Source organism: Kitasatospora sp. NPDC001159 (assembly GCF_053598235.1).
The window spans coordinates 1-54,988 of the sequence record NZ_JBSFJV010000054.1 but is presented as its reverse complement, the minus strand read 5'-3'; the positions used below and the strand labels follow the sequence as shown (position 1 = coordinate 54,988).

Sequence of the window (54,988 nt, the reverse complement as noted above, 5' to 3'; positions counted from 1 at the left end):
CACTGGAGCGGCGCCCAACCCCCAGGGCCACCGCATGCACACCCTCCCGCTTTGGTGGGTCTGGCTGCTTCACTATCTCCGTGGCAGACAACTGGGGGGCGGTCACCTCAGCAGCATCCGCACTCGGTGGAGTGGGTTCACAGGGCTGTTCGGAGTACTGAAGAGACGCCAAGAGCGGCTTGCCCAGCAGATGAGCACCCGAGAAGAACGCCGCTCCGCGCATCGCCTTGAACGTCGCGAGGCATACATCCGACTGATGACAGCCATGAAAAAGAACCAATGTGACGATCTGAGTAATCACCGCCCAGAACCTACCGACGCCACGCACCTCGCAAAGAGGGAAGTCCCCGCAGCTAACTCGCTGCGGGGACTTCCCAGTTGCGGACAGGCAGCCTCCACTCCGGTCCGCTGCTGTATGCCGCTGTTTGGCGTAGGCGCTGGCGCACCCCAACGGCTCTACCGGCCGAGTGTCATGTGAGGTCAGAGGTCGACGAAGCCGTCTCCAGCGCGTGTAGCGAGACGTAGCGCTGCCTCTGGGTGAAGGCAGACCCTCTACCCGCCCCCTGGTGCGATAGCGCTGCTGACAGTTGCCGATGCTGGGGATCGCCGGCCCGAGACAGAAGGAAGACCTGATATCGGCCCTCGGCCCATCCTTCGCCACGAGATACCTTGATCACATTGGCAATCTTGCGGTCCCAGCGATCATCAGATGCGCCCAGGCGGTCGGTCTCCTCTGGAGTCCACTCGACATCGTCGCGGCGGTACAAGATCGATGGGATCTCCTTCTTGATCTCGCGATCCGCGTAGAAGGCGATCCGCTTCACGGGGCGGAACGCCCGCCCTGCCTGGCAGACGTATGCACTGCACTGAGTGGAGCTGTAGAGCTGCCAAGCGTCTCGTGCGGCCACCACCACGGTGTCCTCAAGCAGCCTGCCGGGCCGTTCTGCGTAGGTGTCCATGGCCCGCGACTGGCTCTCAAGCCACTTGCCGGCCTCGGGGCTCAAGTAGCTGGCGACCTGGACTATGCGGCGGACCTCGAACGGAATGTCAACGTTGATCAGCGAGTCGTGGTGGGCGAGTCGGTTGCGCAGCTTGCGGATGTGCTCCAAGGCGGCGGCAACGTCTTTGCGTCGGCCCGAGGAGTGCGGGAAGGCACGGTGGAGGCAGTCCCGCCACAGATCTTCATACTTGGGGCCAAGTAGGCCCGACCAGAAGCCGAAGCTCAGGCCAGCGACGATCTGATCCCGAGTCTCCCGCAACGCGCGAGCGCGGCCCTTCGGGCCCTGTTCTTGCGCCCGAAGCCGCGTTCGGACGACTTCCACGGCATCCGTGACATGTTCGCCGCCAGCTGTTTGCAGCATGAACCACGGGATGCCTCGTGCATCCTCACTGAAATAATCCTGCAAGCACCTGTCGAGGCCATTGCGGAGAAGAACCTCTAAGTGTCCTACCAGCTCGAACACCGCTGCGGAGGTCCGAGTGTTCCATGCGTAAAGATCAAGCGCTTCGCGTCGATCACTTGAGAGCCTGTTGTAAGGCGCCAGCCTGGAGTCTGAGATCGCTTCCCAGACAGTCTCGACATCTTCGTCGCCACTCAGCATGAGGGGATGCTACTCTCCAAGAGAACGCCCCAGTGTCGCCTCTGTTTCATGCGCCTGGGGCTACATCTTTTTCTGCGTCGGCCACCTGCCACGCTGGTCTCCCTCACAGCAACGCGTCAGCGATGAGCTGCATCGAGTCCACGATCACCACAGCGCCAGCAGCGGCGAGCTTGGCGTCCTTCCCCGGCTTGTTGGCGAAGCCGATCGTCGTGACACCGGCGGCTTCCCCGGCCTCGACGTCGCGGGCCGCGTCGCCGATGAAGATGCAGTACTCCGGCCAGGTCCCCGCGGCTTGCATCGCTTCGAACAGGAGGCGCGGGTTCGGCTTCATGGACGAGGGGTCGCCAGGGGCGCGCCCGAAGACGCCGGCCACGTAGCCGCTGAGACCGTGCTCGGTGAGGTAGGTCTCGATGGCCGCGCCCGCGTTGTTGCTGACCACGGAGACCAGCCGACCAGAGCGGGCAGAAGCACGCAGAACCGATTCTCCGCCCGGGGTCGGGCGGGCGACCCGGACGGCTTCGGTCTCCAGCGCGGCCAGCGCCGCGTCCGCGCTCTCCGTGAGATCCGGCCGGGCGCCCGAGACCAGCCGGAGTAGGGCGAGCGGGTCGTTCTCCTCTTCCGCCCCAGCCGGGGCCTGCTCGCCTGCGGCGATCAGGCCCTCACGGAGTCGGCGCGCGACCTCCGGAGCGGGGAGGCCGGCAAAGACCGAGCACACCGGGCCGTCGAAGTCGAGGAGAACGTGCTTCACCGGCCGCAACACGTCGGCGAGTTGCTGAGAGGCGGGGTCATGGCTGCCGCTCGTAGGCGATCCTGTTCCACCACGCCGCCGGCCCGGACGCACCATGGCCGCGCCGGCGGCCGTTTCAGCCCCGCCCGCCGCCGCTTCAACCACACGGCCCGCCGCTTCAACCGCATCGGCGACGACCCCCGGCGCGCTGATGCTGGGACTGACGATCCTGGCTGCGGTCGGTCGCACGGTACTCGCGGGGATCGGGACGCCGCGCTGCGGGACCTGGGTTTCATGCACGGCTTCGGGGTTCAGCTACGCGTTCCCGGTCGGTGTGGACGCCGGGATCGTGGCCCTGCTCGCAATGGATCTGCACCTGATCCGCAAGGGCACCCCGTGGCCGATGCTCAGGTTGCTGGCCCACGGTTTCACCACCGCGACGATCTGCTCCAAGGCGAGGCCGCCCCCGACGGACAGCAGCAGCCCGCCCCGCCGCCCGGCCCGTCCTACGACGTGGACAGCATGATGAACCGCCTGGGCCTGCTGATCAGCGAGACCCCGGAGGAGCGGGCTGAGCGCATGCGCGTCGAGCGCGAGGCCTGGTACGCGAGTGAAGCTGCTGCGGGAGCACATCGAGCTGCACGGGACCGCCCCCGACGGCCGCCTGTTCCGCACCTTCCGGAACGGCATGGTGCAGGAGAGCGGGTACGGCGTCGTCTGAGCCGCCGCGCGGGCTGCGGTGTTCAGCGGAGGAGCAGGCGACCCCGCTCGCCAAGCGCCCCTACGACGCCCGGCACGCCGGGATCTCGCTCTGGCTGGCCTCCGGCGTGCCGGTAGCCGAGTGCGCTCGGCGCGCCGGGCATAGCATCGCCGTCCTGCTTCGCGTCTATGCCAAGTGCATCCACGGCGACGAGGACCACGCCAACCGGCTCATCACCGAACGGCTCCAACGGCGGGCCGCACCCCCGCCGGCACCCGAGGACTCCTGATGGCGACCTCAGAGCATCCGCTCGGCCGTCGCCGCCTGTGCTCGCAGCGCGTCAGCCTCCTCGTGCTGCCCCCGGGCAGCCAGGATCCGGGCCCGGTACTCCATCGCGTACCCGTCGCCCAGTTCCTCGGCGCGCAGGAATGCCTGCACGGCGCGCCCCAGGTCGCCGCGTTCCCGGAAGGCCACGCCCAGTGCGGTGATCGGGAACGCCTCGTCCTGCGCGAGGATCACCGGCGCCCAGCGCTCGACACCAGCCGCATCGCCACGGTCGAGCGCCTGCTTGACGAGGCCCAGCATGGCGTCCGGATCGCCGAGCGCCGCGGCTTTCTCCCAGACCACCTGCGCGCGGTTCGCGTCACCGGCCACCGCGTGCAGCATGCCCAGGTTGAAGCCGGCAACCACGTTCCCGGCCTCCCACGCCCGGCCCCACCAGCGCAGCGCGCCGGCCCGGTCACCCTTCAGATGCAGGGTCGTCGCCAGGTGCCCCATCGCCACATCGTCGCCCAGCTCCGCCTCAGCCGTCAGCTCGGCCAGCTCCTCGTCCGGCGGCATCTCAGCGGCTCTGCCAGCTGGCAGCCGTACCGATACCAACTCCTCGTCGGGCTCCGAGCGCCGACGGAACCACCAAGCCATCAGTAACCACCCCCGTGCCACAGCCGCACCGATCCCCCGCATGCGGAAAGCGAACATCCGCCGCCCGGCGATCATGCCAGCCCCGACGCTGAATGATCGGTTCGCCAAGCGTCGCGCTCACTCACCGGTCCTGGTCCGCGCCTGGTCCGGAACTGCTGGTCAGGGCTGAGATTCAGGCGGAACAGGATGAGACAAACCACCCAGAACGCCCACTCGCGAGCCCGAGTGTTCGAGCACAGCAAAACGGCCTCTGATCTGCGTTTCCGCAGATCAGAGGCCGTCTCTCTATCCTGTGGCTGGTGCAGGGTTCGAACCTGCGTAGCTTGCGCGACAGATTTACAGTCTGCTCCCTTTGGCCGCTCGGGCAACCAGCCAGGATTTCGTCTCCCGGGGCGTTGACCCCGTTCGACTTGGTAAACCATACCCGATCCGGGGGGGTGCTCCGCCACTCGATCGGTCACGCAATGATCAAGGAGAGTCCCGCGGCTGTCACGGGCGGCGCGGGGGCGGCGCTGGATAGGCTGGGGCGGCGGGCGTCCAGTGGGGCGGGCCGCGCCAGTGAAGCCAGAGCATCAAGGAGACCAACACCCATGGCCGACTCCAGTTTCGACATCGTCTCGAAGGTCGAGTGGCAGGAGGTCGACAACGCGATCAACCAGACCTCCCGCGAGATCGCCACCCGCTTCGACTTCAAGGGCGTCGGCGGCGAGATCAGCCGCTCCGGCGAGAAGATCGAGATGAAGGCCAACGGCGAGGAGCGCGTTCGGGCCATCCTCGACGTGCTGCAGACGAAGTTCGTCAAGCGCGGCCTGTCGCTGAAGGCTCTGGACGCGGGCGAGCCCCAGCTGTCCGGCAAGGAGTACAAGATCTTCGCGAACGTGAAGGAGGGCATCACCACGGAGGATGCCAAGAAGGTCGCGAAGATCATCCGGGACGAGGGCCCGAAGGGCGTCAAGGCCCAGGTCCAGGGCGACGAGCTGCGCGTCAGCTCCAAGAGCCGCGACGACCTCCAGGCCGTCCAGGCCCTGCTCAAGGGCAAGGACCTGGACTTCGCGATCCAGTTCGTGAACTACCGCTGACGTCCGTCCGGTCGCACCACGGCACGGCCCCGCTCCAGGGCTGGGGAGCGGGGCCGTTCGCATCGGCGGGTGGGGTCAGGGAGCGATGGTGCACCGCCCGCTGGCGCACACCCTCAGGCCGCCACCCAGCCGCCGGTGCTGCGGTGCGCGGCCAGCCCGACCGCGTCGAACTCGTCCACCCGCCCCGCCACGACGCACGCGCCGAGCCGCCGTAGCGCGCGGGAGATCGGGGTGCCCTCGGGGACGGTCTCGAACTCCCCACTGGTGAGCGGTCCGAGGGCCACCCGCCCGTCCTCCCAGACGGCGGCGCGCTGGGTACCGCTGCCGCCGAAATACTCGGCCTCGACGCAGGCGATCGGCCCGGCCTTGGACCAGGCGGCGAGCCGCAGTTCGAAGCCGTCCGAGTGCCAGCCGAACCCGGCCCCGCCGCCGACTTTGGGCACGGCGCCATCGCCCTGCAGCGCCGCCAGCACGGCGGAGGTGACCGGGATCAGGGCCAGCCCCTGGGCCAGCGGCACCACCCGGGCCGCCGGTACCTCTGCAGCCGCCACCGTCAGCAGCTCCAACGTGCCTATCAGCGCCTGGAGTTCATAGGACATGCCGGACATGGTGTCCCACCGCACTGACAGTCCGCCCGGAATTTACGATTCCGTGGCCGCTCGGAGACCGTAGAGCATGGTGAAGAGGGTCACGTCTATCGCATCATCGGACATACTCGGTCCTTCTTCGGCCAGTTCGTCGAAGATTTCGGCCAGTTGGGAGCGCAGACGGGTCAGTCGGTCCGGGTCGAGCCGGAGGGTGGAGTGCGCGAACACGGCGCGCGAAGTGCCCGAGCCGTCCTTCGGGGTGCTGAAGTCCAGTCGGCCGTCGGCCACGTGGGCGCGGAAGTCGGCGCGGACCCGGTCGATCGCGGCCACCATGGCGTCGTACGCCTCGGAGCGCGCCGGGGAGTCGGTGGTGAAAATCTCCGGGGCGAGCCAGATCGAATCCTGGGCGGCCCGGTAGCGGCTCTCCACGATGCCGGAGACCAGCCGGGTGCCGGCCACCAGGATCAGTCCGGCCTTCTCCAACTGCTTGATATGCCGGTAGAGCTTGGTCTGCGGCTCGTCGAGCTCGACGGCGAGCTCCTTGGCGGTCAGCGGCCGCTCCTCGGCGGACTTCAGGGCGCCGAGGATGGCCAGGCGCAGCGGGTCGGCCAGCGCCTTGAGCACCGCGACATCGCCCACCTGGCGCTCCTTGACCCAGGCGGCGGGCTGCTCGTCCCCGTCGGCGGGTTCCAGTTCGTGCTCGACCACGGGCCCAGCCTTCCAGATCGGCCGCGTCGACCGCAATCACGACTCGGTGAGCACTCACTCTTGCGCAATCAATCATGTCTTCGACATCATTCACCCTAACGTGAACGATCGTGGGAAGCGCGAACGATGGGGGCGGGGACATGACGGAGCACACCACGACGAGGGCCGAGCAGGCGGCGGAACCCCGGCGGGCCGACGCACCACCGCCCGTCCCGCTCCGACGCAACCTGCGGTTCCAGGCCCTGTGGGTCGGCCAGTCCTGCGCGACCCTCGGCATGAGGATCGGCGACACCGCCTTCCCGCTGCTGGTCCTCGCACTCACCGGCTCCTCCACCGCCGCCGGGGCCTTCGGCGCCGTACAGATGGCCACCACCCTGGTGCTCGGCGTCCACGGCGGCTCGGTCGCCGACCGGCGGGACCGCCGCCGGGTGCTGATCATCTCCGACACCGCCCGGCTGCTGGCCCTCGCCAGCGTCCCGGTCGCCCTCGCCCTCGGCCGGCTGGCCCTGGTCCACCTGCTGCTGGTCGCCGCCGTAATCGGCGCGACCATCGCCTACACCGGCCCCATCCGGCTGCTGGCGCTGCGTTCGGTGGTCGCACCCGAGCAGCTGCCGCAGGCACTGGCCCAGGACGAGGCCCGGATGAGCGGCGCCGCACTGGCCGGTCCGCCGCTGGCCGGGTTCCTGTTCGGGCTCGGCCGCTCAGTGCCCTTCCTCGGCTCCGCACTCGCCTCGCTGATCGCACTGACCTCCGCATTCGTGGTGCGCTTCCCGAGCCCGGCCGCGCCGGAGAGGAAGGCGGAGGGCGGCGCGCTGGCCGGCTTCCGCCTCCTCGCCGCCTCCCCGCTGCTGCGGCCCGCCCTGGCCGTCCTGCTGGTGATCAACCTGACCGGGGCCGCGCTCGTGCTGCCCGTCATGGTGCTGCTGCGCGAGCACGGCACCAGCAGCGGCGGGATCGGCCTGGCGCTGGCCGGCGAGGCGGTCGGGGCGCTGGCCGGAACGGTCCTGGTCTCCCGGCTGCACCGGCTGGCCGGCCCCGGCGTCCTGCTTCTGGCGGTGGCCTGGACCGCCGTGCCGGTGCCGCTGGCGCCGCTGCTGCCCGGCGGGGCGGTCACCGTCTTCGCCGCACTGTTCGTCTTCGGCGCGGGCGTCCCGGCCCTGCGGGTGATGCTCGACCTGCTGGTGTTCCGGCAGGTGCCGGACCAGCTCCGCGGTCGGGTGATCGCCGCGACCGTGACGCTGCTCACCGCGGGGATGCCCGCCGGGGCCTTCGCCGCCGGCCTGCTGCTGGACCACTTCTCCCCCGCCGTCGCGCTGGCGGCGATCGCCGGCGTGCTCGCCGCCGCCCTGGTGCCCGCGACCGCGAGCCGAACGCTGCGCCGCGCGGTCTGGCCCGCCACCGCCCCGGCTTCCCCGCAGGACTGACAGCAGGGCCGACCTCAGGACTGATCACAGCGCCGACCGCGGCTGACCGGGCATCACCCGCACGGGCGTACGCCGCATGCGGGGCCCCCGGCGACCGGGTCAACTGGCCGGGTACGGCCCACCCCCGGGGCCCCTACCGGCGACCACCCCGCGCAGCCGACCGGGGCCGCACCGGAGGCTCAACCAGGCGCAGTGGAGGAACGGGATGTCCAGCGGCGTCGGCGGGCCGGCCCAGCGGCCCGTGCTGTCCGACGGCCAGGTGATGCAGGCCGAGGCGATCACGCTCTCGGCGTGCTGCCCGGACAAGATCGCCGTCCAGGACCGGATCGACGACCTCGACCTGCGCGGCACCGTGCGCCAGTGACGCTCCGCACGCCACACCGCACGCCAGCAGCCCCTACAGTCCCCCCGCAGCCCTCAGGAGCCCCGCATGACCGACGAACTCGCGGATCGAATAGCCGAGTTGATGCCCCGAGCGCAGACCGACCTGGCCGAGCTGGTGGCCATCCCGTCCGTCGCCGACCCCCGGCAGTACCCGCCGGAGAAGTGCCGGGAGGCAGCCGAGTGGGTCGCCGCCGCCTTCACCGAGGTCGGCCTGCGCGACGTCCACCTGGAGGAGACCCCGGACGGCAGCCACGCGGTGATCGGCCACCGCCCGCCCCCGCCCGGCGCCCCGACCGTGCTGCTCTACTGCCACTACGACGTCCAGCCCCCGCTCGACGACGCCGCCTGGACCTCCCCGCCGTTCCGGCTCACCGAGCGCGACGGCCGCTGGTACGGGCGCGGCGCCGCCGACTGCAAGGGCAACATCGTCATGCACCTCACCGCGCTGCGGGCGCTCGGCGACGACGTTCCGGTCGGCCTCAAGCTGCTGGTCGAGGGCTCCGAGGAGCAGGGCACCGGCGGTCTGGAGGAGTACGTGCCCCCGCACGCCGGGGAGCTGCACGCGGACGCCCTGCTGATCTGCGACACCGGCAACGCCGCGGTCGGCGTCCCCACCGCCACCACCTCGCTGCGCGGGGTCGTCAATGTGGTGGTCACCGTGCAGGCGCTCAGGGGCGACGTGCACTCCGGCATGTTCGGCGGCCCCGCCCCGGACGCCCTGGCCGCGCTGATCCGGATGCTCGACTCGCTGCGCGACGCCGACGGCGGCACCCGGATCAACGGCCTCGACGGCGACGGCACCTGGAGCGGTGTCGGGTACGACGAGACGCGGTTCCGCACCGACGCCGGGGTACTGGACGGCGTCGGACTGACCGGCTCCGGGACCGTCGCCGACCGGCTCTGGGCCCGCCCGGCCGTCACCGTGCTCGGCATCGACTGCCCGCCCGTGGTGGGCTCGGCCGCAGCCGTCCCGGCCACCGCCCGGGCCCGGTTGAGCCTGCGGGTGCCGCCCGGCACCGAGGCCCGCTCCGCCCAGGACGCGCTGGTCGCCCACCTGGAGGCCGCCGCGCCCTGGAGCGTGCGGGTGGAGGTTGAGCGGGAGAGCGCCGGCTCGCCGTTCCGCGCCGACACCGGCGGACCCGCGTACGCCGCGCTGGACAAGGCGATGCGGGAGGTCTACGGCAAGCCGATGTCCCTCCTCGGCCAGGGCGGTTCGATCCCGCTCTGCAACGTCCTCGCCACCGCCTTCCCCGAGGCGGAGATCATCCTGATGGGCGTCGAGGAGCCGCGCTGCCTGATCCACGCGCCGAACGAGAGCGTCGACCCGGGTGAGATCCGGCAGATGGCCCGCGTCGAAGCTCTGTTCCTCCGGCACTTCGCCAACTCTCACTGAACGTGCTGGAGTTGAAGCAAGCCCGTCCGGACCCCGAGGAGGAAGAGCCGTGCCCCGTCCGTTCACCACCGAGGACTACACCGCCCGGATGACCCGGGCCTGCGCCGACGCCACCGCCGCGGGGCTGGCCGGCCTGGTGGTCGCCCCCGGCCCCGACCTGACCTACCTGTGCGGCTACCAGCCCACCGCGATCACCGAGCGGCTGACCGCCCTGGTCCTCACCGCCGGGCGCGGACCCGCCCTGGTCGTCCCCAAGCTGGAGCGCCCGGACGCCGAGAAGGCGCCAGGCGCCCCGGCCGTCGAACTGCTCGACTGGTCCGACGGCGAGTGCCCGTACGCCGCCGCCCACCCGCTGTTCGACCCGGCCGGGCGGTACGGCATCTCCGACAACGCCTGGGCGATGCACCTGCTCGGCTTCCAGGCCGCGCTGCCCGGCGCCGCCTTCACCCCGCTCACCGAGGCCCTGCCGATGCTGCGCGCGGTCAAGGGCGCCGAGGAACTGGAACGCCTGGCCGCGGCCGGCGGCGCCGCGGACGCCGCCTACCGGGGCATCCTGGAGGTCTCCTTCGCCGGTCGCCGGGAGACCGACGTGGCCGCCGACCTCGGCGCGCTGCTCATCCAGTACGGGCACAGCCAGGTCGACTTCACCGTGGTCGGCTCCGGCCCCAACGGCGCCAACCCGCACCACGAGGCCGGGGACCGGGTCATCCGGCCCGGCGACACCGTGGTGCTGGACTTCGGCGGTCTCAAGGGCGGCTACGGGTCGGACACCACCCGCACCGTGCACGTCGGACCGGACGTCCCGGCCGAGGTGCGGAAGGTGCACGACCTGGTCCGGCTCGCCCAGCAGACCGCGTTCGAGGCGGTCCGCCCCGGGGTGAGCTGCCAGGAGATCGACCGGACCGCCCGCCGGGTGATCACCGAGGCCGGCTACGGCGAATACTTCATCCACCGCACCGGCCACGGCATCGGCATCACCACCCACGAGCCGCCGTACCTGGTCGAGGGCGAGGAGCGGCCGCTGGTGCCCGGGATGTGCTTCTCGATCGAGCCCGGGATCTACCTGCCCGGAAGGTTCGGGGTGCGGATCGAGGACATCGTCACCGTCACCGCGACCGGCGGCCGACGCTTCAACAACACTCCGCACGAACTGGGCATCGTGGCCTGAACCGCCCCGCCCCGCCGTCCGGCATTCGGGACTCTGGCCCGGCAACCTTGACCCAACTGTGCGATTTTCTTACGAGCCGGTCATCGTTCACCCAGAGTCCTCCAAGCTTGCGTTGCTAGTTTCAGTGGGCATGACCAAGCTGCTCAGCCCGGCCCCGCCGCCCCCGGCGCGGGCCGGGCGACTGCGACCCGCGACCGCCCGCCCCCGCTGCACCGGACCGGCGAGACTCCGGCTGCTGGCGTGGCCGGTTTACCTGACCTGCCTCGTCTGGTTCCTGAACACCCAGGGCATGGCCTTCGCCAACGACGTGGTCTTCCTCTGGCTGATCGGCGCGCTGCTGACCGCCGCCGTGCACAGCGGGCACGGCCCGCGCGGCTTCCTGCTGGTGCTGCGCGACTGGGTACCGGTGATGGCCGTGGTCTGGGCGTACTCACTGCTGCGCGGCTACGGCGCGCACACCCCGTGGGCCCCGCACTGGCTGCCCCAGCTGCGCGCCGACGAGGTGCTCGGCTTCGGCGAGACCTGGACCGTACGGATCCAGCACGCGCTCTACACCCCCGGCTCGCCGCACTGGTACGACTACGCAGCGACGGTCGTCTACCTCTCGCACTTCCTCGTGGTCTTCATGCTGCTCGCGCTGCTCTGGCGGCGCTCCCACCACCGCTTCCGACAACTGCTGGCCTGCTACTTCACCCTGACCTTCGCCGGCTTCGCGACCTACCTGCTCTACCCGGCCGACCCGCCGTGGCTGGTCGCCCAGCAGGGCAACCTGCCGCCGCTGCACCGGGTGGTCTGGGAGACCATCTCCACCACGGGGCTGCCCCAGGCCGACTCTCTGCTGGAGAACGGCAGCCAGTTCGCCAACGACGTCGCCGCGATGCCCTCGCTGCACTCCGCCTACCCGGCGATGCTGCTGTTCCTCTTCTGGCCGACCGCCCGGCCCTGGCTGCGGGCGCTGCTGGTCGCCTATCCGCTGGCGATGGCGTTCACCCTGGTCTACGGCGCCGAGCACTTCATCGTGGACGTGTTCGCCGGCTGGGCCTACGCGGCCGTGGTGGTCTTCGGGCTGCGGTGGCTGCGTGACCTCCGTACCGCGCGTTCGGCGCCCAGGGCAGACTTGGCCGCGTGCAGTCCGATTCCGTGAAGGCGCCGCCCGTCAAGGCCCGGTCGCCGATGAAGCCCACGCCCGAGCAGCTGCGGGCCGCCCAGGACACCACCATCCCGGACATCACCGGGCCCGGGCTGCGGGTGCTGTTCTGCGGCATCAACCCGGGCCTGTGGTCGGGCGCCACCGGGCACCACTTCGCCCGCCCCGGCAACCGCTTCTGGCCCGCCCTGCACCGCTCCGGCTTCACCGAGCGCCAGTTCCGCCCGGACGAGCAGGGCGAGCTGCCCGCGCTCGGCCTCGGCATCACCAACGTCGCCCCGCGCACCACCGCCAAGGCGGACGAACTCACCTCCGAGGAGCTGCGCGAGGGCGGCGCCGCGCTCACCGAGCGGGTGCTGCGGCTGCGGCCGAAGATCCTGGCAGTGCTCGGCATCGGCGCCTACCGGACGGCCTTCGGGCGGCGGCAGGCCGCGATCGGACGCCAGCCGGAGGGCATCGGCGACACCGAGGTGTGGGTGCTGCCCAACCCGAGCGGGCTCAACGCCCACTACACCCTGGACGCGCTGGCCGCGGAGTTCCGCAAGCTCCGGGAGAGCATCGGCGAGCAAGGGACGGTCTGACAATTCGCGGCGCGCCCGGCCGGAATCGTCAGACCCGCCCTAAGCCGCGGTCAGGCCCTCCGGCAGCGGCAGCGCGCGCAGCTCGCGGATCAGCGCCCGGACGGCGGCCGTACCGGCCAGCTCGGGCGTGGTGACGTACCCGACGAAGCGGCTGGGCGGGTTCGGGCCGAGATCGGTGACGGCCAGCCCGGGCGGGGCGCCGAGCAGCGCCGTCCGGGGCATGACCGCCATACCGAGGCCCTGGGCGACCAACGAGAGGGCCACCGTGTCGTCCTCCGCGTCGACGGTCGCCGGCGGCAGCCAGTCCTGCCGCTGCCACCAGTCCCTGGTGTAGGAGTCGCAGTTCTCCGCCCAGTCCACCAGCGGCAGCCCGCGCGGCGCAGGGTGGTCCTGCGGGTGCGCCAGCGCGTACGACTCCCGGTACAGGCGCACCGCGACCAGGCCGGGGACGGGCGGCGGGCCGCCGGCGTCCAGGGTGGCCAGCCCGAGGTCGGCACGGCCGTCGGCGACCTCCCCGGCGGTGCCCCGGCCGAGCTCCCGGACGATCCGCACCCGCGGGGTCAGCCCGGGGTGGCGGGCGGCGAGCCCAGCCAGGACGGGCGGCAGCAGCTGGGCGGCGGCGCTGCGGAAGGCGGCGATCCGCAGCTCTCCGGTCAGCGGACCGCCGTCCGTGCCCGCGCCGCGCACCTCCGGGCCCATCGCGGCCAGCATCCGCAGGATCCGTCGGGCGTACGCCACCGCCCGCGCGCCGGCCTCGGTGGGTCGGGCGCCATGGCGCCCGCGGTCGAAGAGCACCGTGCCGAGCTTCCGTTCACAGGCGCGCACGGCGTGCGAGACGGCGGACTGGGTGGTGTCCAGGCGCGCGGCGGCCGCCGTGAAGCTCTGCTCCTCCTCGACGGCGACCAGAACGCGCAGCTCGTGCGGGGCGAGATCGGTCATGCGGGCGAATCTACCGACATCGACCGGCATCCATCGACTCCGTTCATGGAAGGCTCCGACCCATCGACGCTGCCCCCTGCCCGGCCGCTCCCCCGCTTCCTACGGTGATCACATCCCGCCCGACCTCCACCCGTACGGAGCACCGCCGATGTCCCGCCCCACCGCCCGCGCCGTCCACCTGGTCTGCCGCCCCTCTGGCGCGCCGAGGGCCGAGAACTTCGCCTTCGTCGACGAGACCGTCCCGGCCCTCGCCGCGGGCGAGGCGCTGGTCGAGAACCTCTACCAGTCCGTCGACCCCTACATGCGCGAGGAGATGGACGAGGGCGGCTGGGCGCTGCACGCACCGCTGGAGGGACGCACCCTCGGCCGGGTGGTGGAGTCCCGGGCAGACGCGCTGCCGGTCGGCGCCCTGGTCTTCCACCGGCAGGCCTGGAGCACCCACTCGGTGGTAACCGCCGAGCGCGCCAACCTGCTGCCCGACTTCGTCGGCGTCCCGCTCAGCGCCCACCTCTCGATCCTCGGTGGCACCGGCCTGTCCGCCTGGGTCGGCCTGACCCGGATCGCCCGGCTCCAGCCCGGCGAGACCCTGTTCGTCTCGGCCGCGGCCGGGGGCGTCGGCACCGCCGCCGGCCGGATCGCCCGGCTGCTCGGCGCCGGACGGATCATCGGCAGCACCGGCTCCGCCGCCAAGGCCGCCCACCTCACCGGGCACCTCGGCTTCGACGCCGCCTTCGACTACCACGACGGCCCGATCGCCGACCGCCTGCGCGAGGCCGCCCCGGACGGGCTGCACGTCTACCTGGACAACGTCGGCGGCGACCACCTGGAGGGCGCCATCAGCGCGATGCGCGACCGCGGCCGGATCGCCTGGTGCGGCGCCGTCGCCCAGTACGACAACCCGCAGGACCCGCCGCCCGCGCCGCGCAACCTCTACGACATCGTCGGGAAGAACCTGCGGCTGGAGGGCTTCCTGGTCCGCGACCACCTGGACGCCCTTCCCGAGCTCTACGACTTCCTCGTCCCGCACCTGCGCTCCGGCGCCCTCGTCCCGGACGAGACGGTCGTGGACGGCTTCGACCACGTGGTGGACGCCTTCCTCGGCATGCTGCGCGGCGCCAACACCGGCAAGATGATCGTCCGGATCGGCGGCTGACACAGCCCCGGCCCTACAGCGGGGTGACCGCCTTCAGCACCACCAGCAGGGCCACCGCCGCGTTGAGCGCGCACAGTGCCGAGGCCGCCGTACCGACCGCGGCGACCATCGCCGCCAGGCCCGCCGGGGTCTTGGCCGGCGGCCAGTTGCGGGCCGTCGGCACCGGGCCGAGCAGCGCCGCCACCCGGCGCGGCACCGGTCCCGGCGCGGCCGCCGGCGCGGCGAAGGCCGCGAAGCCGGGCGCCGGGGCGGCGTGCGAGACCAGAGCCGCCCGGGCCACCGCCCGCGCGGTGATCCGCCGGTCCCCCACCGCCTGGGCCGACTCCTCGTCCGCCCAGCGCTCCGCGCTGAACGCCACCGCGTCCTGCAGCGGCCGCAGGAACGGGTTGACGCAGGCGGCGAGCTGGGTGGTCAGCAGGTAGCGGTGGTGCCGGTGGCGCAGGTGTGCCCGCTCGTGCGCGAGCAGCGCCTCGCGCTCGTCCTCGGCCAGCCCGTCCAGCATCCCGGTGGAGACCACCACCCTGCCGCGCGAGCCGGGCAGCGCGTAGGCGTACGGGCTGCGGTCCGGCAGCACCGCGAGGTCGCCGGCCTCGGCCGGCCCCTCGGGCAGCCCGGCCAGCGCGCGCCTCGCCCGGGAGCGGACCCGCAGATGCCGCACGACCGTCCGGACACAGGCGAAGCCGACCAGCACCAGCAGCCACATCGCTGCCGTACCGACCGTCTCGTGGTACGGCAGCGCGTGCCGTACCACCGGGTCGGACCAACTGTCCGGCAGCGGGTTGCCGGGGATCTGCGCGGTGCCCACCACGCCGATCAGCCCGAGGCAGAGCACGCTGCAGACCGCCATCACCGCACTGATCACGGTCATCAGCCGGGCCGCACCGCGCGGGTGCAGGTGCTGCTCGGTCAGACGCGCGATCGGCACCGCGGTCAGCGGCAGGATGAGCGGGAGGAAGACGAAGAAGCCCACGGGTCAGCTCTCACGGTCGGCCGCTGCCGGATCGGCGGACGCGGCGTCCAGCAGCGCCCGCAGCAGTTCCTCGTCGTGCGGCAGCAGCGCGCTGACGAAGCTGGCCAGGACGGCGTCCCGGTTCGCCTCGCCGTCGAGCATCCGGCGCATCCGCAGCGCGGCCAGTCCGGCGGCGTCGGCGGAGGCCTGCCACAGGTAGGAGCGGCCGGAGCGGCTCCGGGAGACGGCGTTCTTGGCGTGCAGCCGGGACAGGATGGTCATCACCGTGGTGTACGCCAGGTCGCCCTCCAGGCGTTCCTGGACCCACCCCGCGGTGGCCGGGCCGGGCGCCTGCTGGAGCACCGCCAGCACCTGTGCCTCCAACTCGCCCTGACCGCGTCGTCGGGTCGGCGCGTCCCCGGCCGCCGGGGCGTGCCTCTCGTCTGCCATGACGGCCCACTCCCTCCGGATGCCGCGCCCGGACCGACGGGGCGCGGGCTCATCCTAACGAGCGGGAGGCTGCTCCGGACGGCTCACCGCGAGGGTTCGCAGGCGCACCAGGTGGCGACGACGGGCCCTCAGGCCCGGGCCCGCTGGGTGACGGCGATGCAGACCAGCACCACCACCGCCGTCACCGGCGCGGCCGTCGGCAGGTCCTCACCCAGCAGCAGCACCGACCAGACCAACGTCAGCAGCGGCTGCGCGAGCTGCAACTGACTGGCCCTCGGCACGCCGATCCCGGCCATCCCCCGGTACCAGAGCACGAAGCCGCCGAACTGCGAGACCGCCGCGATGTACGCCAGCCCGACCAGTGCCTTCGCGCCCACCTGCACCGACTCCGTGGCCAGCCCGAACACCGAGGTCAGCACCATCGCGGGCAGCGCGGCCACCACCGCCCAGGCGATCACCTGGGCACCCGGCACGTCCCGGGACAGCCGCCCGCCCTCGGCGTAGCCGGCCGCGCAGATCACCACGCCGACGAACAGGTAGAGGTCGGCGACGGTCGGCCGGCCGTGGCTCTGCAACAGGGTGAAGGCGAGCACGGCCGCCGCACCGGCCAGCGCCGCCGCCCAGAACGCCCGGGACGGCCGGCGGCCGGTGCGCAGCGCCGCGACCACCGCGGTGGCAAGCGGCAGGACGCCGATGACCACCGCCGAGTGGGCGGTCGAGGAGGTTCGCAGGGCGAGCGTGGTCAGCAGCGGGAAGCCCAGGACGCAGCCGCCGGAGACCGTCAGCAGGCCGGGCCACTGCCGGCGCTTCGGCAGCGGGGCGGCGGCGGCCAGCAGGTAGAGGGCGGCCAGCGCCCCGGCCAGGGCGCCGCGCAGCCCGGTCGAGGTCCACGGGCCGAAGCCGGTCAGGGACCACGCGGTGGCGGGGAAGCTGAGCGAGAAGGCGGCCACCCCGAGGGCGGCGAGGGCGGTGCCGGAGGCGAGGCCGTGCTGAGGTGCTATCGCCCGGGGCAGGGTAGCGCTATCTTGTGCCGTCATCGGTAGCTGCCGAGGACGCCGTGCAGTTCGCGGTGCAGGGCGGCGACGGCGGCGGTGCGGCGGTCGCGCAGTTCGGCGCCGAGGGCACGCAGGTGGCGGGCCCAGGCCGGGTCGGAGACCAGTTCGAGGGTCGCCTCCTGGAGCGGCCGGGGCACGAAGAAGCTGTCCACCACCTGGGTGGCCCGCAGCCCGGCCGAGCCCCCGGCCCCGCACCTGCGCCTCAGCTACGCGGCCGCCGACAGTCCGGCGGCGGTGGCGGAGGGGGTCCACCGGCTGCGGACGGCGTACGAGGAGGTCGCGGGCTGAGGCACCCGCGGTCCGTCAGCCGCGGTAGCCGGCCATCCGCTCCAGCCGGGCGATCCGCTCAGCCATCGGCGGGTGGGTGGAGAACAGCCGGGCGCCGGCCTCGCCGGGGCGGAACGGGCTGGCGATCATCATGTGGCTGGCGGTCTGCAACTGGGGCTCCGGCGGGAGCGGGAGCCGGCGGGTGCCGGCGTCGAGCTTGCGGAGGGCGCTGGCCAGGGCGAGCGGGTCGCCGGTGATGCGGGCGCCGTCGGCGTCGGCCTGGTACTCGCGGGAGCGGCTGACGGCCATCTGGATCAGTCCGGCGGCGATCGGGCCGAGGATCATGATCGCGAGTGTCCCGAACAGGCCCGGGCCGTCGTCGTCCTCGTCCCGGCCGAAGGGGATCAGCCAGGCGAAGTTCACCAGGAACATCACCACCGAGGCCAGCGCCCCGGCGACCGAGGAGATCAGGATGTCCCGGTTGTAGACGTGGCTCAGCTCGTGCCCGAGCACGCCGCGCAGCTCGCGTTCGTCCAGGATCTGCAGGATGCCCTCGGTGCAGCAGACCGCCGCGTTGCGCGGGTTGCGCCCGGTGGCGAAGGCGTTCGGGGCCGGGGTCGGGGAGATGTAGAGGCGGGGCATCGGCTGGCGGGCCGAGGTGGAGAGCTCGCGCACGATCCGGTACAGCCCCGGGGCCTCGAACTCGCTGACCGGCCGGGCCCGCATGGCCCGCAGTGCGATCTTGTCGCTGTTCCAGTAGGCATAGGCGTTGGTCCCGAGCGCGACCAGCAGGGCGATCGCGAAGCCGCTCCGGCCGAAGAAACTACCGATCACCAGGATCAGCGCCGAGAGGCCCCCGAGCAGAACGGCGGTCCTCAGTCCGTTGTGCCGGCTGTGCACGTCAGGCCCTCCAGTGGTGCGGTGGGGAAGCCCTTTCTGCCTCGTCCCTCTTGCCCGGTCAACGGGCGGGGCCCGGGACCTTGTTCCCTTGTGACCGACGCGACACCCGCCCGGGCGTCACCGGCACCCCGTCCGGCAGCTCAGAACAGACTGCCGCCCGCCACCTGGAGGACCAGCTGCGGCGCCACCGAGAGCACCACCGCCGCCGAGGCGGTCAGCCCCAGCGTGGCGGCCAGGCTGACCGGCATCCGTCGCCCGGCGCCGCCCTCGGCGACCGCCTCGGCGCCCGCCGGGGCGAACAGCCGGGCCGTCCACAGCAGGTAGTAGTACAGAGCGATGACCACATTGACGGCCATCACCACGGCCAGCCAGCCCAGCCCGGCGTCCACCGCCGCGCGGAACACCACGACCTTGCCGAACAGGCCGACCACTCCCGGCGGCAGCCCGGCCAGGCAGAGCAGGAAGAAGGCCAGCGCCAGCGCCGTCCAGCGGTTGCGGGTGAACAGGCCGCGGAAGTCGTCCACGCTGGTCCCGGCCCGGCGGCCGACGGCGGCGACCACACCGAAGGCGCCGAGGTTCACCACGCCGTAGATCAGCGCGTACGCGGCGGTCGCGCCGAGCGGGTCGACCCCGGTGGGCGCGTAGCCGGCCGCGGCGAGTGGCACCAGCAGGTACCCGGCCTGGCCGACCGAGGACCAGGCGAGCAGCCGCACCGCGCTGTACCGGGTGTCGAAGCGCTGCCGCAGCGCGCCGACGTTGCCGACCGTCATGGTGCCGGCGGCCAGCACGGCGAGCGCCAGGCCCCAGGTGTGGGCGTACGGGCGGAAGGCGATGGTAGTGGCGAGCGCGAGGCCGGACAGGCCGGCCGCCTTGCCGACCACCGAGAGGTAGCCGGCCACCGGCAGCGGGGCGCCGGTGTAGGTGTCGGGCACCCAGAAGTGGAACGGGACGGCGGCGACCTTGAAGGCGAAGCCGACCAGGGTCAGCACGGCCCCCGCCTCGGCCAGCGGCTTGAGCTGGCCGGGCGCGTGCTCCAGGCCCTGGGCGACGGCGCCGAGGTGCAGGCTGCCGCTGGCGGCGTAGACGAAGCCGATGCCGAGCAGCATCACCGCGGTCGCGGTCACCGAGGAGACGAAGAACTTGAGCGCGGCCTCCGCGCCCCGGCCGTCCCGGCGCAGCGCGACCAGGGCGAAGGCGGGCAGCGAGGCGACCTCCAGGGCGATCACCATGGTGGCGAGGTCGCGGGAGGCGGGCAGCAGGGCGGCGCCGGTGGCGCTGGAGAGCAGCAGGAACCAGTACTCGCCGCGGGGGAGCCCCGCGGCGGAGCCGCCGGTCGATGCCGCGTCGTCCACCGTGTGCATTGACAGCAGCGCGGCGATCAGCGCGCCGCCGAGGGCGAGCAGCTGGAACACCAGGGCGAAGTGGTCGGCGACGTACGAGCAACCAGCGCTGTCGGTGCCGCCTGTTACGTTCTGCACACAGAAGGTCGCTCGGGGCGATCCGCCGGTGAGCGGAAGGAGTGCGATGAGGGCGAGGGCGAGTCCGGCCGCGGTGAGGCGGCCGAGCCACTTCTTGTGCCGCTCGGGCAGGAACAGGTCGGCGACCAGGACGGCGAGGGCCGCCACGGCGGCGATCAGCGGGGGCGCGATCGCCACCCAGTCCACGGACTGGATCAGGCTGCCCGGGTTGGCTACGGCGAGGGAGGTCACAGTGTGCTGCCCCGTGGAGTGAGGTCCGAGTGCGGCGGTGTGGGCTGCGAGCACGGTCAGCCACCCCCGAGGAGGTGCTTGACGGCGGGGTTGGAAAGGCCGAGCAGGAGCGCGGGCCAGAGGCCGGCGAGCAGGGTGAGCGCGGCCAGCGGCGTCCAGCTGACGGCCTCGTACGGGCGCAGGTCGGCCAGTTCGGCCACCGGTGCGGGTTGCTCGGGGTCGCCCATGCAGACGCGCCTGACCACGATCAGCAGGTACGCGGCGGTGAGGAGGGTGCCGAGGCCGGCCAGGACCATGTAGGTGACGAAGGCGGGACGCGACAGGCCGTCGGCCGGGTGGAAGGCGCCGAACATGGCGAGCACCTCGCCCCAGAAGCCGGCCAGGCCGGGCAGGCCGAGGCTGGCGACGGCGGCGAAGGCGAGCAGTGCGCCGATCCGGGGCGCCCGGCCGTACAGGGCCGCACCGGTGGCGCCGGAGAGGGTGTCGAGGTCCGCCGTGCCGTAGCGGTCCTTGATCGCTCCGACGAGGAAGAACAGCAGGCCGGTGATCAGACCGTGGGCGATGTTGGCGAACAGTGCGCCGTTCACGCCCACCGGGGTGAGGGAGGCGATGCCGAGCAGTACGAAGCCCATATGGCCGACGGAGGAGTACGCGATCAGGCGCTTGAGGTCGCCCTTGGAGCCGGGGCGGGCCAGCGCCAGACAGGCCAGCGAGCCGTAGACGATGCCGACGGCGGCGAAGGCACCCAGGTAGGGGGCGAGCGTCGCGGTGCCGTCCGGCACGGCCGGGAGGAGGACGCGGACCAGACCGTACGTACCCATCTTCAGCAGCACACCGGCGAGCAGCACCGAGCCGACCGTCGGGGCGGCGGTGTGCGCGTCGGGGAGCCAGCTGTGCAGCGGCCAGGCGGGGGCCTTGACCGCGAGCCCGACCATGATCGCCAGCGCGGCGATCACCTGGGTGGTGTGGCTCAGGCCGTTGCCGTGCCCGGCGGCCAGGGCCTGCATGTCGAAGGTGCCGGCCTTGCTGCCGATCAGCAGGAAGCCGAGCAGCATCACGGCCGAGCCGAGCAGCGTGTAGAGGATGAACCGGTTGGCGGCCGGGACCTTCGCGCCGCTCCCCCAGCGGGCGATCAGGAAGTACATCGGGATCAGCACGATCTCGAAGGCCAGGAAGAAGAGCAGGAGGTCCAGCACCGCGAAGGTGGCGAGCATGCCGACTTCGAGGAGGAGGAACAGCCCGACGAAGGCCTGCGCGGACGGGCTGCGCTCGTCAGTTGCTCCGCCCCGGGCCTTCCCGTCCGGCAGCCGCTTCTCCGAGTACAGCGCGCAGAGGAAGGTGAGCAGCGAGGTCAGCACGACCAGCGGCATCGAGACGCCGTCCACGCCGAGGTGGAAGCGCACGTGCAGGGCCGGGATCCAGGACACGTCGGTGGTGGCCTGCATCCGGGCCGGGTGGTCGTGGTCGAAGCCGGCCGCGAGGGCGACGGTGAGCAGGAACACCGCGCCGGTGACGACGGAGTTCAGCCGCAGTGCCCGCCGGTCGGCGACGGCCCGGTCCGGCCCGAACACCGGCGCCAGGGTGAGCGCGGCGCCGAGCAGAGGCAGCACCAGGAGGGCGATGAGGACTGCGTTCATCGGGGGCTCCCGGGGGCGGCGGTGGCGGGGACGGGGGTGGAGGAAATCAGCACCGGTTACACCGCCACCAGGACGGCCAGCAGGACGGCGGCGGCGAGCAGGGCGCTGAGGTAGGTCTGCGCGTTGCCGGTCTGCGCCAGCCGGACGGCCCGGCCGAGCAGGTTGGCGCCGATCCCGCTGCCCTGGACGTAGCCCTCGACGACCTCGCGGTCGAGGAAGCGGACCAGCTGGGCGGCGGCGGCCACCGGGCGGACGAACAACGCGTGGTACAGCCGGTCCACACCGAAGCCGTGCCGGGCCGGGCCGAACAGCGGCCCGAGCAGGGTGCGCCCGGGGTCTGCGACGATCACCTCGACGGCCGGGGCTCCGGCCTGCTCGGGCACCCGGTCGAAGGCGGCCGGAGCAGGACGGCCGGTGGCCACCCGCGCGGTCGCCGAGCGCCAGGCGCCGTACGCCGCGAGCACACCGACCACGGCGAGCCCACTGCCGGTGACGGCGGTGACCCCGGAGGGACGCAGCGAGCCGCCGTCCAGCAGCGCGGGCAGCGCGTCCGGGAACAGCCCGGCGACGCCGAAGCCCATGGTCGGGACGGCCAGCACCCAGAGCGGCCAGCGCATCGCGGGCGGCTCGGCGGTGGCCGGGTCGGCCTCGTCCAGCTCGGGCGAGTACGGTGCGTCGGCCTCGTGGTCGGCCGAAACAACCGGCACCGCCGCGCCCGCCGGGCTGTGGAAGGTCAGCAGGAACAGCCGGGTCGCGTACGCGCCGGTGAGCAGCGCGGTGAGCGCGGCCGAGATCAGCACGATCCACCCGGCCGCCTGCGGTACCGCCGAGGCCGGGCCGAGCCCGTTGGTCAGCGCCTCGCCCTTGGCCGCGTGCTCGGCGGCGGTCAGCACCGCCTCCTTGCTGAAGAAGCCGGAGAACGGCGGCAGCGGCAGCCCGACCAAGGCGATCAGCGCGATGCCCATCGTCCAGTAGGCGTCCGGCACCCGCTTGCGCAGCCCCGGGACCCGGGACATCGCGGAGATCGAGTTGGTGTGCGCGGCGTGGATCACCACACCGGCGGCCAGGAACAGCAGCGCCTTGAACGCGCCGTGGCTGACCAGGTGGAAGACGGACGCCTCGCGGTCGCCGCTGGCCAGCGCGCCGGCCATGTAGCCGAGCTGGCCGACGGTGGAGTAGGCGAGTACCCGTTTCAGGTCGTCCTGGGCGAGCGCGCAGAGCGCCGAGCCGATCATCGTCACGGCGGCCATCACCGCGAGCACGACCAGCGCCGCACCCGACAGCAGGAACACCGGCATCAGCCGGGCGACCAGGTAGATGCCGGCCGCGACCATGGTGGCGGCGTGGATCAGCGCGGAGACCGGCGTCGGACCGGCCATCGCGTCCGGGAGCCAGGTGTGCAGCGGGAACTGCGCGCTCTTGCCGGCCACGCCGGCGAGCAGCAGCAGGGCGGTCAGCGTCGGGTGGCCGAGCTTGCCCTCACCCGCGGCCGCCAGCACGTCCGGGATCCGGAAGCCGCCGGCGTCCGCGCCGAGCAGGAAGATCCCGAACAGGAACGGCACGTCGCCGAGCTTGGTGACCAGGAAGGCCTTGAGCGAGGCCGAGCGGGCGTCCGCGGTTTCCCAGTGGTGGCCGATCAGGAAGTACGAGCAGACACCCATGACCTCCCAGCCGACCAGCAGCACCATCAGGTCGCCCGAGTAGACCACCAGGAACATCGCGGCGGTGAACAGCGAGACCAGCGCCGCGTACGAGGGGTAGCGCGGGTCCGACTTCAGGTACGCGGTCGAGTAGACCTGGACGCAGGTGGCGACCAGGCCGACCAGCACGGAGATCAGCGAGCTGAAGCCGTCCAGGTGGACGGCCAGCGCGATGTCCGGGCCGCCGGTCGGGGTGAGCCGGGTGGCGGCGTCCAGGGTCTGGCCGGTGCCGAGCTGGAGGGCGACCGCCAGGGCGAGCACGGCCGAGACGGCGACCGGGACTATCGCCAGCGGCCGGGCCAGCCCGGGCGCCTTCCGGCCGACGGCCAGGGTGGCGGCGGCGCCGAGCGCGGGCAGCGCGGGAACGAGGACGGGCAGGGCGAGGTTCATGCGGCGGCCTGGCCCTTCAGCGCCTCGGCTCCGTTCGGCGCCTCCTCGACGGGGAGCGTCTCGGCCGGGTCGCCGAGCGCGGTGGCCCGGTCGATGTCCGCGGTGCCCCGGGTCCGGAACAGCAGCAGGACGATGGCGAGCCCCAGCCCGATCTCGGCGGCGGCGACGGTGATGGTGAACAGGGTGAGCGCCTGCCCGGCGTGCAGCGAGTCGCGCAGCCAGGCGTCGAAGGCGACCAGGTTGAGGTTGACGGCGTTGAGCATCAGCTCGACGGACATCAGCACCAGGACGGCGTTGCGCCGGGCGAGCACGCCGTACACACCGACGCTGAACAGCAGCGCGGCGAGCACGACGGGGTAGGCGAGGTGCATCAGCTCTCCTCCGACGCGGACGACGCGGACGACGCAGAGGACGCGGGCGAGGCGGCGGCGTCCGGGGCGGTGCGCGGCGCGGTCGCGGCGACCGTCCCGTTGGACCCGACCGGCCGCCCGGCGCGCACCTTGCCCGCCCGGGGTACCGGCACCCGCCGCTGGGACCCGCGCGACAGCACGATCGCGCCGACCAGCGCCGCCAGCAGCAGCACGGACAGCGCCTCGAAGGGCAGCACCCAGTGCCGGAACAGGCTGGCCCCGGTGACGGAGGCCGAGCCGCCGCCCTGGCCGAGGTCGATCCAGGAGGTCCGGAAGGCATCGACGACCAGCGTCACCAGCGTCCCGGCCGAGGCCAGTGCCACGACCAGGGCGACCCAGCGGTTCTTGGAGTCGGCGTCCGGCGAGCGCCCGATCGGCGCCTTGGTGAGCATCAGTCCGAACAGCACCAGGACGACCACCGAGCCCAGGTAGATCAGCACCTGCACCCAGGCGATGAACTCGGCCGTGAGCAGCAGGAACTCCACCGCCAGCCCGCCGAGCGCGACCACCAGCCAGAGCGCGGCGTGCACCAGCTGCTTGGTGGTCACGGCGACGATCGCCGAGCCGAGCACCGCGATGCCGACCAGCAGGAAGACGATCTCCTGGCCGGTCGGGGACAGGAACGAACGGGCGGCCGGCTCCAACGAACCGGTCGCCGCGAGAAGCGTGGCAGCGGCGTTCATGCGTCGCCTCCCTTCTCATGGGAAGCAGCCTTCTCTTCCGATTCCGAAGCGGCAGCGGCGGCAGCGGCCGCAGCGGCGGCCGCCAGCTTGTCCGCCGCCTTGCGCGCGGTGGCGATCTCCTTGGGCTCCTCGGCCGCCGGGTCCAGCGCCGGCGGCGCCGGGACGGTCCACATCCACTCGCGCAGCTTCTCCCGCTCATGGGTCAGCTCGTGGATGTCGGTCTCCGCGTACTCGAACTCCGGCGACCAGAACAGCGCGTCGAAGGGGCACACCTCGATGCAGATCCCGCAGTACATGCAGAGCGAGAAGTCGATGGCGAAGCGGTCCAGCACATTGCGGGTGCGGGCCCGGGCGTTCGGCTCGGCGGCGGGCAGCGTCTCCTTGTGGGAGTCGATGTAGATGCACCAGTCCGGGCACTCGCGCGCGCAGAGCATGCACACCGTGCAGTTCTCCTCCAGCAGCGCGATGACGCCGCGCGAACGCGGCGGCAGCACCGGCTGCACGTCGGGGTACTGCGCGGTGACGCTCTTCTTGGTCATCGTCCGCAGCGTCACGGCCAGCCCCTTGGCAAGGCCGACACCGGGGAAACTCATGCGCCCACCTCGCTGCGCTCGGCAGGGGCGTTCGCCCGTACGCACCTTTTGATGATTCGCTCGCTACGCTCGCTCATGAGATCGCCACCTTGATGATGCCGGTGAGGGCCAGCTGGACGAGCGCGAGCGGGATCAGCACCACCCACGCGAAGCGCATCAGCTGGTCCTCGCGCAGACGCGGGTAGGTGACCCGCAGCCAGATGACCACGAAGGCCAGCGCGAAGGTCTTGAGGAGCATCCAGAGCCAGCCGAGCTGGTCCGACATCGGCCCGTGCCAGCCGCCCAGGAAGAGCACCGCCGTCAGCGCGGACACCACCAGGATGCCCGCGTACTCGGACAGCAGGAACAGCGCGAAGCGCAGGCCGGTGTACTCGGTGTACGCGCCGAAGATGATCTCCGAGTCGGCGACCGGCATGTCGAACGGCGGCCGCTGGAGCTCGGCCAGGCCGGCCGTGAAGAACACGAAGGCACCGATGATCTGCCAGGGCAGCCAGTACCACTGCCAGGCGTCCAGGATCCCGGGCAGCGACAGCGTGCCGGCGGCCATCGCCACCGAGGCCGCCGCCAGCACCATCGGCAGCTCGTACGACATCAGCTGCGCGGCCGTCCGCAGACCGCCGAGCAGCGAGAACTTGTTCGCCGAGGCCCAACCGGCCATCAGCTTGCCGATCACGCCGACGCCCATCACGGCCAGCACGAAGAACAGACCGGCGTCGATCGCCTGGCCGACGAGGCCGTTCGGGCCGACCGGGACGGCCAGCAGCACGAACAGGTACGGCAGCAGCGAGACGGCGGGCGCCAGCTGGAAGATCCGGCGGTCCGCCCCGGCCGGGACGATGTCCTCCTTCTGCGCGAACTTCACGCCGTCCGCGAGGAGCTGCGCCCAGCCGTGGAAGCCGCCCGCGTACATCGGGCCGAGCCGGCCCTGCATGTGCGCCATGACCTTGTGCTCGGTCTGGCCGATGACCAGCGGGAAGAGCAGGAAGACGACGAGGGTGGCGACGCAGCGGAGCACCGTGTCGAGCAGGTTCACGAGCCGTCTCCGTCCTGGTCGGCCGCGCCAGCCGAGGTCTCGTCCTTCTGCTCTCCCGGCTCGCCCGGCTTCCCGTCCGACGGCTTCCCGTCGTGGGCGGGCACCGGGTTGTGCCAGGGCGCGTCGGAGGACCGGGGCCGGACCGGAGCGGCGGGCTCGCCCGCTGGCTGGCTGACCGAGCCCTCGGACACCGACCGGGTACGCCGCGGCCGGTCGGCGCGCACGGGCGGGGCGCCCTCGGCCGGAGCGGCCGGCGTCCCAGCGGTTGCGGGAGCCTCGGCACCCGTCTGGCTCGCCGACCCCTCGGACACCGACCGGGTCCGCCGGGGCCGGTCCGCCCGCACCGCCGGCGCGCCCTCGGCACCGGCAGCACCGGCGGCACCAGCGGCTCCGGCAGCCGCCCGGGGCGTCCGCCCCGCCGCGCCCGCCGCCCGCGCACCGCGCGCGGGCCGCTCGGCCACCGGCGGCAGGGTGCCCTTGAGCGGGCCCCACTCGTTCGGGTCCGGCACACCGGCCGGCTGCATCTTGCGCCGGGCCGGCCCGTCGCCGTGGTCCGACTCGCCCGGCTCCTTGGCGCCCGGCCAGGCCTTGGCGACCCGCGCCGCGAGCACGAACTCCTTGCGCAGCGGGTGCCCCTCGAAGCCGTCCGGCAGCAGCAGGGTGGCCAGGTAGGGGTGGCCAGGGAAGTCGATGCCGAACATCTCGTGGGTCTCGCGCTCGTGCCAGGCGGCGCCCGCGTACACCTGGACGGCGCTCGGCAGCGCAGCCTCGTCCCGCGGCACCCGGGTGCGCAGCGCGAGGTGGCGCACGCCCGGCGCCTCGGCGGCGGCCAGGTGCGCGACCACGGAGAAGCCCTCGGCGAGCTCGTCGACGGCGCTCAGCCAGTCGAAGAACGCCAGGCCCAGCACGTCGCGGGCGTTGGTGAGCGCCTCGATCCAGCGCTCGGCCGGGACGTCGACGGTGATCAGCCCGTACGCCTCGGCGCCGGTCGCCCACTCCCCGACCGACGCCGCGTACTGCTCGACGGAAGTCACGAGGCTCCCCCTTCCGGAGAACCCGGCGCCGCCACCAGCGGACGGCGCAGCGCCGCCGCGGGCGCGGTGTAGCGGCCGGGCAGGGACTCGGCGGCGATCTTCTCCTGCAGCTTGAGGATGCCCTGGAGCAGCGCCTCGGGCCGGGGCGGGCAGCCGGGCACGTAGACGTCGACCGGGATGATCTGGTCCACGCCCTTGGTCACCGAGTACGAGTCCCAGTAGGGGCCGCCGGAGTTGGAGCAGGCGCCGAAGGAGATGACGTACTTCGGCTCGGGCATCTGCTCGTAGAGACGCTTGACGGCGGGCGCCATCTTGTCGGTGACCGTGCCGGAGACGATCATCAGGTCCGCCTGGCGGGGCCCGGGCGCGAACGGGATGACACCCATCCGGATGAAGTCGTGCTTGGCCATGGACGCGGCGATGAACTCGATCGCGCAGCAGGCCAGGCCGAAGTTGAAGCACCAGAGGCTGTAGCGGCGGCCCCAGTTGAGCACGACCTTGACCGGGTCGGGTGCGAGCCGCGAGAGCGGGCCGATGCCGCGGCGCTCGACGGCGCCGGGGCGGGAGGGGTCCGGCAGGCCGAGCGGGACGGGGCCGCCCTGCGCGCCGTGCGAGTGGTTGTGCGTCACGTCCATTCCAGAACGCCCTTCTTCCAGGCGTAGAGCAGCCCGACCGCGAGGAAGCCGATGAAGAGGAACATCTCGATCAGCGTTCCGGCGCCGTACCCGGCGGTGGCGAAGACCGTCGCCCACGGGAACAGGTAGATCGCGTCGACCGCGAAGATCACGTACAGGAAGGCGTACACGTAGTAGCGGATCTGGGTGTGCGCCCAGTCCTCGCCCACCGGGTCCACGCCGCACTCGTAGGCGAGGAGCTTCTCCGGCGAGTACACCACCGGCCGCAGCAGCCGGTTGGCGGTGAACGCCACGGTGACGAAGAGCACCCCGACGACGGCCAGCAGGCCCATCGCGGCGTACGCGTCGAAGTAGCCGCTGCCGACCGCCGGGTCGGCCGCGACGGCAGCCGCCTGCTGCCCCTCCATGCCTTCGCCTCCACCTCGGCCGCGAACCCGCCCCTCAAGACAGTTCTACGACTTTTACTCGCCCGCTCTTAACCATGACCAATGCGTGAGTCTAAGGGGACGGCTCAGCTCCGCCCGAACCCTGCCCGCTCCGCGGGACAACCGGTGGACATCGGGGTGCGCGGCCGGGAGCCGGGCAGGGGGTGGGGATAACCCCCGGCCGGGAAGACGCATCACCCCCATGGCACCCCCGGTCCCCGGTTCGGGAAGCTTGGTCCACCAGCTCGACCGACAGGGACGGATGATCCGATGAAGCCGCTGCACCGCCGCGCCGTGGACGCCATCAAGGAGCAGGACGCCCGGATGGAGCGCCCGCCGCTGTACGGTGCGCGGATGTGGCGGCAGGTCGGCCAGCTGATGCTCAACCTGCCGCTCGGCATCGCCGGCTTCGTCCTCGCGGTCACCACGCTCTCGGTCGGCCTGGGCCTGTCGATCACGGTGATCGGCCTGCCGCTGCTGGCCGGCGGGCTGGCCGCCTCCCGCGCCCTGGGCGGGCTGGGCCGGCGCCGGGCACGCTCGGCGTACGGCTCCGCGATCGACGACCCGGAGCCGGTGCTCCCGCGCCGCCCGGGGACGGTCGGCTTCACCATCGCCCACCTCACCGACCTCCTGAACTGGCGCTCGGCGCTCTACAACGTGCTGATGCTGCCCTGGGGCATCCTCAGCTTCACGCTGTCCCTGGTCTCGGTGGTCGTGCTGTGGCCGGTGCTGCCCTGGGTCGTGCGCGCGATGGCGGCGGCCGACCGGATCCTGATCGAGTCCCTGCTCTTCCCCGGTGCCCTGGCCGAGCGGGTGCGCGAGCTGGAGGACGACCGCGGCGCCGTGGTCGACACCGCCGCCGCCGACCTGCGCCGGATCGAGCGCGACCTGCACGACGGCGCCCAGGCCCGGCTGGTCGCGCTGGCGATGGACCTCGGCATGGCCAAGGAGCGGCTGCGCGAGGTGGAGTCCGAGGACGACATGGCGGTCGCGACCCGGATGGTCGACAACGCGCACGGCGAGGTGAAGCTGGCCCTGCAGGAGCTGCGCGACCTGGCCCGCGGCATCCACCCGGCGGTGCTCACCGACCGCGGCCTGGACGCGGCGCTGTCCGCGGTCGCGGCCCGCTGCACCGTGCCCGGCGGGGTGAAGGTGAACGTCGACCTGACCGGGGCGGACGGCGAGCCCGAGCGCCCGGACTCGGCGGTCGAGGGCATCGCGTACTTCACCGTCAGCGAGCTGCTGACCAATGTCTCCAAGCACGCGGGCGCCCGCACCGCCTCGGTCGAGGTCTGGCGCTCGGACCACCAGCTGATGGTGCTGGTCCAGGACGACGGCAGGGGCGGCGCGGCGCCGTACCCGGGCAGCGGCCTGGCCGGGCTGGCCGAGCGGATCCGGGCGGTGGACGGGGTGTTCCTGGTGGACAGCCCGGAGGGCGGCCCGACCACCGTCACCGTCGAGCTGCCCTGGCGCACCCGCGCCGCCCGCCGCTGAGCGGCCGAGGGCAGCACGGAGGAGCCGGGACCCCGTCGAGGCAGTGGGCGGGTCCCGGCGCCGGTCCGGTACGGCCGCCGGCCCGCGGAACCCTTGCGCGGCGCGCGGGCCGACGGCGCACCGGAGCTCAGACCTGGCCTAGGAGCTGGTCGGCAGCGTGCCGAGCGTGACGTCGGCGGTCTGGCTGTTGCCGTCCCGGGTGTAGGCGACGGTGACCTTGCTTCCCGGGGTGAGCGAGGCGAGCGCGGTGGTGAGCGCGTTCAGCGAGTCGACCGGCGTGTCGCCGATCTTGGTGATGACGTCGCCGGGCCGCAGCCCCGCCGCAGCGGCCGCGCCGCCCGGGCTGACCGCCACGATCACCGCGCCGTTCGGCTGGAACTGCTGGTTGAAGCTGGTCCGGGCGGTGACGCCGAGGGCGGCCCGGCCGGAGTTGGTGACCTTTCCCTGCTTGATCAGCTGGTCGGTGATGCTGGTGATGGTGGACGCCGGGATGGCGAAGCCGATGCCGGGGGCGGCCGCGCCGTTGGTCTGCGGCTCGGTCGCGGCGAGGGTGTTGATGCCGATCACCTGGCTGTCCAGGTTGACCAGCGCGCCCCCGCTGTTGCCCGGGTTGATCGCCGCCGAGGTCTGCACCAGGTTGCCGATGGTGGCGCCCGGCGAACCACCGCCCTGGGGCTCGGTGACGGTCCGCCCGGTGGCCGAGACGATGCCCTGGGTGACGCTGCTGGCGAGCCCGAGCGGGCTGCCCATGGCGAGGGTGATCTGGCCGAGCTCGACCTTGCTCGAATCGCCGAAGGTGGCGGGCTTGAGGCCGCTCGGCGGGCTGCTGAGCTTGATCACCGCGAGGTCGGAGTCGGGGTAGCTGGCGACCAGGGTGGCGTCCAGCGCCTTGGTGCTGCTGGCGAGGGTGACGGTGAAGGTGCTCGCGGAGCCGACCACGTGGGCGTTGGTGACGATGTCGCCCTTGTCGTCGTAAACGATCCCGGAGCCGAGGCTCTCGCCGGTGGTGATCTGCACCACCGAGGGCAGTACGTCGGCGATCACCTTCTGGTAGGCGTCCTGCAGCTGGTTGCCGCCGCCCGGCTGGGTGGCGGGGGCGGAGGAGGCCGGCTTGGTGGTGGCGGAGGAGGGGGCGGCCGGCGTCGGGGAGGACGCGGAGGAGGACGAGTTGCTGCAGCCGGCCAGCGCCAGCGCCGTCAGCACGGCGACCGTGCTCGGGGCGAACAGCCGACGGTGGGCTGCCCTGGGCCCGGTCGGCCCGGGTCCGGCCGGCAGCGGACGGTTGTGTTCCTTCTTGCGGCTCACCTGGCTGCCTCCGATTCGTCACCACGCCGAAGGGCGCGGGTATGGGAGCACGGAAATCTTTGTCAGCATTTCACCGATTTGTTCCGAATTGCCGATCCGACTCGCCCGCGAAGGACACCCGAAGGCGAACGCCTAGGATTGCCGCATGACTTGGTTGATCACCGGCGGTGCCGGATACATCGGCGGGCACGTCGTCCGTCAGCTGCTCGACGCCGGCGAGCGCGTCGCCGTCCTGGACGACCTCAGCACCGGCGACGCCTCCCGGGTGCCGGTCGGCGTCCCGCTGATCGAGGGCTCCACCCTGGACCGGGCCTCCCTGGACGCCGCGATCCGCGAGCACGGCATCGAGGGCATCCTGCACTTCGCCGCCAAGAAGCAGGTCGGCGAGTCGGTCGAGCAGCCGTTCCTCTACTACCGCGAGAACATGATCGGCCTGCAGACGGTCCTGGAGGCCGCGGCCGAGGGCGGCGTCAAGCGCTTCCTGTTCTCCTCCTCCGCCGCCGTCTACGGCATGCCGGACGTCGACCTGGTCACCGAGTCCACCCCCTGCGACCCGATGAGCCCGTACGGCGAGACCAAGCTGGCCGGCGAGTGGCTGGTCGCCGCCGCAGGCAAGGCCCACGGGATGTCCACCGTGGCCCTGCGCTACTTCAACGTGGCCGGCGCCGCCTCGCCCGAGCTCTCCGACGCCGGGGTGTTCAACCTGATCCCGATGGTCTTCGAGCGGCTCACCGCCGGCGAGGCGCCGCTGATCTTCGGCGACGACTACCAGACCCCGGACGGCACCTGCGTCCGTGACTTCATCCACGTCTCCGACATCGCCTCGGCCCACGTGGCGGCCGCCAAGCGGCTGGCTACCGATCCGGCCGGCGAGACCTCGCTGGTGCTCAACATCGGCCGCGGCGAGGGCGTCAGCGTCAAGGAGATGATCGAGGTGATCGGCAAGGTCACCGGTTACGACACCACCCCCGCGGTGGCCCCGCGCCGCCCCGGCGACCCGGCCCGCGTGGTGGCCTCCGCCGACCTGATCCAGCGCGAGCTGGGCTGGAGCGCGGGCCACGACGTGGAGGCCATGGTCTCCTCCGCGTGGGAGGGCTGGTGCAGCCGCCACCCCGAGGCCCGCAAGGCCTGATCGCCCGGGCCCGCAGTACCACCGACCGGCGGTGTCCGCCCCGCTCAGCGGGCGGGCACCGCCGTGCCGTAGTAGGCGTCCAGCGCGTACACGCAGCGGTCCTTCGAGCCGACGAAGACCCGCCCGCCGACCGCCACCGGGGAGCCGGTGAGCTCGCCCTTGGTGCCGAGCTCCCAGCGCAGCTGACCGGTCGCCAGGTCCAGGGTGTGCAGCGAGTGGTCCCGGCTGCCCAGGTGCACCAGGCCGTCGGCCACCGCCGGGGAGCCGACGATCTCGCCGCGCGCGGTGTAGCGCCAGCGCTCCCGGCCGGTCGCCGTCTCGAAGGCGTACAGCACCTCGCGGCTGCCCACCAGCGCCATGCCGTCCCCGACCACCACCGGCTCCGCGCCCTGGCGGCTGCCGGTGACCCCGCGCCAGCGGTCCAGGCCGGTGGCCGCGTCCAGTGCGTAGACCGTGCCCAGGTAGTCGGCCACGTAGACCGCGTCGGCGTCCAGCGAGGGCGGGGTGAACAGCACCACCGGGGCCTCGAAGCGCCAGCGCTCGGTCCCGCTGGCCGCGTCCAGCGCGTACACCCGGGTACCGGCCGTCACGTACAGCACGCCGCCGCGCTCGACCGGGTGCGAGGGCACGTCCTCGCCGACCGGGAAGGACCAGCGCAGGCCCGCGCCGCGCGGGTCCACGCAGCGCAGCCGCCCGGCGCCGTAGTAGTAGGCCGCGCCGGCCACCAGGACCGGGCCGGACTGCGGGTTCTCGTAGTCCTGCTGGGCGTCGTCCGCGCGCCACAGCTCGGCGCCGGTGGCGGCCGCGCGCAGCTGGACGCCGCCGCCGCGGACGCCGCAGCAGAGCACGCCGTCCGCGGCGGAGAGCGAGTAGACCCAGCCGTCCAGCGAGGTGCGCCAGCGCTCGGTGCCGTCCGCGACGTCCACGGTGTACAGGTGCGGACCGTCGGCGGCGTGCACCCGGCCGGCGTCCACCGCGAGCGCCCAGGCGACGTCCCGGGTCTTGTACCGGCGCTCGCCGGAGGCGATGTCCAGCGCGTGCACCTCGAAGCTGGAGACGAAGAGCGTGCCGTCGGCGACCACCGGGGTGCCCCAGACGTCGTTGGACATCCGGAACCGCCAGGGGCGCCAGCGGGCGGCCGGGGCGGGGGCGGGGGTCGGCACGGGGGCCGCCGGCGGGGTCGGGGTCGCCGTCCGGCGGACCCAGTCGGTCTCGGCCGGGGCGGTGGTCGGGCGGGGCTGCTCGTGCTCGGCCCGCGGCCCCGGGCCTATCCGCACCGAGGCGCCGGACAGCTGCACCTCGACGGGCACCCCGCCGGTGGGCGCGCGGTGCTTGTTCTTGGAGGGGATCTTCGCGGTCGGGATCTCGGCGTCCGAGGCCTGCCCGGGGCGCGGCGCGCTGTGCACCGGTCCGGACGGCGGCGTCGAGTGCCGCACACCCGGATGGGTGCGCGGGTCGTCCAGGCCGGGGTGCTGCGGCGGGATCTGCGGCTGCGGCTGCTGCTGCGGCGGGGCCTGCGGGTGCGGCGGCTGCGGCTCGACCGGGCCGGAGTACGGGCGGGGCGGCGGCGCGCTCGGGCGGCGGCCGCGCTTGCGCTCGATCAGCTCCAGCGCGTTGGCGGGCAGCCAGTCGCCGGCCTCTCCGGAGGCGTCGTCCCGGGAGAACAGGTGCGGGGCAAGCTCGGCCTGGATCTGTGCCGGGGTCGGCCGGCGCTCGGGGGCCTGCTGCATGCAGGCGCGGACCAGGTCCATCAGCTCCGGCGGCATGCCGGACAGGTCCGGCTCCTCGCGCAGCAGCTGGAACACCGTCTCGACCGGGTTGGAGCCCCGGTAGGGCGGGTGCCCGGTGGCACAGAAGACCATCAGCGAGCCGAGCGAGAAGACGTCGCTGGCGCCCCGGACGGTCCGGCTGTCCCGGGCCTGCTCGGGGGACATGTAGGCCGGGGTGCCGACCGCGACGTTGGTCATGGTGAGCCGGGTGCTGGAGACCCCGGACGCGATGCCGAAGTCGATCACCTTCGGGCCGTCCTCGACCACCAGGACGTTGGAGGGCTTGAGGTCGCGGTGGATCAGCCCGGCCCCGTGGATGGACTGCAGCGCCTCGGCTATGCCCGCGACCAGCCAGCGGGTGGCCTCCACCGGCAGCGGGCCGCACTCCTCGACCAGGTCCTCCAGCGAGGGCGCCGGGATGTACGCGGTGGCCAGCCAGGGCACCCGGGCGTCCGCGTCGGCGTCCACCACGGCCGCGGTGTAGAAGCCGCCGACCGTCTTGGCGGCCGCGATCTCCCGCGCGAAGCGGACCCGGAACAGCTCGTCCTCGGCCAGTTCCCCCCGGACGGTCTTGATGGCCACCCGGCGCCCGGACGCGGAACGCGCCAGGTAGACCAGTCCCATCCCACCCGCGCCGAGTCGCCCCAGCACCTCGAAGGGCCCGATCCGCCTCGGATCGTGCGCCGTCAGCTGGTCCACTCCGCTGCCACCTCCCCGTTTCCGCACCCGCCGCGTGGTGCCGGTCCCGATTCTCCAATGCCGCCCGGCGCATCTCCAACCTCCCCCGCCCGGAGAGGCCCGGCGAGCGGGCCAGTCACGGCAGTCCCCCGGTCAGCAATGACGGAACGGCCGGATTCTGACGCCCGCTCCAACCGCGGCTTGCGCCCCGGGGCACGGACCGTCCGCTTTCCACCCCTCATCGACTGTCACGCTCTGTCACCAGACCACCCCTCAGCGGACTCGCCGTCACGCTATGGGGTCAAAAGCACACGGGGGGGCTTCAACGGCGCCTTCGGAGCCCGGTGAATATCCGCCCGAAGTGGTTCATGCCGCTATAGCAACCCCCCGTGCGGAGTAATAGTCGCATCACCGAATCGCGCCAAGATCGTGCCACGGTAAGCTGACGGCATGACAGGACAAGTTCGCACCGTCGACGGTCGCGTCGCCGGGCGACGCGGACAGGAGACGCGGCAGAAGCTGCTCGACTGCCTCCGTGAGATGCTCAGCACGTCGCCCTATCGGGACGTCAAGGTCATCGACGTCGCCCGTATGGCGGGTACCTCCCCCGCGACCTTCTATCAGTACTTCCCAGATGTCGAGGGCGCAGTCCTCGAAATCGCCGAGGAAATGGCCAAGGACGCCGACACCCTCAAAGAGCTGGTGGCCGGAAAGTCCTGGGCAGGGAAGTCCGGACCGACCACTTCGGAAGAACTGGTCGACGGATTCCTCGCCTTCTGGCGCAAGAACGACGCCATTCTCCGAGTGGTCACGCTCGGTGCCGCGGAAGGGGACAAGCGGTTCTTCAAGATCCGCATGACCGTCCTCAACGCGGTCGCCAAGCCGCTCGCAGAGGCCGTCAAGGAACTCCAGGCGAAGGGTCAGGCCGACAAGACGCTCGACCCGAACGCCGTCGCCGGGGCCCTGGTCTCGCTGCTCGCTTCGGCGGCCGAGCACCAGAAAGCCTTCACCTCCTGGGGCGTCAAGGTCAAGGACCTCAAGCCCAACCTCGCTCCCCTGGTGTACCTGGGCGTCACCGGTAAGAAGGCGCCCAAGTAAAACCATCCGTTCGATCCACCATCCGCTCCGCGCGCAGCCCCGGCCTCCTGTCCGGGGAACGACGGACGGCGGCCGTGTCCTCGGGGGAGGTCCGCCGACGTACCGCACGCGCGCCAGACATGCCGGTGGGCGGGCCCCCTCACACAGGGGGCCCGCCCACCGGCATTCTTCGGTTCTGCGGTCCGTTTCGGACGTTCTGGCCCGCCCCGAGCCCAAGGACGCCGGCACCGGGAGGGAGAAGCGACGGAGGAGCGAGGGAGCGGCGACCGTCGGCGCCGGGTCAGGAGCGCCCGGAGGCGAGCGGGCGGGTTACGGGCAGCGGACGACCTGACCGGCGTAGGCGAGGCCGCCGCCGAAGCCGAAGAGCAGCACCGGGTCGCCCGGGGAGAGCTCACCGCGCTCGACCAGCTTGGAGAAGGCGAGCGGGATCGAGGCGGCCGAGGTGTTGCCGGAGTCGACCACGTCCCGGGCCACCACGGCGGCGTCGCCGAGGCCCAGCTTCCTGGCGATCGCGTCGATGATCCGCAGGTTGGCCTGGTGCGGGACGAATCCCTTCAGCTCCGAGGGGTCGATCCCGGCCCGCTCGCAGGCCTTCCGGGCGAGCGGAGCGAGCTGGGTGGTGGCCCAGCGGAACACCGACTGGCCCTGCTGGCTGATCACCGGGTCCCAGCCCGTGATCACCACGGCGTCGCCCTTCTCCGGCTCGGAGCCCCAGACCACCGGGCCGATGCCGGGCTCGGCGCCCTCCTCCTGCGCCTCGACCACCGCGGCGCCGGCGCCGTCGCCGAAGATCACGCAGGTGGAGCGGTCGGTCCAGTCGAGGGTGTCGGACATCCGCTCGGCGCCGATCACCAGCGCGCGGCGGGCCGCACCGGCCCGGATCGCGTGGTCGGCGGTGGCAAGCGCGTAGGAGAAGCCCGAGCAGACCGTGTTGATGTCGTACGCGGCGGGCGAGCGCACGCCGAGCCGGGCGGCCACCGCGGCGGCGGTGTTGGGGCTGCGCTCGATCGCGGTGCAGGTGGCGACCACGACCAGGTCGATGTCGTCGGCCATGCGGCCGCTGTTGGCGAGTGCCTTCTGCGCGGCCTCGGCGGCGAGGTCGACCAGGGTCTCGCCCTCGGCGATGTGCCGGGTGCGGATGCCCACCCGGGTGCGGATCCACTCGTCATCGGTGTCGACAAGCGCCGCCAGGTCGTCGTTGCTGAGAACCTTGGGGGGCTGGTAGTGGCCGAGTGCCACGATGCGCGAACCGCTCATGGTGCCATGGAACCGGGTTACCGGCTGGTCAGCTGGGCGTGACCGGCTACAGGATCCACACCGGTGATCTGTAGGAGATCGACAAGGGGTGTTGCGGCGCCTGGGTTGGCGTATGCCGAGGTCAGGCCGCCAGTGTGGTGGCGTCGCCCATCACGATGACCGGATGGGCGGCCGGATCCAGGGTGCGGATCAGCTGGGCCATCTTGTCCTCGGGGATCGACACGCAGCCGTGGGTGGGGCCGTCGTGGTCCACGTGGAGCCAGATGCCGCCGCCCTTCTTGGCGCCCATCGGGCGGCGCGGGTCGAGCGGGGAGTTGCCGGGGACCCGGTTGTAGTTGATCGCGACCACGTAGTCGAAGGAGCCGGCCAGCTGGTCGCCGAAGAAACCGGTGCCGGAGACCACGAAGCTCGGGTCCTTGTCGTACGGGAGCTTGCTGCCCGGGTCGGCGTTGTGGCCGCCCGCGTCCGTGAGCGAGAAGACGCCGATCGGGCTGCGCAGGTCGCCCTCGCTGTGGTCGGCGGTCCAGCCGTTCTTGCCGTTGTGGCCGTTCCAGGTCTCGCCGGCCAGCCAGCGGCCCTCGGGGGTGCGGGTCCACAGGACGACGGTGTTCTTGTCGGTGTTCTTGTCGGCGCCGGAGGCGACCACGACCTGGGTGGTCTCGGCCGGGATCTTCGCGGTGAAGGCGGCGCCGAGGCCGGGTATCGCGGCCAGCGAGCCGTCCGGGCGGGTCTCGCTGCGGCCGGCGGCCAGGGGTACGGACTGCCGGTCGGCGGCGGCCTGGACGGCGGCGGGCGCGGGCTGGTCGGGCTTGCTGACGCCCTCCGGGCCTGGGCCGTCGGCGGCCGTGATGCCGGGCTTGGCGTCGTCCTGGCCGACGGTGTACCAGCCGGCGGCAGCCGCGACCAGCAGGGCGGTGCCGGCCATCACGGCCTTGCCGTGACGTTTCTGCTTCGCCTTGCGCCGCCGGCCCCGGACAGCGGCCCGGCCGCCCGGCCCGGGGGCCGCGGCGGGGGTGACGGAGGCGAGGGGTGGTGCGACCGGCGCGGGCTCCTCGTAGAGCGGCTGCTCGTACGCCGGCTCCTGGTACGCCTGCGCCTGGTACGCCTGCGCCTGGTCCATCGGCTCCGGCTCGGCCGGGTACGACTGGAACGGCTGCTCGTACGCCTCGAAGCACCCGTCAGCGGCCTGCGGGGCCTGCTGGTACCCGCCGTAGTAGTCCTGCCGGTACGACTCGTACGCGTCGTACGGCGCCTCCTGCGACTGCTGCGGCACCCCGTACACCGGCTCCTGCATCGGCTCGTACGGCGGGTACTCGGTGGCGCGATGAGAACCGGACATGCCGTCGATCCTGCCAAACGCCGCACCCGTTGGTAAACCCGGGTCGCGTGCGGGAGCCGTGAAGACGCCGCCGCCCGGGCCGAAGCACGGCCCGGGCGGCGGGGAAGTCGCAGGTCAGAGGCGCATCGCCTGCGGGGCCTCGCGGCGCGTCAGGTCCGGACCCTCGTACTCGCGGATGACCTCGTAGCGGGTGTTGCGCTCGACCGGGCGGAAGCCGGCGTCCCGGATCAGGCCCAGCAGGTCCTCGCGGCCGAGCTTGTTCGGGGTGCCGAAGTTGTCCGCGTCGTGGGTGATCTTGTACTCGACCACCGAGCCGTCCATGTCGTCCGCGCCGTGGCTGAGCGCCAGCTGAGCGGTGGTGACGCCGTGCATCACCCAGAAGACCTTGACGTGCGGAACGTTGTCGAACAGCAGCCGGGAGACCGCGAAGGTCTTCAGCGCCTCGGCACCGGTGGCCATCTCGGTACGGGCCATCAGCTTGTTGCGCACGACGCCGTCCTTGGAGTCGTGGAAGTCGTGCTGGTAGCGCAGCGGGATGAAGACCTGGAAGCCGCCGGTCTCGTCCTGCAGCTCACGCAGCCGCAGCACGTGGTCCACCCGGTGGCGGGGCTCCTCGATGTGGCTGTACAGCATGGTGCAGGGCGTCTTGAGGCCCTTGCTGTGGGCGAGGCGGTGGATCCGCGACCAGTCCTCCCAGTGGGTGTCGTGGTCGACGATGTGCTGGCGGACCTCCCAGTCGAAGATCTCCGCGCCGCCGCCGGTCAGCGACTCCAGGCCGGCGTCGATCAGCTCGTCCAGGATCTCGTCGGCGGACAGGCCGCTGATCTTCTCGAACCAGTGGATCTCGGTGGCGGTGAAGGCCTTCAGCGAGACGTTCGGCAGGGCCGCCTTCAGCTCCCGCAGCGAGCGCGGGTAGTAGCGCCAGGGCAGGGTCGGGTGCAGGCCGTTGACGATGTGCAACTCGGTGAGGGACTCGCTCTCCATCGCCTTGGCGAGGCGGACGGCCTCCTCGATGCGCATCGTGTAGGCGTCCTTCTCGCCCGGCTTGCGCTGGAACGAGCAGTACGCGCAGGACGCGTTGCACACGTTGGTCATGTTGAGGTGGCGGTTGACGTTGAAGTGGACGACGTCGCCGTTCTTCCGCGTCCGCACGTGGTGGGCCAGACCGCCCAGCCAGGCCAGGTCGTCGCTCTCGTAGAGTGCGATCCCGTCCTCGCGGGTCAGCCGCTCACCCGCGTAGACCTTCGCCTCCAGCTCGCGCTTGAGCCCTGCGTCCATGCGGTGCCCCGCCTCCTCCGACATTCGATTCCTTGCCGGAACGAGGTTACGCCTATGCCGAGAGCAGCTCCGCGAGCAGTGCCGGTTCGATGTTGCCGCCGCTGACCACGGCCGCGACCGCCTGGCCCCCGGTCGCGGCGGAGCGGTGGAAGTACGCGGCCGGGGCGACCGCGCCGGAGGGCTCGGCGACCAGCCGGCCGCGGCGGGCCAGCAGGGCGACGGTGGCGCGGATCTCGTCCTCGGTGACGGTCACGATGTCGTCCACGTAGGTGGTGATGTGCTCGTACGGCAGCACGCCGACCGACGGGGTGCGCAGCCCGTCCGCGATGGTCCGGTAGGTGTCGGCGACCGGCCACTCCACCCGGCGCCCGGACCGCAGGCTGGCCTGCGCGTCGGCGGCCAGCTCCGGTTCCACGCCGATCACCCGGATGCCCGGGCGGGTGAGCTTCAGCGCGGCCGCCGTCCCGCCGATCAGGCCGCCGCCGCTGACCGGCACCAGGACGGTGTCCAGCTCGGCCGGGGCGTCCTCGGCGATCTCCAGACCGACCGTGCCCTGGCCCGCGATGACGAACGGGTCGTCGTACGGGGGCACCCAGACGTAGCCGTGTTTCTCGGCCAGCTCGCCGGGCACGGTGTCCCGCTCCCCCGGCGCCACCAGGAGCACCTCGGCGCCGTACGAGCGGGTGGCCGCCACCTTCACCGCGGGCGAGGTGTCCGGCATCACGATCACGGCCTTGATGCCGAGCAGCTGCGCCGCGTACGCCACCGCCTGCGCGTGGTTGCCGCTGGACTGGGCGACCACGCCGCGGGAGCGTTCCTCCGCGGTGAGTGCGGCCAGCCGGTTGTAGGCGCCGCGGGTCTTGAAGGCCCCGGTCGGCTGGAGGTTCTCGGGCTTGAGCCAGAGCCGCCGCTCCCCCTCGGCCGCCCAGGGGGCGGGAACCAGCGGGGTGCGCACGGCGACCCCCGCGATCCGCTGCCGAGCGGCGCGCAGCTCCTCCAGACCGACCAGTGCCATACGTCACTCTCCTACAGGAGGAAGCTCACTCACCCGGTTCTCCCACTTCGTGGAGAGTACGACGGTGGTACGGGTGCGGGCCACGCCTTTCGTGCCCGAGATCCGCTTGACCACCGACTCCAGGCCGGCCACGTCGGCCACCCGGACCTTGAGCATGTAGGAGTCGTCACCCGCGATGAACCAGCAGTCCTCGACCTCGTGGAGGTCCTTCAGCCGGAACGCGACGTCCTCGTGATCGGCGGCGTCGGTGAGCTGAAGGCCGATCAGGGCCGTGACGCCGAAGCCGAGCGAGGCCGGATTGACCGTCGCCCGGTAGCCGGTGATGACCCCGGCCTGCTCCAGGCGGTTGATGCGGTCCGTGACGCTCGGGCCGGAGAGTCCGACCAGTCGGCCCAGCTCGGCGTAGGACGCGCGGCCGTTCTCCCGGAGCGCCTGGATGAGCTGTCTGTCCACCGTGTCCATATACCGTCCGCGTCCTTCCGAACCTCACCAGACCCACAGATCATTATCCGGATTCAAAGGCGCCGTGCGCTGACCGACCCGGATATCGCAGAGAAGATACTCTCCCGCCCTCGCTCTCCTTACTCCCCCTCAGCCGGAACGTCCTCCCCGCCGTCGGCCTTGCGGGCCGCCGCTCCCAACTCCCCTTCCCAGCGCAGGTACAGGGAATGCGGCACGCCCACGGCGTCCAGCACCCGGCCGGCCACGAAATCCACGAGTTCGCGCACGGTGGAGCCGCCGGCGTAGAAACCCGGCGAAGCGGGCAGCACCACCGCGCCCTGCGCGTCGAGCTCCACCAAGTGCTTCAACGTCACCCCGTTGAGTGGTGTCTCGCGCACGCAGACGACGAGCGGCCGGCGCTCCTTCAGGGTGACGCTGGCGACCCGCTGCAGCAGGTCCTTGCTCAGACCGAGCGCGATCCCGGCCACCGCGCCGGTGGTCGCGGGCACCACCAGCATGCCCTTGGCCGGGTACGAGCCGCTGGACGGGCCGGCCGCGAAGTCCCCGGCGGACCAGTAGCGGACGTCGTCCAGGCCGTCGTCCGGGCCCTCCACGCCCAGCCACTGCGCGAGGTCGGCACGCCAGTGGGCGTCCCGGAAGGAGATGCCGGTCTCGTCCAGGATGGTGAGCCGGGCGGCCCGGCTGACGATCAGGTCCACCGCCTCACCTGCGGCGAGCAGCGCCCGGATCACCGAGGCCGCGTACGGCGTCCCCGACGCTCCCGAGACCCCGACCACCCACGGCTGACGCTTCGCAGTTCCCATGGGGCATTTCTATCCCGGCTTCACCTGCGGCTTCGGCCGGGGCGTGTCCCGGAGGTCGCTGCCCGGGCGGGGCGGAACGGATCCCGGAGCGCGCGCCCCTGGGAGGATGGGGGCATGGCAGCGACCCTCGTCGACCTCACCCATCAGGTGACCACCGCGATGCCGGTCTACCCCGGCGATCCGGCCGTACTGCTGGAGCCCGCCCTCACCACCGCCACGGCCGGGGTGAACGTGCTGGCCCTACACCTCGGTTCGCAGTCCGGAACGCACGTGGACGCGCCGTACCACGTGGACGTCACCTGGCCGACCCTGGACGGGCTGCCGCTGGAGCGGTTCACCGGGCCGGCCGTGGTGGCCGACCTGCGCGGACTGGAGCCCCGGGCGGCCGTCACCCCCGAGCTGCTGGAGCCCGCGCTGGAGCGCTGCGGGGACGGTTCCGTGCTGCTGCTGGCCACCGGCTGGGCCCGGCACTGGGGCACCGACGCCTACCTCGCCCACCCCAGCCTGACCGCCGAGGCGGCCGGGGCGATCGTCGCCGCCGGGGTGCGGACGGTCGGGGTGGACGCGCTGAGCGTCGACCCCACCCCCGACCCGGGCCCGGGCGACCCGGCGGTGGCCGCGCTGCTCGCCGACCTCACCGATGAGCACGACCAGCCCGCCGAGGAACCGACGCTGGCCGCCCACCGGGTGCTGCTGGGGGCGGACGGCGGCGGAGTGATCGCCGAGAACCTGACCGACCTGCGGGCGCTGCTGGAGGCGCAGGAGGCGGGCCGACCGGTGGAGGTCTCGCTGTTCCCGCTGCGGCTGGTGGCGGCGGACGGTGCTCCGGTACGGGCGGTGGCCCGGCTGGGCTGAGCTCGTGGGTCCGCCCTGGCGCGGGACTTGGTCTAGACCATCTCCGGTGACGCCGGTAGGCTCTCCGGCCATGGCTGAGATCATCGGAGTGATCGAGCGACTCTGGCGCTACCCCGTGAAATCCACCGGCGGCGAGCGGCTCGACTCCGTCGAGGTGGACGTGCGCGGCCTGGCCGGCGACCGCCTCTACGCCGTCCGCGACTCCACCGGAAAGCTCGGCTCGGGCAAGAACACCCGCCGCTTCCGCCGGATGGACGGCCTGCTCCGGCTCTCCGCCCGCCTCGGCCACCGGATCGACGGCCCCGAGCTGTTCGACCCGCTCGGCCGCCCGGTCGGCCACCCCACCGCCTTCCTGCGCGCCTACCTCCAGCGCGAGGACGTCGAACTCGCCCGCGAGGACGCCGTCCCGCACTTCGACCGGCTGCCGGTCAGCGTGCTCACCACCGCCACCCTGGACTGGGCCCGCGAGGCCGTCCCCTTCACCGTGGTCGACGAGTTCACCGTGGTCGACGAGCGCCGCTTCCGCCCCAACATCGTGCTGCGCACCCCGCCCGGCACCCCGCCCTTCGTCGAGGACAGCTGGTTCGGCCGGCAGGCACGCGCCGAGGCCCCGGACAGCGCCCGGCTCGCCTTCGTCACCTCCAGCGAGCGCTGCGCGATGACCGGCGCCCCGCAACCCGGACTGCCGCACGCCCCCGGGATCCTCAAGGCGATCGTGCACGCCCACGACGGCTGCCTCGACGCGCTCGCCGAGGTCGCCGCCCCGGGGCAACTGCGGCTGGGCGACCGGCTGCTACTGGACTGAACAGAGGCACCTTCGGAGTAAAACCGCAGGTCAGAGCCTTCTCAAAGATTTCCGGAAAAACTTCGAACCCACCTGCAACCCCCGTGGACCCCGCACGTCTATGTGAGTGAGCGGCGGGAAAGCCCGCCGGACCGGACCGCAGGCGACACCGGGGGCACCACCCCGGACCTCAGGTCCAACCGATACCGTGCTGATCGACCGGTGACTCAACGCTGCCGGCGTAACACCCTGGGGGGTATTCAGAATGTCCGTTGTGCGCGCACGCCGTTCCCGCTCCACCGTCCTCACCGCGGCCACCCTGGGCGTGCTGATCGCCACCGGCGCCGTGGTCGCCTCCCCGGCCGCCTACGCCGCCGACGCCCCGACCGCCCCCACGGCCACGGCCACCGCCACGGCCACCCCGCCCGCCACCCCGTCCGCCGAGCCGACCGCCATGGCCACGGCCGAGGCCGGCAAGCCGTCGCTGACGGTCAACGCGCCGGCGTCGGTCGGCCGCGGCGGACAGCCGGTCGAGTTCACCGAGACCATCAGCAACCCCGGCACCACCGAGGCTTCGTTCCAGCTGGTGGTCAACGCGAGCGACCCGTCCGTCCCGGGCTCCATCTCGCCCGACCCGATCACGGTCGACTACCGCGACGCGGACGGCACCTGGAAGCGCGCTTTCGGCGCCATCCCCGGTCTGACCGTCGCCGCCGGCGCCACCAAGACGGTCCAGCTGCGCCTCACCACCGCGCTCCACGCCTACTGGGACTACAAGGACTCCACCGTCACGCTGACCTCCACCGTCTTCGACCAGGCCGGGACCACCGCCCTCGCCGAGAGCACCAAGCAGGTCGCGGCCAAGGCCGTCACCCTTCAGGTCAAGGACGCGCCGACCACCGCCGTCGCCGGGGGCGCGCCGGTCGAGTTCGACGTCACCATCAACAACCCCAGCGCGTCGAGCTACACCAACGTCTCCAAGATCGTGGAGGCCGACCCGCACAGCACGCTCCAGGTGCGGAAGGCCGACGGCAGCTGGGAGAACATCACCGGCACCCCTGCCCCCCACGCGGACGGCCGGCTCACCTACCAGCTCGCGGACGACCAGAACCTCGCGCCCCACGAGACCTTCACCAAGCACGTTCGTCTCGCCTTCACCGCCGACGCCCCGATCGGCAAGAACTACATCCACACGTGGGCGAAGTTCGACCAGGGCAGCCAGTACGCGCCCTTCTACATCGGCCCCCAGTACATCGAGATCAACCTGGCCGCCGCCCCCCTGGGCCTGTCGGTGCAGGAGCCGGCGTCGATCGGCAACGGCGGCCGGCCGGTCGAGTTCAGCGAGACCCTCACCAACACGGCCGGCTCCGACGCGTCGTTCAACCTGAAGCTCGACGCGAGCAACCCGCTCGCCCGTAGCGACGGTCGCATCGCCCTGGAGTCCCGCGACTCCGACGGCACCTGGAAGCCGATCGGGATCACCTTCAAGCAGCAGGCCGACGGGTTCCACTTCATCGGCACGCTCAACGACGTGACCGTCCCCGCCGGCGCCACCAAGACCCTCCAGCTGCGCCTCGCCGCCCCGCTCAACAACGACTGGGCCGGCCAGAGCGGCACCATCAAGCTCTCCTCGTCCGTCCTCGACAAGACGGGGCAGTACACCCTCACCGAGAGCACCAAGGACGTCGCGCTGAAGGCCCTCGGCCTGCAGACCAAGGGCGCCCCCACCACCGCCGTCATCGGCGGCGCCCCGGTCGACTTCGACGTCACCTTCAACAACCCGAGCGCGTCGAGCTACGACAACGCCTCCCTCTCGGTCCTGGCCGACCCGCACAGCACGTTGCAGGTCCAGAAGGCGGACGGCAGCTGGCAGACCGTCACCGGCATCCCGAGCCGCCAGAACGGCGGCCCGGCCACCTACCACCTGACCGAGGACAAGAACCTGGCGGCCAACTCGTCCGTCACCAAGCACGTCCGCATCGCCTTCACCGCCGACGCCCCGATCGGCAACGCCGTGGTCGACCCGACGATCATCCTCGGCGAGGGCGGCCAGTACATGCCCGCGTACGTCGGCCCGCAGGGCTTCCAGGTCAACCTCACCACCGGCACCGACGGCTCCACCGGCACCACCAACAACGGCACCGGCGCCGCCGTCAAGGCCGGCCTCACCACCACCGGCGGCGACTCCGACTCCACCGGCACCACCGACGGCACCGGCAGCACCCAGCTGGCCGGCGGCGAGCTCGCCCACACCGGTTCGAGCGGCATGCTGCAGGCCCTGACGGGCGCCGCCGCGCTGCTCGCCAGCGGCATCGGCGCGGTGTTCTTCGCGCGTCGCCGCCGCAGCGCCTGATCTCCAGCCTCCTGGTGAGGCACCGAGCCCCGGCTCCCCGGCACTGTCCGGGGGCCGGGGCTCGGCGTTTTCCGGGTTCCTAACCGCGGATCAGACAGAAGGGGTGGCCGGCCGGGTCCGCGTAGACTCGCCACCGGCCGACGTCGTGCAACCGTACGGCGCCGAGGGCGAGCACCTCGGGTTCGGCGGCGTCGAGATCCGGCACGTCGATGTCCAGGTGCGCCTGCTGCGGGTGCTCGGGGTCAGCCCAACGGGGCGGACGGTAGCCGGTGACGGCCTGGAAGCAGAGCACCGTGCCGTCGTCGAGGTGCAGCGTGGACCAGCCCGCGCCGAGTGACCAGCGTGGGTCCGGGCGGTCGACCTCGCCGCCGAGCAGGCCGGCGTAGAAGCGGGCGAGTACGGCCGGGTCCGGGCAGTCGAGCACCAGGCACTGCAGTTTGCCGATCACGGTTCTCCTCAGGGTGTTTCCCCGGCCGGACCGGGTTGGGTGACCGCCCGCAGGTAGGCGTCGGCGAAGAGCTCGAAGAACTCGTCCACCGAGGGCAGCCCGTCGCCTAGGACGGGTTCGAGCACCGGCCGTATCAGGACGTGGCTGAGCAGCGGTCCGAGCAGCAGCTGCACCAGTACCGGGAGCGGCAGCGGCCGCAGCCGTCCGGCCTCGACGTGCGGCAGCAGCAGGCGGCCGAGGCCGTCGATGATCTGCGGCATGTGGGCCGCCATCATCCGGGCGGCGGGCCCGTCCGCGCGGCTGAACAGGTCGGCGAAGACCGCCGGGATGATCCGCGGCTCGCCAGCGAAGGCGGCGAGGAAGGTGCGGTGGAGCGCCCGGACGGTGTCCTCCAGGCGCTCGGGCGGGTCGGCCGCCAGCGCCTCCAGGTCCGGCAGCGGGCCGTACTGCAGGAAGACGGCGGCGAGCAGGCCGTCCCGACCCTCGAAGACGGTGTGCAGGCTGGGCAGCGAGCACTCGGCGCGGTCCGCCACCGCGTCCAGGGTGACTCCGCCGAGGCCGCGTTCGGCCACCAGGCGGGCGGCCGCCTCGACCGCGCGTTCCCGTACCGGCGGGCGTCCACCCGGGTCGACGCCCGCCTGCCGGACCGCCTCGTCCAGTGGTGCCCGGGAGCCGCCGAGCCGGCGCAGCAGCGTGCTGCGCGAGATGCCGGCCGCCGCCGCGATCGCCGTCAACGGGACGTCCGCGACGTCCTGCCCCCGCTCCTTCGCCGCCGTGAGCGCGGCCGACACGAGATCCTTCATGTGGAGCATCGTACTACTTGACACCTGAGACGGTTCCAGAGAGCTTATATATGCGAGTTCCATGCAGGGGTCGCAAGGGGATCAGGGATCGAGGGGAGAGAACCATGAGCGTCGTCATCTCCGGAGGCGGGCCGGCCGGGATGGTGCTGGGCCTGATGCTCGCCCGGGCGGGCGTCGAGGTGACCGTGCTGGAGAAGCACGCCGACTTCCTGCGCGACTTCCGAGGCGACACCGTCCACGCGTCCACCGTGCGACTGATGGACGAACTGGGTCTGGGCCGGAAGTTCGCCGCCCTGCCGCAGAGCCGGCTCGGCAACATGGTGGTACCGGTGCCCGGCGTCGGGCAGGTCGCGCTGAGCGCCTTCGACGAGCTGCCCGCACCGTACAACTACATCGCGATGGTCCCGCAGTGGGACCTGCTCAACTTCCTGGTGGCGGAGGCCCGACAGGAGCCCACCTTCACCCTCCGGATGAACACCGAGGCAACCGGGCTGATCCGGGAGGGCGGCCGGGTGGTCGGCGTGCGCTACCGCACCCGGGACGGCGAGGAGGGCGAGATCCGGGCCGCCCTCACCGTCGCCGCCGACGGCCGGCACTCCACCCTGCGCCGGGAGGCCGGGCTGGAGCCCGAGGAGTACCTGGTGCCCTTCGACGCCTGGTGGTTCCGGCTGCCCCGGCACGCGACCGAGCAGGCCGCGCCACCCAACCTCGCCCCCAGCTTCGGACACGGCGAGATGGCGCTCAGCCTGACCCGCGACGACTACTTCCAGATCGCCTACTTCCTGCCCAAGGGGGCCGACGCGCAGCGGCGCGCCGAGGGCATCGAGCGCTTCCGCGAGCGGATCGCCCGGCTGATGCCCCAGTACGCCGACCGGGTCGACCGGCTGGTCGGCATGGACGACGTCCACCTGCTCGACGTCAAGCTCAACCGGCTCCGCCGCTGGTACACCGACGGGCTGCTGCTGATCGGCGACGCCGCCCACGCGATGTCCCCGGCCGGCGGGGTGGGCATCAACCTCGCCATCCAGGACGCCGTCGCGGCCGCCGCCCTGCTCGCCGAGCCGTTGCGGCGCGGCCGACCGACGCCTGCCGCCCTCGCCCGGGTGCAGCGGCGGCGCTGGCGGCCCACCGTGATCACGCAGCGGATGCAGCGGATCCTGCACAACGTCATGTTCGCCCCGGTGCTCAGCGGCCACCGGGTCGGCCCGCCCGTCCGGTTGACGCTGCTCGCCCGCTACGTTCCGGCCGTCCGGACCGGCATCTCGCGGATGATCGCGCTCGGTCCGCGGCCGGAGCACGCACCGGACTTCGCGCGGCGACCGGCCGCGTGACGGGGCCCACCGGCAACGAACCGGCCGTTCAGACGGGCGGTTCCAGGGGGTGGCCAACTGTTGTCAATTTCGTCAGTATTCCGCATTAATCCGGGCACTTCATCCGGCTGTCGGTGGCAGGCGGCACGGTCGCCTGGTGATCGTGCCGCAGGCGTACCGCTTTGCGCTGGACCCGACGGAGCGTCAGGTCGTCGCGCTGTTGCGGCATGCCGGGGCGGCCCGGGTGGCCTACAACTGGGCGCTCGCGCGAGTCAAGGCGAACCTGTCCCAGCGGGAGGCGGAGAGGTCCTACGGCATCGAGGACCTGACGCCCTTGTTCGGTTGGTCGATGTACTCCATGCGCAAGGCGTGGAACCGGGCCAAGGACGACGTCGCGCCGTGGTGGGCGGAGTGCTCCAAGGAGGCGTACGCCACGGGCTTGGAGCAGCTCGCCACGGGGTTGAAGAACTGGTCCGACTCCAGGGCGGGCAGGCGTAAGGGCCGCGCGATGGGCTTCCCGTGCTTCAAGTCGAAGAACAGGGCCGGAACGGCTTCCTGCACAACTGACGGGTGGCGTGGCGGTCACCGCGGGAGGCGGGGGCCTGTAGCAGGATCCTCCACGTAACTGACGGACCATCGGCACCGAGGAGGCCCCATGGCCAACGTCCCGGCGAACCTCAAGTACACCAAGGACCACGAGTGGGTACTGGTCGGGGGGAAGACGGCCCGCGTGGGCATCACCGACTACGCGCAGAAGCAGCTCGGCGACATCGTCTTCGTCGAACTCCCCAAGGTCGGCGCCAAGCGCGAGGCCGAACAGCCCTTCGGCTCGGTGGAGTCCGTCAAGTCGGTCAGCGAGCTCTACGCCCCGGTCTCCGGGACGGTCGCCCAGGTGAACGAGGAGCTGAGCAGCGATCCCGAGCTGATCAACTCCGACCCGTACGGCGACGGCTGGATGATCGAGCTCACGATGACCAAGGCCGGCGAGCTGGACGGCCTCCTCACGGCCGCCCAGTACGAGGCCTACATCGATTGAGAGCACCGTGGCGAGCCCCGGCCGTCCTCGGGCACCCGCCCGCGGACGGCCGGGCGGTTCCACCCGCCTGGCGACGCACCGGCACAGCCGGCCCCGGGCTCCGCTGCGGTGCGCGGGAAGTCGGGCAGGCCGACCCACCGACCGGGCCGCCATGTCTCGGCGAGCCGGCTCAGTCAGGCGTCCTCATCGAGTTCGGCGGTGATGGCGGCGCGGAGGGCGTCGTGGGCGGGGCCGAGGGCGTGGTGCGGGTCCTGCCAGTGGGAGGGCGGGTAGAGCCAGACGGGCTTCTCCACCACATGCTCAGGCTCCCAGTCGTAGCGGGGCCAGATGTGGGTATGCAGGAACGGGTCCTTGTTGCCGAGGATCTCGATGTTGACCCGACGGAAGGCGGGATCGGCTGCGCGGCACGCGAGTTCGACGGCTTCGGCGAGGCGGTCGATGTCGGCGAGGTACGCGAGGCGGTGGGGGCGGGGCAGGTCGGTGAGGCGTTCCGCGCCCGGCATGTCGGTGAGGAGGACCGAGTAGCCGGGCAGGAACTGGACGTCTCCGATGACCGCGAAGCCGGCGTCCAACTGCCGCATCACGGTGGGGTTCTCACCCCGCAGTGCCGTTCCGATGCGGTCGGCCTGCCAGTCGGTCACGAGCCGAACTCGCCGTCGCGGACGGCGGTGACGAAGGACTGCCAGGCAGCCGGGTTGAAGCGGAGGCGCGGGCCCTCGGGGTCCTTGGAGTCTCGGACCGAACCCGGGCGGGCGTCGTCCACCTCTACACAGTTGTTGTTGTCGTTGCCGCCGCTGTAACTGCTCTTACGCCACTGCTCTCGGTGCATTCGCGTGGTTCTCCGCCGCCGATTCGATCAGGGCCAGGGACGCCTCCGGCGACAACGCAGCGGCCCTGACCAGATCGTAGGCCAGCGAACACCTGGCGACCAGCGCCGGATCGTCCACCTGGCTGCCCGTGAACGACCCCTCGGAGTAGGCCGTCGGCGGCGCATCGTCGAACGTCATGAGGCAAAGCTGGCTGTCCATCAGCGCATACTGCGCCCACCGAGAACGGGACCACTTGAATGATCGCCTTGCGGTTGCGGACCAGTTCGGCGAGGTGCACCAGCTGGCCACGCATCACCGATGCCCCTCCGACTGGCCGACGCAGCACCGCTTCGTCCAGGATCGCCCAGTACTGAGGGGCATTCGCCCTGTCGAACAGCTCGGACCGGCCGACTCGGAGCGCGACCATCGGCTCGATCTCCGAGGGCTTTCGGAGCGGATGAGCTGCCTCGAAAAGGCAGCGCGCGTAGCCGGATGCCTGCAACAAACCCGGCACCAGGAGCGGCGGAAACTCGCTGATCGTCTCAGCCCTTGACTGAAGCTCGGCCACATCGATGAAGTAGTCGGCGTAGCGCGACGACTTCCGCACCATCTCGTACAGGCGCTGGAAGTGTCCGTCCGTGCCGAGCACCTTGTCCAAGTACTCCGGCATGTCCTTCTGCGGGTTGCGGATGGCCTGCTCGATCTGCCCGATGTACGCGCCCGAGCAGAACACCAGTTTTCCCAGCGCCTCCTGGGTGAGGCCGGCCGCCTCGCGGAGCCTCTTCAGCTCCTCGCCGTAGAACCGGCGCGGAGCTTCCGTCGGGTCGAGCGCCTTCGCCATAGGTGCAACTCCCGTTCAACGAGACCGTTGTCGGGATCGACGATAAGCACCCAAGGCGACGGAGTCGACACAAGCAGTGACCTTGTAGGGATCAGATTCCAAGGCCGCGAATGACCAGGTCCATCAGCGCGAAGCAGAACAGCGAAATGCCCACGAACCCGTTGGTCTGGAAGAACGCCCGGTTGAGCTTCGACAGGTCGTTCGGCTTCACGATGGTGTGCTCGTACGCGAACGCGCCCGCGACGACCACGAGGCCGATCCAGAACGCCGCTCCGGCATCCGTCAAGAACGCGAACCAGCCCAACAGAAGCGTTGTCAGGACGTGGCACACGCGCGCGCCCCAGATCGCCGCCGGGATGCCGAAGCGGGCCGGCACCGAGCGCACCTTGCCGTGGCGGTCGGACTCGACGTCCTGGCAGGCGTAGATGAGGTCGAAGCCGCCGATCCAGATGCCGACCGCCACTCCCAGGACCACGGCCTCCCAGGACCAACTGCCCGTCACCGCGAGCCAGGCGCCCACCGGTCCCATCGCCTGGGCGATGCCCAGGATCGCCTGCGGGAAGTCGGTGAACCGCTTGCCGTACGGGTAGACCACCATCGGCACCACGGCGACCGGCGCGAGCGCCAGGCACAGCGGGTTGAGCATGGCCGCCGCGCCGAGGAAGACCACCAGGGCGACGGCCGACCCGACGTACGCCGTCTTCAACGAAACGGCCCCGGTGACCAGTTCACGCGAAGCCGTGCGCGGGTTCCGGGCGTCGATCTCGCGGTCGATGATCCGGTTGGCGGCCATGGCGAAGGTACGAAGCCCGACCATGCACACCGTGACGACGAACAACTGCTCCCAGTGCACCCGCTGGTCCGCCAGGAACATCGCCGTCAGCGCGGCGATGTAGGCGAAGGGCAGGGCGAAGACCGAGTGCTCGATCATCACCAGGCGCAGGAAGGCCTTCGTGCGCCCCGGGGTCTCAACTGCGGCCGTGCTCACAGCCCGTACTCCTTCCAGCGACGCGACACCAGCGCAGCGGTGGCCGGGTCCGAGGAGACCATCTCCGGCCACCCGCCGTCCCGGGTGTAGCCCTCCTCGGGCAGCTTGCGGGTCGCGTCGATGCCCGCCTTGCCGCCCCAGAACTGCTGGTAGGAGGCGTGGTCGAGGTGGTCGACCGGACCCTCGACGACGGTGAGGTCCCGGCTGTAGTCGACGTTGCCGAAGGCGCGCCAGGCGACTTCCTGGTAGTCGTGCACGTCGCAGTCGGCGTCCACCACGATGATCAGCTTGGTCAGCGACATCATGTGGGCGCCCCAGATGGCGTGCATCGTCTTCTGGGCGTGCTTGGGGTACTTCTTGTCGATCGAGACGATCACGCAGTTGTGGAAACCGCCGGCCTCGGGCAGGTCGTAGTCGACGATGTCCGGGATGATGATCTTCAACAGCGGCAGGAAGAAGCGCTCGGTGAACTTGCCCAGCGGGCCGTCCTCCGTCGGCGGGCGGCCGACCACGATGGACTGCAGGATCGGACGGCGGCGCATCGTCACGCAGTCGATCTTGAGCGCCGGGAACGGCTCCTGCGGGGTGTAGAAGCCGGTGTGGTCGCCGAACGGGCCCTCGGGGAGCATCTCGCCGGGCTCCAGCCAGCCCTCCAGCACCACCTCGGCGTCGGCCGGGACCTGGAGCGGGACGGTCTTGCAGTCGACCATCCGCACCCGCTCGCCCGCGACGAAGCCGGCGAAGAGGTACTCGTCGATGTCCCCGGGCAGCGGCGCGGTGGCCGCGTAGGTGACGGCCGGTGGGCAGCCGAAGGCGATCGCGACCGGGAGGCGCTCGCCGCGCTTGGCCGCCACGGCGGCGTGGTTGCGGCTGTCCTTGTGGATCTGCCAGTGCATCCCGATGGTGCGGCGGTCGTGCCGCTGGAGCCGGTAGAGGCCGAGGTTGCGGATGCCGCTGTCGGGGTCCTTGGTGTGGGTGAGGCCCAGGTTGAAGAAGGAGCCGCCGTCCAGCGGCCAGGTGAAGAGGGCGGGCAGCTCGTCCAGGTTGACGTCGTCGCCGGTGAGCACGACCTCCTGGACCGGGGCGTCCTTCACGTGCCGGGGCGGGACGTGCGCCATCGAGGCGAGCTTGCCGAAGGCGTCCCGGAAGCCGGTGAAGCCCTGCGGCAGTTCGGGCTTGAGCAGGCCGGCGATCTTCTCGGAGATGTCGTCCGGTCCCTTGAGGCCGAGCGCCTTGGCCAGGCGGCGTTCGGTGCCGAAGACGTTCATCGCCAGCGGCATCGACGAACCCTTGACGTTCTCGAACAACAGCGCCGGACCCTTGGCCTTCTGCACCCGATCGACGATCTCGCCGATCTCCAGGTGGGGGTCCACCTCCGCCTTGATGCGCTTGAGGTCGCCCTCGCGGTCGAGGGCCCGGAGAAACGAGCGGAGATCGTCGTATGCCATGCCTGTCAGTATCCGCCACCCGATAGCCTGGCTTGCGTCAAGGGCCCCGGGAGGCGCCCGCCACTACCGCCGTCGCCGGGGGGGAGATCGCAGCCGTGCTGAGGATTCTTCTGACCATCGTCCTTCCGCTCGCGCTGTGGGTGTGGGCGTTCATCGACTGCCTGGTCACCCCCGAGGACGAGGCGAAGCACCTGCCGAAGCCGATCTGGCTGATCATCGTGCTGCTCTTCCCGCCGCTGGGCCCGATCGCCTGGCTGGTGGCCGGCAAGCAGCGCGGCTTCCTCCGGGCCGGCGCGGCCGGTGGGTACCCGGGGCAGCCGGCCGGCGCCCCGCGCCGCGGGCGCCCGCTGGCGCCGGACGACGACCCCGAGTTCCTCGCCTCCCTGAAGGGCGGCACCGCGAAGGGCGACACCCCGAAGAGCGACTCCTTGAAGAAGAGCGACAAGGAGCACGAGGACATGCTCAAGCTGTGGGAGGCCGATCTGCGTCGCCGCGAGGAGGAACTGCGCGGCGGGGACGAACCGGAGGACGGCCGAAAGAGCTGATCGGAGCGGTTGGACCACTCCCTCGGACAGCCCACCCGGAGCCTCTCGGGTGGGCCGCGGCGTTTTTGGCGCTTCCCTACGACTGCGGGCCCTCTAGCACGGGTCGGACCCATCGCCGTGCCGAACTTGAGCCGAGCTTGAGCAGCGCACAAGATGCGCGCCCTACATTGTTGAGAGACAGCCCTGACCTGCGCTTTTCTTCATGCTCAGATCATCGGACCATCAGCTGGCCGACAACCCCAAGTATTCGAACAGATACCGAGCGCCAAGGCTTCGATGCGACCGCTTCTGTGCAGGCCTGACAGCTAAACGAACTCGACCTTGTACGGAATCGACGCCGAAACCAGTGCACGGCCCCTCGTACAGTCATAAGTGAAGAAAGTGATTCGCAGCTGGGGGTACAGCAGACGTCGGCTGTCGGACAGTTCCCTCACCCTTGGAGTGGTTCGAGATGACGGTTGTGCATGAGGCGCCGGTCGGCGGCGAGGTCCCCGAGGTGCCGGTCGACGCCCGCGGGCGAGTCGCCGAGCTGCACGAGCTCCGCGAGAAGGTGCGGCGCGGCCCGAGCGAGAAGGCCACCGAGGCCCAGCACGCGAAGGGCAAGCTGACCGCCCGCGAGCGCATCGAGCTGCTGCTGGACGAGGGCTCCTTCCACGAGGTCGAGCCGCTGCGCCGGCACCGCGCCCAGGGCTTCGGCCTGGAGGCCAAGAAGCCGCACACCGACGGCGTGATCGTCGGCTGGGGCACCGTTCACGG

General features: G+C 71.9%; 56 protein-coding genes, 1 tRNA gene and 1 pseudogene. 21 read left to right on the top strand and 37 right to left on the bottom strand.

The features are described from left to right. Positions 1-470 precede the first annotated feature (470 nt). Positions 471-1,601, bottom strand: a complete 1,131-nt coding sequence (locus ACWC9T_RS25340) for a hypothetical protein (protein ID WP_449823329.1) — start codon at positions 1,599-1,601, stop codon at positions 471-473. A gap of 103 nt (positions 1,602-1,704) precedes the next feature. Further along, positions 1,705-2,628 carry an HAD family hydrolase gene (locus ACWC9T_RS25335; RefSeq protein ID WP_449823328.1) on the bottom strand — a complete coding sequence of 308 codons (924 nt, stop codon included), beginning with the start codon at positions 2,626-2,628 and terminating at the stop codon, positions 1,705-1,707. Between ACWC9T_RS25335 and ACWC9T_RS25330 the strand changes: the two genes are divergently transcribed. Next, positions 2,540-2,854: a DUF2637 domain-containing protein gene (locus ACWC9T_RS25330; RefSeq protein WP_449823327.1), complete on the top strand. Its 315-nt coding sequence runs from the start codon at positions 2,540-2,542 to the stop codon at positions 2,852-2,854. The two genes, ACWC9T_RS25335 and ACWC9T_RS25330, sit on opposite strands and share 89 nt — an antisense overlap. A gap of 471 nt (positions 2,855-3,325) precedes the next feature. Here ACWC9T_RS25330 and ACWC9T_RS25325 read toward each other — a convergent pair whose 3' ends face one another. Continuing rightward, positions 3,326-3,868, bottom strand: coding sequence for a hypothetical protein (locus ACWC9T_RS25325; RefSeq protein WP_449823326.1), 543 nt, complete (start codon positions 3,866-3,868; stop codon positions 3,326-3,328). A 374-nt stretch (positions 3,869-4,242) separates the two neighbouring features. Further along, positions 4,243-4,323: transfer RNA gene (locus tag ACWC9T_RS25320), tRNA-Tyr, on the bottom strand. 216 nt (positions 4,324-4,539) lie between these two features. On the opposite strand from ACWC9T_RS25320, the gene ACWC9T_RS25315 reads away from it, so the two are divergent. Continuing rightward, positions 4,540-5,028 (top strand): YajQ family cyclic di-GMP-binding protein, encoded by a 489-nt coding sequence (locus ACWC9T_RS25315; RefSeq protein ID WP_449823325.1) that lies wholly within the window; start codon positions 4,540-4,542, stop codon positions 5,026-5,028. Between the two features lie 113 nt (positions 5,029-5,141). Here the strand turns inward: ACWC9T_RS25315 and ACWC9T_RS25310 are convergent, their stop codons facing one another. Together ACWC9T_RS25310 and ACWC9T_RS25305 are read right to left on the bottom strand one after the other, a co-directional pair. Further along, the gene (locus ACWC9T_RS25310; protein WP_449823324.1) at positions 5,142-5,627 is read right to left on the bottom strand and encodes a hypothetical protein; all 486 of its coding nucleotides are present in this window, start codon (positions 5,625-5,627) and stop codon (positions 5,142-5,144) included. A 42-nt stretch (positions 5,628-5,669) separates the two neighbouring features. Next, positions 5,670-6,323, bottom strand: coding sequence for an ArsR/SmtB family transcription factor (locus ACWC9T_RS25305; RefSeq protein ID WP_449823323.1), 654 nt, complete (start codon positions 6,321-6,323; stop codon positions 5,670-5,672). Positions 6,324-6,463: 140 nt separating this feature from the next. On the opposite strand from ACWC9T_RS25305, the gene ACWC9T_RS25300 reads away from it, so the two are divergent. The 6 genes from ACWC9T_RS25300 to mug all read left to right on the top strand — a co-directional run bounded on the left by ACWC9T_RS25300 (position 6,464) and on the right by mug (position 12,420). Continuing rightward, entirely contained in the window at positions 6,464-7,747 is a 1,284-nt protein-coding gene (locus tag ACWC9T_RS25300; RefSeq protein WP_449823322.1) for an MFS transporter, read from the top strand. Between the two features lie 205 nt (positions 7,748-7,952). After that, positions 7,953-8,111: a hypothetical protein gene (locus ACWC9T_RS25295; protein ID WP_449823321.1), complete on the top strand. Its 159-nt coding sequence runs from the start codon at positions 7,953-7,955 to the stop codon at positions 8,109-8,111. 66 nt (positions 8,112-8,177) lie between these two features. Beyond that, the gene (locus tag ACWC9T_RS25290) at positions 8,178-9,524 is read left to right on the top strand and encodes a M20/M25/M40 family metallo-hydrolase (RefSeq protein WP_449823320.1); all 1,347 of its coding nucleotides are present in this window, start codon (positions 8,178-8,180) and stop codon (positions 9,522-9,524) included. Between the two features lie 88 nt (positions 9,525-9,612). After that, positions 9,613-10,692: an aminopeptidase P family protein gene (locus ACWC9T_RS25285; protein ID WP_449823335.1), complete on the top strand. Its 1,080-nt coding sequence runs from the start codon at positions 9,613-9,615 to the stop codon at positions 10,690-10,692. Between the two features lie 130 nt (positions 10,693-10,822). Continuing rightward, positions 10,823-11,836: a phosphatase PAP2 family protein gene (locus ACWC9T_RS25280; RefSeq protein ID WP_449823319.1), complete on the top strand. Its 1,014-nt coding sequence runs from the start codon at positions 10,823-10,825 to the stop codon at positions 11,834-11,836. Between the two features lie 29 nt (positions 11,837-11,865). Beyond that, complete coding sequence (mug, locus tag ACWC9T_RS25275; RefSeq protein ID WP_449823334.1) at positions 11,866-12,420, top strand: G/U mismatch-specific DNA glycosylase; 555 nt, start codon at positions 11,866-11,868, stop codon at positions 12,418-12,420. Positions 12,421-12,459: 39 nt separating this feature from the next. Here mug and ACWC9T_RS25270 read toward each other — a convergent pair whose 3' ends face one another. Continuing rightward, positions 12,460-13,359, bottom strand: a complete 900-nt coding sequence (locus ACWC9T_RS25270) for a LysR family transcriptional regulator (RefSeq protein WP_449823318.1) — start codon at positions 13,357-13,359, stop codon at positions 12,460-12,462. Positions 13,360-13,507: 148 nt separating this feature from the next. On the opposite strand from ACWC9T_RS25270, the gene ACWC9T_RS25265 reads away from it, so the two are divergent. Then, positions 13,508-14,512 (top strand): NADP-dependent oxidoreductase, encoded by a 1,005-nt coding sequence (locus ACWC9T_RS25265; protein WP_449823317.1) that lies wholly within the window; start codon positions 13,508-13,510, stop codon positions 14,510-14,512. A gap of 13 nt (positions 14,513-14,525) precedes the next feature. Here ACWC9T_RS25265 and ACWC9T_RS25260 read toward each other — a convergent pair whose 3' ends face one another. From ACWC9T_RS25260 to ACWC9T_RS25245, 4 genes and pseudogenes are all read right to left on the bottom strand, one after another. Beyond that, positions 14,526-15,482: a M48 family metalloprotease gene (locus ACWC9T_RS25260; RefSeq protein ID WP_449823316.1), complete on the bottom strand. Its 957-nt coding sequence runs from the start codon at positions 15,480-15,482 to the stop codon at positions 14,526-14,528. 3 nt (positions 15,483-15,485) lie between these two features. Beyond that, positions 15,486-15,911 carry a BlaI/MecI/CopY family transcriptional regulator gene (locus tag ACWC9T_RS25255; RefSeq protein WP_396248248.1) on the bottom strand — a complete coding sequence of 142 codons (426 nt, stop codon included), beginning with the start codon at positions 15,909-15,911 and terminating at the stop codon, positions 15,486-15,488. 128 nt (positions 15,912-16,039) lie between these two features. After that, a complete protein-coding gene (locus ACWC9T_RS25250; RefSeq protein ID WP_449823315.1) occupies positions 16,040-16,948 on the bottom strand; it encodes a DMT family transporter in 909 nt (302 codons plus the stop codon). A gap of 23 nt (positions 16,949-16,971) precedes the next feature. Next, positions 16,972-17,136, bottom strand: a pseudogene (locus tag ACWC9T_RS25245) (PLP-dependent aminotransferase family protein); the annotation flags it as partial. On the opposite strand from ACWC9T_RS25245, the gene ACWC9T_RS25240 reads away from it, so the two are divergent. Continuing rightward, complete coding sequence (locus ACWC9T_RS25240; protein ID WP_449823314.1) at positions 17,126-17,254, top strand: hypothetical protein; 129 nt, start codon at positions 17,126-17,128, stop codon at positions 17,252-17,254. The pseudogene ACWC9T_RS25245 and the gene ACWC9T_RS25240 sit on opposite strands and share 11 nt — an antisense overlap. Before the next feature lie 15 nt (positions 17,255-17,269). On the opposite strand, the gene htpX is transcribed toward ACWC9T_RS25240, so the two are convergent. From htpX to ACWC9T_RS25185, 11 genes are all read right to left on the bottom strand, one after another. Then, complete coding sequence (htpX, locus tag ACWC9T_RS25235; RefSeq protein WP_449823313.1) at positions 17,270-18,133, bottom strand: zinc metalloprotease HtpX; 864 nt, start codon at positions 18,131-18,133, stop codon at positions 17,270-17,272. A gap of 140 nt (positions 18,134-18,273) precedes the next feature. Beyond that, complete coding sequence (locus ACWC9T_RS25230; protein ID WP_449823312.1) at positions 18,274-19,842, bottom strand: NADH-quinone oxidoreductase subunit N; 1,569 nt, start codon at positions 19,840-19,842, stop codon at positions 18,274-18,276. Positions 19,843-19,898: 56 nt separating this feature from the next. Further along, entirely contained in the window at positions 19,899-21,479 is a 1,581-nt protein-coding gene (locus tag ACWC9T_RS25225; protein WP_449823311.1) for a complex I subunit 4 family protein, read from the bottom strand. Positions 21,480-21,535: 56 nt separating this feature from the next. Next, positions 21,536-23,569: an NADH-quinone oxidoreductase subunit 5 family protein gene (locus ACWC9T_RS25220; protein WP_449823310.1), complete on the bottom strand. Its 2,034-nt coding sequence runs from the start codon at positions 23,567-23,569 to the stop codon at positions 21,536-21,538. Next, on the bottom strand, positions 23,566-23,940 hold the full coding sequence (nuoK, locus tag ACWC9T_RS25215; RefSeq protein WP_449823309.1) for an NADH-quinone oxidoreductase subunit NuoK: 375 nt from the start codon (positions 23,938-23,940) through the stop codon (positions 23,566-23,568). Before nuoK ends, ACWC9T_RS25220 begins: the two co-directional genes overlap by 4 nt. Beyond that, entirely contained in the window at positions 23,940-24,662 is a 723-nt protein-coding gene (locus ACWC9T_RS25210) for an NADH-quinone oxidoreductase subunit J family protein (protein ID WP_449823308.1), read from the bottom strand. The genes nuoK and ACWC9T_RS25210 overlap by 1 nt, the downstream gene beginning before the upstream one ends. Then, on the bottom strand, positions 24,659-25,255 hold the full coding sequence (locus tag ACWC9T_RS25205) for a NuoI/complex I 23 kDa subunit family protein (protein WP_449823307.1): 597 nt from the start codon (positions 25,253-25,255) through the stop codon (positions 24,659-24,661). Before ACWC9T_RS25205 ends, ACWC9T_RS25210 begins: the two co-directional genes overlap by 4 nt. A 73-nt stretch (positions 25,256-25,328) precedes the next feature. After that, a complete protein-coding gene (gene nuoH, locus ACWC9T_RS25200) occupies positions 25,329-26,288 on the bottom strand; it encodes an NADH-quinone oxidoreductase subunit NuoH (protein WP_449823306.1) in 960 nt (319 codons plus the stop codon). Next, complete coding sequence (locus tag ACWC9T_RS25195) at positions 26,285-27,322, bottom strand: NADH-quinone oxidoreductase subunit C (RefSeq protein WP_449823305.1); 1,038 nt, start codon at positions 27,320-27,322, stop codon at positions 26,285-26,287. Before ACWC9T_RS25195 ends, nuoH begins: the two co-directional genes overlap by 4 nt. Next, on the bottom strand, positions 27,319-27,957 hold the full coding sequence (locus ACWC9T_RS25190) for an NADH-quinone oxidoreductase subunit B (protein ID WP_449823304.1): 639 nt from the start codon (positions 27,955-27,957) through the stop codon (positions 27,319-27,321). Before ACWC9T_RS25190 ends, ACWC9T_RS25195 begins: the two co-directional genes overlap by 4 nt. Further along, complete coding sequence (locus ACWC9T_RS25185) at positions 27,948-28,364, bottom strand: NADH-quinone oxidoreductase subunit A (RefSeq protein ID WP_449823303.1); 417 nt, start codon at positions 28,362-28,364, stop codon at positions 27,948-27,950. The genes ACWC9T_RS25190 and ACWC9T_RS25185 overlap by 10 nt, the downstream gene beginning before the upstream one ends. A gap of 288 nt (positions 28,365-28,652) precedes the next feature. Between ACWC9T_RS25185 and ACWC9T_RS25180 the strand changes: the two genes are divergently transcribed. Then, positions 28,653-29,876, top strand: coding sequence for a sensor histidine kinase (locus ACWC9T_RS25180; protein WP_449823302.1), 1,224 nt, complete (start codon positions 28,653-28,655; stop codon positions 29,874-29,876). Positions 29,877-30,014: 138 nt separating this feature from the next. On the opposite strand, the gene ACWC9T_RS25175 is transcribed toward ACWC9T_RS25180, so the two are convergent. Continuing rightward, positions 30,015-31,103, bottom strand: a complete 1,089-nt coding sequence (locus tag ACWC9T_RS25175) for a S1C family serine protease (protein WP_449823333.1) — start codon at positions 31,101-31,103, stop codon at positions 30,015-30,017. 223 nt (positions 31,104-31,326) lie between these two features. Between ACWC9T_RS25175 and galE the strand changes: the two genes are divergently transcribed. Beyond that, positions 31,327-32,313, top strand: coding sequence for a UDP-glucose 4-epimerase GalE (gene galE / locus ACWC9T_RS25170; RefSeq protein WP_449823301.1), 987 nt, complete (start codon positions 31,327-31,329; stop codon positions 32,311-32,313). A 44-nt stretch (positions 32,314-32,357) separates the two neighbouring features. On the opposite strand, the gene ACWC9T_RS25165 is transcribed toward galE, so the two are convergent. After that, positions 32,358-34,781: a serine/threonine-protein kinase gene (locus ACWC9T_RS25165; RefSeq protein WP_449823300.1), complete on the bottom strand. Its 2,424-nt coding sequence runs from the start codon at positions 34,779-34,781 to the stop codon at positions 32,358-32,360. A gap of 429 nt (positions 34,782-35,210) precedes the next feature. Here ACWC9T_RS25165 and ACWC9T_RS25160 point away from each other — a divergent pair, with 429 nt between their 5' ends. Beyond that, the gene (locus ACWC9T_RS25160; RefSeq protein ID WP_449823299.1) at positions 35,211-35,858 is read left to right on the top strand and encodes a TetR family transcriptional regulator; all 648 of its coding nucleotides are present in this window, start codon (positions 35,211-35,213) and stop codon (positions 35,856-35,858) included. 309 nt (positions 35,859-36,167) lie between these two features. On the opposite strand, the gene ACWC9T_RS25155 is transcribed toward ACWC9T_RS25160, so the two are convergent. The 6 genes from ACWC9T_RS25155 to ACWC9T_RS25130 form a co-directional block, all read right to left on the bottom strand. Beyond that, a complete protein-coding gene (locus tag ACWC9T_RS25155) occupies positions 36,168-37,115 on the bottom strand; it encodes a beta-ketoacyl-ACP synthase III (protein WP_449823298.1) in 948 nt (315 codons plus the stop codon). Positions 37,116-37,236: 121 nt separating this feature from the next. Further along, positions 37,237-38,454: a L,D-transpeptidase family protein gene (locus ACWC9T_RS25150; RefSeq protein ID WP_449823297.1), complete on the bottom strand. Its 1,218-nt coding sequence runs from the start codon at positions 38,452-38,454 to the stop codon at positions 37,237-37,239. Between the two features lie 114 nt (positions 38,455-38,568). Continuing rightward, positions 38,569-39,732, bottom strand: coding sequence for an aminofutalosine synthase MqnE (mqnE, locus tag ACWC9T_RS25145; RefSeq protein WP_449823296.1), 1,164 nt, complete (start codon positions 39,730-39,732; stop codon positions 38,569-38,571). A gap of 52 nt (positions 39,733-39,784) precedes the next feature. Continuing rightward, a complete protein-coding gene (locus tag ACWC9T_RS25140) occupies positions 39,785-40,747 on the bottom strand; it encodes a threonine ammonia-lyase (RefSeq protein ID WP_449823295.1) in 963 nt (320 codons plus the stop codon). Between the two features lie 3 nt (positions 40,748-40,750). Continuing rightward, the gene (locus ACWC9T_RS25135; RefSeq protein WP_449823294.1) at positions 40,751-41,209 is read right to left on the bottom strand and encodes an Lrp/AsnC family transcriptional regulator; all 459 of its coding nucleotides are present in this window, start codon (positions 41,207-41,209) and stop codon (positions 40,751-40,753) included. A gap of 119 nt (positions 41,210-41,328) precedes the next feature. Continuing rightward, the gene (locus tag ACWC9T_RS25130) at positions 41,329-42,012 is read right to left on the bottom strand and encodes a UbiX family flavin prenyltransferase (RefSeq protein ID WP_355674110.1); all 684 of its coding nucleotides are present in this window, start codon (positions 42,010-42,012) and stop codon (positions 41,329-41,331) included. Positions 42,013-42,126: 114 nt separating this feature from the next. Between ACWC9T_RS25130 and ACWC9T_RS25125 the strand changes: the two genes are divergently transcribed. The 3 genes from ACWC9T_RS25125 to ACWC9T_RS25115 all read left to right on the top strand — a co-directional run bounded on the left by ACWC9T_RS25125 (position 42,127) and on the right by ACWC9T_RS25115 (position 46,004). Beyond that, positions 42,127-42,867 (top strand): cyclase family protein, encoded by a 741-nt coding sequence (locus ACWC9T_RS25125; protein WP_449823293.1) that lies wholly within the window; start codon positions 42,127-42,129, stop codon positions 42,865-42,867. Between the two features lie 70 nt (positions 42,868-42,937). Further along, positions 42,938-43,672 carry an MOSC domain-containing protein gene (locus ACWC9T_RS25120; protein ID WP_449823292.1) on the top strand — a complete coding sequence of 245 codons (735 nt, stop codon included), beginning with the start codon at positions 42,938-42,940 and terminating at the stop codon, positions 43,670-43,672. A 253-nt stretch (positions 43,673-43,925) separates the two neighbouring features. Beyond that, the gene (locus ACWC9T_RS25115) at positions 43,926-46,004 is read left to right on the top strand and encodes a COG1470 family protein (protein ID WP_449823291.1); all 2,079 of its coding nucleotides are present in this window, start codon (positions 43,926-43,928) and stop codon (positions 46,002-46,004) included. Positions 46,005-46,083: 79 nt separating this feature from the next. Here the strand turns inward: ACWC9T_RS25115 and ACWC9T_RS25110 are convergent, their stop codons facing one another. Together ACWC9T_RS25110 and ACWC9T_RS25105 are read right to left on the bottom strand one after the other, a co-directional pair. Next, positions 46,084-46,452 (bottom strand): VOC family protein, encoded by a 369-nt coding sequence (locus ACWC9T_RS25110; protein ID WP_449823290.1) that lies wholly within the window; start codon positions 46,450-46,452, stop codon positions 46,084-46,086. Positions 46,453-46,460: 8 nt separating this feature from the next. Next, positions 46,461-47,255, bottom strand: a complete 795-nt coding sequence (locus ACWC9T_RS25105) for a TetR/AcrR family transcriptional regulator (RefSeq protein WP_449823289.1) — start codon at positions 47,253-47,255, stop codon at positions 46,461-46,463. Between the two features lie 104 nt (positions 47,256-47,359). Here ACWC9T_RS25105 and ACWC9T_RS25100 point away from each other — a divergent pair, with 104 nt between their 5' ends. The 3 genes from ACWC9T_RS25100 (at position 47,360) to gcvH (ending at position 49,601) form a co-directional block, all read left to right on the top strand. After that, entirely contained in the window at positions 47,360-48,586 is a 1,227-nt protein-coding gene (locus tag ACWC9T_RS25100) for an FAD-dependent oxidoreductase (protein WP_449823288.1), read from the top strand. Positions 48,587-48,722: 136 nt separating this feature from the next. After that, positions 48,723-49,190, top strand: a complete 468-nt coding sequence (locus tag ACWC9T_RS25095; RefSeq protein WP_449823287.1) for a helix-turn-helix domain-containing protein — start codon at positions 48,723-48,725, stop codon at positions 49,188-49,190. 30 nt (positions 49,191-49,220) lie between these two features. Next, entirely contained in the window at positions 49,221-49,601 is a 381-nt protein-coding gene (gene gcvH, locus ACWC9T_RS25090; protein WP_449823286.1) for a glycine cleavage system protein GcvH, read from the top strand. Positions 49,602-49,774: 173 nt separating this feature from the next. Here gcvH and ACWC9T_RS25085 read toward each other — a convergent pair whose 3' ends face one another. The 5 genes from ACWC9T_RS25085 to ACWC9T_RS25065 form a co-directional block, all read right to left on the bottom strand. Further along, on the bottom strand, positions 49,775-50,182 hold the full coding sequence (locus tag ACWC9T_RS25085) for a diadenosine tetraphosphate hydrolase (protein ID WP_449823332.1): 408 nt from the start codon (positions 50,180-50,182) through the stop codon (positions 49,775-49,777). 56 nt (positions 50,183-50,238) lie between these two features. Then, positions 50,239-50,364 (bottom strand): DUF397 domain-containing protein, encoded by a 126-nt coding sequence (locus ACWC9T_RS25080; protein WP_449823285.1) that lies wholly within the window; start codon positions 50,362-50,364, stop codon positions 50,239-50,241. A 2-nt stretch (positions 50,365-50,366) separates the two neighbouring features. Further along, entirely contained in the window at positions 50,367-51,251 is an 885-nt protein-coding gene (locus ACWC9T_RS25075; RefSeq protein WP_449823284.1) for a helix-turn-helix domain-containing protein, read from the bottom strand. A 91-nt stretch (positions 51,252-51,342) separates the two neighbouring features. Continuing rightward, complete coding sequence (gene mqnP, locus ACWC9T_RS25070; RefSeq protein ID WP_449823283.1) at positions 51,343-52,239, bottom strand: menaquinone biosynthesis prenyltransferase MqnP; 897 nt, start codon at positions 52,237-52,239, stop codon at positions 51,343-51,345. After that, positions 52,236-53,687: a menaquinone biosynthesis decarboxylase gene (locus tag ACWC9T_RS25065; RefSeq protein WP_396248279.1), complete on the bottom strand. Its 1,452-nt coding sequence runs from the start codon at positions 53,685-53,687 to the stop codon at positions 52,236-52,238. The genes mqnP and ACWC9T_RS25065 overlap by 4 nt, the downstream gene beginning before the upstream one ends. Positions 53,688-53,782: 95 nt before the next feature. On the opposite strand from ACWC9T_RS25065, the gene ACWC9T_RS25060 reads away from it, so the two are divergent. Then, positions 53,783-54,232, top strand: coding sequence for a PLD nuclease N-terminal domain-containing protein (locus ACWC9T_RS25060; RefSeq protein WP_449823282.1), 450 nt, complete (start codon positions 53,783-53,785; stop codon positions 54,230-54,232). A 451-nt stretch (positions 54,233-54,683) separates the two neighbouring features. Continuing rightward, on the top strand, positions 54,684-54,988 hold a 305-nt coding region (locus tag ACWC9T_RS25055; protein ID WP_449823281.1), incomplete at its 3' end, for a carboxyl transferase domain-containing protein.

Bases quoted from the DNA above. Each gene is read 5' to 3' on its own strand.
- ACWC9T_RS25340 (WP_449823329.1), bottom strand. From the start codon at position 1,601: ATGCTGAGTGGCGACGAAGATGTCGAGACTGTCTGGGAAGCGATCTCA.
- ACWC9T_RS25330 (WP_449823327.1), top strand. From the start codon at position 2,540: ATGCTGGGACTGACGATCCTGGCTGCGGTCGGTCGCACGGTACTCGCG.
- ACWC9T_RS25325 (WP_449823326.1), bottom strand. From the start codon at position 3,868: ATGCCGCCGGACGAGGAGCTGGCCGAGCTGACGGCTGAGGCGGAGCTG.
- ACWC9T_RS25315 (WP_449823325.1), top strand. From the start codon at position 4,540: ATGGCCGACTCCAGTTTCGACATCGTCTCGAAGGTCGAGTGGCAGGAG.
- ACWC9T_RS25310 (WP_449823324.1), bottom strand. From the start codon at position 5,627: ATGTCCTATGAACTCCAGGCGCTGATAGGCACGTTGGAGCTGCTGACG.
- ACWC9T_RS25300 (WP_449823322.1), top strand. From the start codon at position 6,464: ATGACGGAGCACACCACGACGAGGGCCGAGCAGGCGGCGGAACCCCGG.
- ACWC9T_RS25295 (WP_449823321.1), top strand. From the start codon at position 7,953: ATGTCCAGCGGCGTCGGCGGGCCGGCCCAGCGGCCCGTGCTGTCCGAC.
- ACWC9T_RS25290 (WP_449823320.1), top strand. From the start codon at position 8,178: ATGACCGACGAACTCGCGGATCGAATAGCCGAGTTGATGCCCCGAGCG.
- ACWC9T_RS25285 (WP_449823335.1), top strand. From the start codon at position 9,613: ATGACCCGGGCCTGCGCCGACGCCACCGCCGCGGGGCTGGCCGGCCTG.
- ACWC9T_RS25280 (WP_449823319.1), top strand. From the start codon at position 10,823: ATGACCAAGCTGCTCAGCCCGGCCCCGCCGCCCCCGGCGCGGGCCGGG.
- mug (WP_449823334.1), top strand. From the start codon at position 11,866: ATGAAGCCCACGCCCGAGCAGCTGCGGGCCGCCCAGGACACCACCATC.
- ACWC9T_RS25270 (WP_449823318.1), bottom strand. From the start codon at position 13,359: ATGACCGATCTCGCCCCGCACGAGCTGCGCGTTCTGGTCGCCGTCGAG.
- ACWC9T_RS25265 (WP_449823317.1), top strand. From the start codon at position 13,508: ATGTCCCGCCCCACCGCCCGCGCCGTCCACCTGGTCTGCCGCCCCTCT.
- ACWC9T_RS25255 (WP_396248248.1), bottom strand. From the start codon at position 15,911: ATGGCAGACGAGAGGCACGCCCCGGCGGCCGGGGACGCGCCGACCCGA.
- ACWC9T_RS25250 (WP_449823315.1), bottom strand. From the start codon at position 16,948: ATGACGGCACAAGATAGCGCTACCCTGCCCCGGGCGATAGCACCTCAG.
- ACWC9T_RS25225 (WP_449823311.1), bottom strand. From the start codon at position 21,479: ATGAACGCAGTCCTCATCGCCCTCCTGGTGCTGCCTCTGCTCGGCGCC.
- ACWC9T_RS25220 (WP_449823310.1), bottom strand. From the start codon at position 23,569: ATGAACCTCGCCCTGCCCGTCCTCGTTCCCGCGCTGCCCGCGCTCGGC.
- nuoK (WP_449823309.1), bottom strand. From the start codon at position 23,940: ATGCACCTCGCCTACCCCGTCGTGCTCGCCGCGCTGCTGTTCAGCGTC.
- ACWC9T_RS25210 (WP_449823308.1), bottom strand. From the start codon at position 24,662: ATGAACGCCGCTGCCACGCTTCTCGCGGCGACCGGTTCGTTGGAGCCG.
- ACWC9T_RS25205 (WP_449823307.1), bottom strand. From the start codon at position 25,255: ATGAGTTTCCCCGGTGTCGGCCTTGCCAAGGGGCTGGCCGTGACGCTG.
- ACWC9T_RS25190 (WP_449823304.1), bottom strand. From the start codon at position 27,957: ATGGACGTGACGCACAACCACTCGCACGGCGCGCAGGGCGGCCCCGTC.
- ACWC9T_RS25185 (WP_449823303.1), bottom strand. From the start codon at position 28,364: ATGGAGGGGCAGCAGGCGGCTGCCGTCGCGGCCGACCCGGCGGTCGGC.
- ACWC9T_RS25180 (WP_449823302.1), top strand. From the start codon at position 28,653: ATGAAGCCGCTGCACCGCCGCGCCGTGGACGCCATCAAGGAGCAGGAC.
- galE (WP_449823301.1), top strand. From the start codon at position 31,327: ATGACTTGGTTGATCACCGGCGGTGCCGGATACATCGGCGGGCACGTC.
- ACWC9T_RS25160 (WP_449823299.1), top strand. From the start codon at position 35,211: ATGACAGGACAAGTTCGCACCGTCGACGGTCGCGTCGCCGGGCGACGC.
- ACWC9T_RS25155 (WP_449823298.1), bottom strand. From the start codon at position 37,115: ATGAGCGGTTCGCGCATCGTGGCACTCGGCCACTACCAGCCCCCCAAG.
- ACWC9T_RS25150 (WP_449823297.1), bottom strand. From the start codon at position 38,454: ATGTCCGGTTCTCATCGCGCCACCGAGTACCCGCCGTACGAGCCGATG.
- mqnE (WP_449823296.1), bottom strand. From the start codon at position 39,732: ATGGACGCAGGGCTCAAGCGCGAGCTGGAGGCGAAGGTCTACGCGGGT.
- ACWC9T_RS25140 (WP_449823295.1), bottom strand. From the start codon at position 40,747: ATGGCACTGGTCGGTCTGGAGGAGCTGCGCGCCGCTCGGCAGCGGATC.
- ACWC9T_RS25135 (WP_449823294.1), bottom strand. From the start codon at position 41,209: ATGGACACGGTGGACAGACAGCTCATCCAGGCGCTCCGGGAGAACGGC.
- ACWC9T_RS25130 (WP_355674110.1), bottom strand. From the start codon at position 42,012: ATGGGAACTGCGAAGCGTCAGCCGTGGGTGGTCGGGGTCTCGGGAGCG.
- ACWC9T_RS25125 (WP_449823293.1), top strand. From the start codon at position 42,127: ATGGCAGCGACCCTCGTCGACCTCACCCATCAGGTGACCACCGCGATG.
- ACWC9T_RS25120 (WP_449823292.1), top strand. From the start codon at position 42,938: ATGGCTGAGATCATCGGAGTGATCGAGCGACTCTGGCGCTACCCCGTG.
- ACWC9T_RS25105 (WP_449823289.1), bottom strand. From the start codon at position 47,255: ATGAAGGATCTCGTGTCGGCCGCGCTCACGGCGGCGAAGGAGCGGGGG.
- ACWC9T_RS25100 (WP_449823288.1), top strand. From the start codon at position 47,360: ATGAGCGTCGTCATCTCCGGAGGCGGGCCGGCCGGGATGGTGCTGGGC.
- gcvH (WP_449823286.1), top strand. From the start codon at position 49,221: ATGGCCAACGTCCCGGCGAACCTCAAGTACACCAAGGACCACGAGTGG.
- ACWC9T_RS25085 (WP_449823332.1), bottom strand. From the start codon at position 50,182: ATGCGGCAGTTGGACGCCGGCTTCGCGGTCATCGGAGACGTCCAGTTC.
- ACWC9T_RS25075 (WP_449823284.1), bottom strand. From the start codon at position 51,251: ATGGCGAAGGCGCTCGACCCGACGGAAGCTCCGCGCCGGTTCTACGGC.
- ACWC9T_RS25065 (WP_396248279.1), bottom strand. From the start codon at position 53,687: ATGGCATACGACGATCTCCGCTCGTTTCTCCGGGCCCTCGACCGCGAG.